The sequence below is a fragment of the Roseateles sp. FW301-B2 genome (genome assembly GCF_058788955.1).
Window position 1 is genome coordinate 1 of the sequence record NZ_JBYTBE010000037.1, and the last position, 50,011, is coordinate 50,011.

Annotated in this window: 45 protein-coding genes and 1 pseudogene; 22 read left to right on the top strand and 24 right to left on the bottom strand. The window is 68.6% G+C overall.

The features are described 5' to 3' along the window. The first annotated feature begins 258 nt into the window (after positions 1-258). The gene (locus tag AC3WQY_RS20395; RefSeq protein ID WP_285232590.1) at positions 259-2,160 is read left to right on the top strand and encodes a propionate--CoA ligase; all 1,902 of its coding nucleotides are present in this window, start codon (positions 259-261) and stop codon (positions 2,158-2,160) included. Here the strand turns inward: AC3WQY_RS20395 and AC3WQY_RS20400 are convergent. Beyond that, the gene (locus AC3WQY_RS20400; RefSeq protein WP_492710373.1) at positions 2,157-2,981 is read right to left on the bottom strand and encodes a DUF72 domain-containing protein; all 825 of its coding nucleotides are present in this window, start codon (positions 2,979-2,981) and stop codon (positions 2,157-2,159) included. The genes AC3WQY_RS20395 and AC3WQY_RS20400 overlap by 4 nt on opposite strands. 119 nt (positions 2,982-3,100) lie before the next feature. Between AC3WQY_RS20400 and AC3WQY_RS20405 the strand changes: the two genes are divergently transcribed. Together AC3WQY_RS20405 and mdtD are read left to right on the top strand one after the other, a co-directional pair. After that, positions 3,101-5,086, top strand: coding sequence for a M3 family metallopeptidase (locus AC3WQY_RS20405; protein ID WP_492710374.1), 1,986 nt, complete (start codon positions 3,101-3,103; stop codon positions 5,084-5,086). A 70-nt stretch (positions 5,087-5,156) separates the two neighbouring features. Further along, complete coding sequence (gene mdtD / locus AC3WQY_RS20410; RefSeq protein ID WP_492710376.1) at positions 5,157-6,590, top strand: multidrug transporter subunit MdtD; 1,434 nt, start codon at positions 5,157-5,159, stop codon at positions 6,588-6,590. 16 nt (positions 6,591-6,606) lie between these two features. Here mdtD and AC3WQY_RS20415 read toward each other — a convergent pair whose 3' ends face one another. The 4 genes from AC3WQY_RS20415 to AC3WQY_RS20430 all read right to left on the bottom strand — a co-directional run bounded on the left by AC3WQY_RS20415 (position 6,607) and on the right by AC3WQY_RS20430 (position 10,450). Next, positions 6,607-7,443, bottom strand: a complete 837-nt coding sequence (locus AC3WQY_RS20415; protein ID WP_492710377.1) for an HAD family hydrolase — start codon at positions 7,441-7,443, stop codon at positions 6,607-6,609. After that, positions 7,440-9,185: a PhoH family protein gene (locus AC3WQY_RS20420; RefSeq protein WP_492710378.1), complete on the bottom strand. Its 1,746-nt coding sequence runs from the start codon at positions 9,183-9,185 to the stop codon at positions 7,440-7,442. Before AC3WQY_RS20420 ends, AC3WQY_RS20415 begins: the two co-directional genes overlap by 4 nt. Before the next feature lie 291 nt (positions 9,186-9,476). Beyond that, the gene (locus AC3WQY_RS20425; protein ID WP_285232583.1) at positions 9,477-9,956 is read right to left on the bottom strand and encodes a peroxiredoxin; all 480 of its coding nucleotides are present in this window, start codon (positions 9,954-9,956) and stop codon (positions 9,477-9,479) included. A gap of 107 nt (positions 9,957-10,063) precedes the next feature. Beyond that, entirely contained in the window at positions 10,064-10,450 is a 387-nt protein-coding gene (locus AC3WQY_RS20430) for an Mth938-like domain-containing protein (RefSeq protein ID WP_492710379.1), read from the bottom strand. 142 nt (positions 10,451-10,592) lie between these two features. Between AC3WQY_RS20430 and AC3WQY_RS20435 the strand changes: the two genes are divergently transcribed. The 6 genes from AC3WQY_RS20435 to speD all read left to right on the top strand — a co-directional run bounded on the left by AC3WQY_RS20435 (position 10,593) and on the right by speD (position 16,562). After that, the gene (locus AC3WQY_RS20435) at positions 10,593-11,819 is read left to right on the top strand and encodes a pyridoxal phosphate-dependent aminotransferase (RefSeq protein ID WP_492710380.1); all 1,227 of its coding nucleotides are present in this window, start codon (positions 10,593-10,595) and stop codon (positions 11,817-11,819) included. Between the two features lie 22 nt (positions 11,820-11,841). Further along, positions 11,842-13,152 carry a homoserine dehydrogenase gene (locus AC3WQY_RS20440; protein ID WP_285232580.1) on the top strand — a complete coding sequence of 437 codons (1,311 nt, stop codon included), beginning with the start codon at positions 11,842-11,844 and terminating at the stop codon, positions 13,150-13,152. A 2-nt stretch (positions 13,153-13,154) separates the two neighbouring features. Beyond that, positions 13,155-14,546 (top strand): threonine synthase, encoded by a 1,392-nt coding sequence (thrC, locus tag AC3WQY_RS20445; RefSeq protein ID WP_492710382.1) that lies wholly within the window; start codon positions 13,155-13,157, stop codon positions 14,544-14,546. Beyond that, complete coding sequence (locus tag AC3WQY_RS20450) at positions 14,539-15,783, top strand: molybdopterin molybdotransferase MoeA (RefSeq protein ID WP_492710383.1); 1,245 nt, start codon at positions 14,539-14,541, stop codon at positions 15,781-15,783. The genes thrC and AC3WQY_RS20450 overlap by 8 nt, the downstream gene beginning before the upstream one ends. Further along, complete coding sequence (locus AC3WQY_RS20455) at positions 15,780-16,028, top strand: MoaD/ThiS family protein (protein ID WP_285232577.1); 249 nt, start codon at positions 15,780-15,782, stop codon at positions 16,026-16,028. Before AC3WQY_RS20450 ends, AC3WQY_RS20455 begins: the two co-directional genes overlap by 4 nt. 156 nt (positions 16,029-16,184) lie before the next feature. After that, entirely contained in the window at positions 16,185-16,562 is a 378-nt protein-coding gene (gene speD, locus AC3WQY_RS20460) for an adenosylmethionine decarboxylase (RefSeq protein ID WP_492710385.1), read from the top strand. 1 nt (position 16,563) lies between these two features. On the opposite strand, the gene AC3WQY_RS20465 is transcribed toward speD, so the two are convergent. Continuing rightward, positions 16,564-17,493, bottom strand: a complete 930-nt coding sequence (locus AC3WQY_RS20465; protein ID WP_492710386.1) for a LysR substrate-binding domain-containing protein — start codon at positions 17,491-17,493, stop codon at positions 16,564-16,566. 107 nt (positions 17,494-17,600) lie between these two features. On the opposite strand from AC3WQY_RS20465, the gene AC3WQY_RS20470 reads away from it, so the two are divergent. Further along, positions 17,601-18,800, top strand: coding sequence for an MFS transporter (locus AC3WQY_RS20470; RefSeq protein ID WP_492710387.1), 1,200 nt, complete (start codon positions 17,601-17,603; stop codon positions 18,798-18,800). Beyond that, positions 18,797-18,922 (top strand): hypothetical protein, encoded by a 126-nt coding sequence (locus tag AC3WQY_RS20475; RefSeq protein WP_492710388.1) that lies wholly within the window; start codon positions 18,797-18,799, stop codon positions 18,920-18,922. Before AC3WQY_RS20470 ends, AC3WQY_RS20475 begins: the two co-directional genes overlap by 4 nt. Positions 18,923-18,926: 4 nt before the next feature. On the opposite strand, the gene AC3WQY_RS20480 is transcribed toward AC3WQY_RS20475, so the two are convergent. The 8 genes from AC3WQY_RS20480 to AC3WQY_RS20515 form a co-directional block, all read right to left on the bottom strand. After that, entirely contained in the window at positions 18,927-20,492 is a 1,566-nt protein-coding gene (locus AC3WQY_RS20480) for a flavin monoamine oxidase family protein (RefSeq protein ID WP_492710389.1), read from the bottom strand. Next, complete coding sequence (locus AC3WQY_RS20485) at positions 20,474-22,051, bottom strand: polyamine aminopropyltransferase (RefSeq protein WP_492710390.1); 1,578 nt, start codon at positions 22,049-22,051, stop codon at positions 20,474-20,476. The genes AC3WQY_RS20480 and AC3WQY_RS20485 overlap by 19 nt, the downstream gene beginning before the upstream one ends. 37 nt (positions 22,052-22,088) lie before the next feature. Continuing rightward, positions 22,089-23,063, bottom strand: a complete 975-nt coding sequence (locus AC3WQY_RS20490; RefSeq protein ID WP_492710391.1) for a PA2778 family cysteine peptidase — start codon at positions 23,061-23,063, stop codon at positions 22,089-22,091. Beyond that, the gene (locus tag AC3WQY_RS20495) at positions 23,060-23,449 is read right to left on the bottom strand and encodes a PA2779 family protein (protein ID WP_492710392.1); all 390 of its coding nucleotides are present in this window, start codon (positions 23,447-23,449) and stop codon (positions 23,060-23,062) included. The genes AC3WQY_RS20490 and AC3WQY_RS20495 overlap by 4 nt, the downstream gene beginning before the upstream one ends. Before the next feature lie 93 nt (positions 23,450-23,542). Further along, positions 23,543-24,385: a TIGR02285 family protein gene (locus tag AC3WQY_RS20500; RefSeq protein WP_492710393.1), complete on the bottom strand. Its 843-nt coding sequence runs from the start codon at positions 24,383-24,385 to the stop codon at positions 23,543-23,545. 15 nt (positions 24,386-24,400) lie between these two features. Continuing rightward, positions 24,401-24,625 carry a DUF350 domain-containing protein gene (locus AC3WQY_RS20505; protein WP_285232567.1) on the bottom strand — a complete coding sequence of 75 codons (225 nt, stop codon included), beginning with the start codon at positions 24,623-24,625 and terminating at the stop codon, positions 24,401-24,403. 18 nt (positions 24,626-24,643) lie between these two features. Beyond that, a complete protein-coding gene (locus AC3WQY_RS20510; RefSeq protein WP_492710394.1) occupies positions 24,644-26,251 on the bottom strand; it encodes a DUF4178 domain-containing protein in 1,608 nt (535 codons plus the stop codon). A 3-nt stretch (positions 26,252-26,254) separates the two neighbouring features. Continuing rightward, entirely contained in the window at positions 26,255-27,319 is a 1,065-nt protein-coding gene (locus AC3WQY_RS20515; RefSeq protein ID WP_492710395.1) for an SPFH domain-containing protein, read from the bottom strand. 121 nt (positions 27,320-27,440) lie between these two features. On the opposite strand from AC3WQY_RS20515, the gene AC3WQY_RS20520 reads away from it, so the two are divergent. From AC3WQY_RS20520 to clpB, 3 genes are all read left to right on the top strand, one after another. Beyond that, positions 27,441-27,923, top strand: a complete 483-nt coding sequence (locus AC3WQY_RS20520; RefSeq protein WP_285232564.1) for a molybdenum cofactor biosynthesis protein MoaE — start codon at positions 27,441-27,443, stop codon at positions 27,921-27,923. Positions 27,924-27,931: 8 nt separating this feature from the next. Then, entirely contained in the window at positions 27,932-28,315 is a 384-nt protein-coding gene (crcB, locus tag AC3WQY_RS20525; protein WP_285232563.1) for a fluoride efflux transporter CrcB, read from the top strand. Between the two features lie 95 nt (positions 28,316-28,410). Then, entirely contained in the window at positions 28,411-31,014 is a 2,604-nt protein-coding gene (clpB, locus tag AC3WQY_RS20530; protein ID WP_492710396.1) for an ATP-dependent chaperone ClpB, read from the top strand. A gap of 10 nt (positions 31,015-31,024) precedes the next feature. Here the strand turns inward: clpB and AC3WQY_RS20535 are convergent, their stop codons facing one another. The 6 genes and pseudogenes from AC3WQY_RS20535 to AC3WQY_RS20560 form a co-directional block, all read right to left on the bottom strand. After that, a complete protein-coding gene (locus AC3WQY_RS20535) occupies positions 31,025-32,251 on the bottom strand; it encodes a M1 family metallopeptidase (protein WP_492710397.1) in 1,227 nt (408 codons plus the stop codon). A 5-nt stretch (positions 32,252-32,256) separates the two neighbouring features. Further along, positions 32,257-33,015: an MgtC/SapB family protein gene (locus AC3WQY_RS20540; RefSeq protein ID WP_492710399.1), complete on the bottom strand. Its 759-nt coding sequence runs from the start codon at positions 33,013-33,015 to the stop codon at positions 32,257-32,259. Between the two features lie 86 nt (positions 33,016-33,101). Continuing rightward, positions 33,102-33,449, bottom strand: a complete 348-nt coding sequence (locus tag AC3WQY_RS20545) for an FKBP-type peptidyl-prolyl cis-trans isomerase (protein WP_285235670.1) — start codon at positions 33,447-33,449, stop codon at positions 33,102-33,104. Positions 33,450-33,488: 39 nt separating this feature from the next. Next, positions 33,489-33,833, bottom strand: a pseudogene (locus tag AC3WQY_RS20550) (FKBP-type peptidyl-prolyl cis-trans isomerase); the annotation flags it as partial. A gap of 36 nt (positions 33,834-33,869) precedes the next feature. Next, a complete protein-coding gene (gene gluQRS / locus AC3WQY_RS20555; RefSeq protein WP_492710401.1) occupies positions 33,870-34,784 on the bottom strand; it encodes a tRNA glutamyl-Q(34) synthetase GluQRS in 915 nt (304 codons plus the stop codon). Continuing rightward, a complete protein-coding gene (locus AC3WQY_RS20560; RefSeq protein WP_492710403.1) occupies positions 34,781-35,758 on the bottom strand; it encodes a LysR family transcriptional regulator in 978 nt (325 codons plus the stop codon). Before AC3WQY_RS20560 ends, gluQRS begins: the two co-directional genes overlap by 4 nt. A gap of 93 nt (positions 35,759-35,851) precedes the next feature. On the opposite strand from AC3WQY_RS20560, the gene AC3WQY_RS20565 reads away from it, so the two are divergent. After that, the gene (locus AC3WQY_RS20565; RefSeq protein WP_492710404.1) at positions 35,852-36,586 is read left to right on the top strand and encodes a pirin family protein; all 735 of its coding nucleotides are present in this window, start codon (positions 35,852-35,854) and stop codon (positions 36,584-36,586) included. Between the two features lie 12 nt (positions 36,587-36,598). On the opposite strand, the gene AC3WQY_RS20570 is transcribed toward AC3WQY_RS20565, so the two are convergent. From AC3WQY_RS20570 to AC3WQY_RS20580, 3 genes are read right to left on the bottom strand one after another with little or no spacing between them, the layout of a single operon-like run. Continuing rightward, entirely contained in the window at positions 36,599-39,193 is a 2,595-nt protein-coding gene (locus AC3WQY_RS20570; RefSeq protein ID WP_492710406.1) for a [protein-PII] uridylyltransferase, read from the bottom strand. Positions 39,194-39,196: 3 nt separating this feature from the next. Beyond that, positions 39,197-40,000, bottom strand: a complete 804-nt coding sequence (gene map / locus AC3WQY_RS20575; RefSeq protein ID WP_285232555.1) for a type I methionyl aminopeptidase — start codon at positions 39,998-40,000, stop codon at positions 39,197-39,199. An 11-nt stretch (positions 40,001-40,011) separates the two neighbouring features. Continuing rightward, positions 40,012-40,836, bottom strand: a complete 825-nt coding sequence (locus AC3WQY_RS20580; RefSeq protein WP_492710408.1) for an undecaprenyl-diphosphate phosphatase — start codon at positions 40,834-40,836, stop codon at positions 40,012-40,014. A 120-nt stretch (positions 40,837-40,956) separates the two neighbouring features. Here AC3WQY_RS20580 and AC3WQY_RS20585 point away from each other — a divergent pair, with 120 nt between their 5' ends. The 6 genes from AC3WQY_RS20585 to AC3WQY_RS20610 are packed head-to-tail and all read left to right on the top strand — an operon-like array spanning position 40,957 to position 48,420. Further along, positions 40,957-41,598 carry a TetR/AcrR family transcriptional regulator gene (locus AC3WQY_RS20585; RefSeq protein ID WP_492710409.1) on the top strand — a complete coding sequence of 214 codons (642 nt, stop codon included), beginning with the start codon at positions 40,957-40,959 and terminating at the stop codon, positions 41,596-41,598. Positions 41,599-41,635: 37 nt separating this feature from the next. Next, positions 41,636-42,784 carry an efflux RND transporter periplasmic adaptor subunit gene (locus AC3WQY_RS20590; RefSeq protein ID WP_492710410.1) on the top strand — a complete coding sequence of 383 codons (1,149 nt, stop codon included), beginning with the start codon at positions 41,636-41,638 and terminating at the stop codon, positions 42,782-42,784. A 15-nt stretch (positions 42,785-42,799) separates the two neighbouring features. Beyond that, entirely contained in the window at positions 42,800-45,982 is a 3,183-nt protein-coding gene (locus AC3WQY_RS20595; protein WP_492710412.1) for an efflux RND transporter permease subunit, read from the top strand. Positions 45,983-46,015: 33 nt separating this feature from the next. Continuing rightward, positions 46,016-46,669 (top strand): protein-L-isoaspartate O-methyltransferase family protein, encoded by a 654-nt coding sequence (locus AC3WQY_RS20600; protein WP_285232550.1) that lies wholly within the window; start codon positions 46,016-46,018, stop codon positions 46,667-46,669. Between the two features lie 8 nt (positions 46,670-46,677). Further along, positions 46,678-47,007 (top strand): rhodanese-like domain-containing protein, encoded by a 330-nt coding sequence (locus AC3WQY_RS20605; protein ID WP_285232549.1) that lies wholly within the window; start codon positions 46,678-46,680, stop codon positions 47,005-47,007. Positions 47,008-47,055: 48 nt separating this feature from the next. Continuing rightward, positions 47,056-48,420 (top strand): TolC family outer membrane protein, encoded by a 1,365-nt coding sequence (locus tag AC3WQY_RS20610; protein ID WP_492710415.1) that lies wholly within the window; start codon positions 47,056-47,058, stop codon positions 48,418-48,420. Between the two features lie 17 nt (positions 48,421-48,437). On the opposite strand, the gene AC3WQY_RS20615 is transcribed toward AC3WQY_RS20610, so the two are convergent. Next, positions 48,438-48,950 carry an Lrp/AsnC family transcriptional regulator gene (locus AC3WQY_RS20615; RefSeq protein ID WP_492710417.1) on the bottom strand — a complete coding sequence of 171 codons (513 nt, stop codon included), beginning with the start codon at positions 48,948-48,950 and terminating at the stop codon, positions 48,438-48,440. Between the two features lie 108 nt (positions 48,951-49,058). Between AC3WQY_RS20615 and AC3WQY_RS20620 the strand changes: the two genes are divergently transcribed. Further along, positions 49,059-49,952, top strand: a complete 894-nt coding sequence (locus tag AC3WQY_RS20620) for an EamA family transporter (RefSeq protein WP_285232546.1) — start codon at positions 49,059-49,061, stop codon at positions 49,950-49,952. Positions 49,953-50,011: the final 59 nt, after the last annotated feature.

Below are 50,011 nucleotides of genomic sequence, written 5' to 3' on the forward strand. Positions count from 1 at the left end.
GCGCGCGACTGTCATGGTGTCCGGCGCGCAGCTTAAGGAGGGGCTGTCCGGGGTGTCAAGCAAGAGGATGTAAAACTCCGGGTAAGCCCGGGGCCGGTTTTGAAATTGCAAAATGCGGGAATACCCGCATTGGACCACAGGCTCATGGGGCCGGCGCCTTGCGCAAGCTCAAGTCGCGTGCAGCTTTGCACGCCGGGTCAGGCTGTCGTCAGTCCCTCTGCATGAAATGCGCGCCAAGCATTGTTTGGGAGTTCGCGCATGTCCACTTCGTCTTACGCCGAGTTCTACCGCCGCTCGATCGAGGATCGCGATGCCTTCTGGGCCGAGCAGGCCCGGGCGATCGAATGGCATCGCCCCTTCGAGCAGGTGTGCGACTACAGCCGGCCGCCGTTTGCTCGCTGGTTCGTCGGTGGCGAAACCAATCTCTGCCACAACGCGGTGGACCGCCATGCGCGCGACCGCGGCGAGCAGAACGCGCTGATCTGGGTCTCCACCGAGGTGGACCAGGAGCGCATCTACAGCTTCAGCGCGCTGCAGCGCGAGGTCGAGCGCATGGCGGCGATCCTGCTGGCCCAGGGCGTGAGCCAGGGCGACCGGGTGCTGATCTACATGCCCATGATTCCCGAGGCCGCGTTTGCGATGCTGGCCTGCGCGCGCATCGGCGCGATCCATTCGGTGGTGTTCGGCGGCTTCGCCAGCCACAGCCTGGCCAGCCGCATCGACGATGCCGAGCCGGCGCTGATCGTCAGCGCCGACGCCGGCAGCCGCTCGGGCAAGGTCGTGCCCTACAAGCATCTGCTGGACGAGGCCATCCAGCTGGCGCGCCACAAGCCGGGTGCGGTGCTGATGGTGGACCGCGGCCTCGCGCCCTTCGAGCGCGTGGCCGGCCGCGATCTCGACTACGCCGCGCTGCGCGAACAGCACCTCGACGCCCAGGTGCCCTGCACCTGGCTGGAGGCCAACGCGCCCAGCTACACGCTCTACACCAGCGGCACCACCGGCAAGCCCAAGGGCGTGCAGCGCGACACCGGCGGCTATGCGGTGGCGCTGGCCGCCAGCATGCAGCACATCTACTGCGGCCGGCCGGGCGAGACGTATTTCTCCACCAGCGACATCGGCTGGGTGGTGGGCCACAGCTACATCATCTACGGCCCGCTGCTGGCGGGCATGGCCACCATCATGTACGAGGGCCTGCCCACGCGGCCGGACGCCGGCGTCTGGTGGAGCCTGGTGGAGAAGTACCGGGTCACGGTGATGTTCAGCGCGCCCACCGCGGTGCGGGTGCTGAAGAAGCAGGATCCGGCCTACCTGAGCAAGTACGACCTGAGCTCGCTGCGCGCGCTCTTTCTGGCCGGCGAGCCGCTCGACGAACCTACCGCCAAGTGGATCGCCGAGGCGCTGGGCCGCCCCATCATCGACAACTACTGGCAGACCGAGACCGGCTGGCCCATCCTCTCGATCGCCAATGGCGTGGAGACCAAGGCCAGCAAGTTCGGCTCGCCCGGCGTGGCCATGTATGGCTTCAACGTCAAGCTGCTGGACGAGAACAGCGGCGCGGAGCTGACGGCGCCGAACCAGAAGGGCGTGGTGGCGATCGCCGGCCCCTTGCCGCCCGGCTGCCTGCAGACGGTGTGGCGCGACGATGCGCGCTTCGTCAACACCTACTGGTCCAGCATCCCGGGCCAGCAGCTGTATTCGACCTTCGACTGGGGCATCCGCGATGCCGACGGCTATTTCTACATCCTCGGCCGCACCGACGACGTGATCAACGTGGCCGGCCACCGCCTCGGCACGCGCGAGATCGAGGAGAGCATCTCCAGCCATCCCAATGTGGCCGAGGTGGCCGTGGTGGGCGTGGCCGACCAGCTCAAGGGTCAGGTGGCGATGGCCTTTGCGGTGCTCAAGGACGCCAGCCGCGCCGCCACGCCGCAGGCCGCGCTGGCCCAGGAGGGCGAGATCATGAAGCTGGTGGACGAGCAGCTGGGCGCGGTGGCGCGCCCGGCGCGCGTGCGCTTCGTCAATGTGCTGCCCAAGACGCGCTCGGGGAAGCTGCTGCGGCGCGCCATCCAGGCGGTCTGCGAGGGGCGCGATCCGGGCGATCTCAGCACCATGGACGACCCGGCGGCGCTGCGCCAGATCAGCGAGCTGCTTGGTGCCTAATCCGGCCTGAGCCGCTGCTCCAGGGCCATCGCGGCCGCGGGCGCGCGCTCCTTGGCGCCGCTGATGAAGAACATGAAGACATCGCGCGGCGCAGTTGTCAGCGCAGTTGCCGGCGCGGGCGCCTGCACGCGCGGCAGCGCGGCGGGCTCGTGGCCGGCATGCCAGGCCCGGGCACAGGCGGCGATCGCATCCAGGGCCTGCGGCGTGCAGCCCTCGGGCAGCTCGGCCTGGGTGCGCATCATGCGCGTGTAGACGAAGTCGCCGCTCAGGTCGGCAAAGCTGGGGTAGTCGTCCGAGTCGGTGAACACGCTGGCCACGCCATGGCGCCTGGCCAGGGCCAGGTACTCGGGGCAGAGAAAGCTGGCATGCCGCACATCCAGCGCGTGCCGCAGCGCAATGCCGTCCACCGCCGCGGGTAGCAGGGCCAGGAAGGCTGCGAAGTCTTCGGCATCGAAGCGCTTGCTGGGCGCGAACTGCCAGACGATGGGCCCCAGCTTGTCGCCCAGCTCGGCAATGCCGCTGTGCACGAAGCGCTGCACCGATTCGCCCGCCTCGGCCAGCACGCGCCGGTTGGTGGCAAAGCGCGAGGCCTTGAGCGAGAACATGAAGTAGTCGGGCGTCTGCGCGCGCCAGCGCGCGAAGCTGGCCGGGGATTGCGAGCTGTAGTAGGTGCTGTTGATCTCGATCGCGCTGAGCCGGCGGCTCGCGTACTCCAGCTCGCGTGCCTGCGGCCAGCCGGCCGGGTAGAAATTGTTGCGCCAGGGCTCGAAGTTCCAGCCGCCTATGCCCACGCGGATGCGGCTGGTCTGTGCTGCGGTCATGCGCTCCTCCTTGGGTTCCTACGCTGTGCCTTTTGGCCCGATTTTTGACCCGCGGGCACAATCCGTGCCCTTGCCGCCCGGATCCTAACGTTGGGGGCGGCCCCGCAACTGGAGTCCGCATGAATACCAAGCCTTTGCGCGCCGCCGCCTTCGCGGCCGGCGCCATCCTGCTCGGCGCCAACGCGCTGGCGCAAGCCAGCCTGCCCGGCCCGGCCTTTCCCCAGCTCAAGAGCGCCGCGCAGATCAAGTCCGCCTGCGATGCCGGCCTGGCCGCCGCCAAGAAGCGCGTGGCCCAGCTCGAGCGCCACAAGGTCGACGCCGGCTGGATTGCCGCTTATGACGACTATTACGCCTTTGTCGAGGACACGCTGAGCCCGATCGACTTCGTGCTGAACGTGCACCCGGATGCCGCCGGGCGCGACGCCGCCCAGGCCTGCTCGCTGCGCTGGTCGGATTTCAATTCCAGCTTCAACCAGAACGAGAAGATCTTCCGCGCGCTCAAGAGCGCCCCCACGCCCACGCCGATCGAACGCGAGCTGCAGCGCATTGCCCTGGGCGGCTTCGAGGACAGCGGCGTGAGCCTGACGGCGCCCAAGCGCCAGCGTGCCAAGCAGATCCTCGACAAGCTGACCGAGCTGGACCAGCAGTTCAACAAGAACATCCGCGACGCCAATGTGCAGGTGGCCTTCAGCGAGGACGAGCTCAAGGGCGTGCCCGAGGGCGTGTGGGCCAAGGCCAAGCGCGACGCCCAGGGCCGCGTGCTGCTGGGTGTGGACTACCCGACGCTGCGCCCGCTGCTGCAAAGCGGCGAGAACGCCGCCGCGCGCGAGCGCCTCTGGCGCGCCAAGGAGAACGAGGGCGGCGACGCCAATCTGGCCCTGCTGGGCGAGATCGCCAAGCTGCGCAATGAGTACGCGCAGCTGTTCGGCTTCAGCAACTTCGTCGACTTCAATCTGCGCCGCCGCATGGCCAAGGACGCCGCCACCGCCTGGAAGTTCCTCGACGAGGTGAAGGACACCGTCAACGCGCGCGAACGCAGCGATGTGGAGGAGCTGCGCGCCGCCAAGGCCAAGCACCTGGGCCAGCCGCTCGAAGCCACCAAGATCGAGCGCTGGGACAGCAGCTTCTACGCCGAGCGCCTGCGCAAGGAGCGCTTCAGCGTCGACCAGGAGGCCTTCCGCGAGTACTTCCCGGCCCAGGAGAGCCTGAAGTTCGCGATGCATGTGATCGAGAAGCTGATGGGCGTGCGCTACACCGAGGTGCCGGCCGAACTCTGGCACCCCGAGGCCAAGGCCTTTGCCGTCAGCGATGCGGCCAGCGGCAAGCCGATCGCCACCCTCTATGTGGACATGTACCCGCGCGAGGGCAAGTACAACCATGCGGCGGTGTGGCCGCTGCGCTCCAGCGCCTCGCGCATCGGTCGCACCTCCACCGCCGCCCTGGTGGTGAACTTCGACCGCAAGGGCCTCACCATCGACGAGATGGAAACCCTGCTGCATGAGCTGGGCCATGCGGTGCACAACAACCTCAGCAACACCCGCTATGCGCTGCAGGGCGGCACCAGTGTGATGCTGGACTTCGTCGAAGCCCCCTCGCAGATGCTGGAGGACTGGGTGGTGGACAAGAAGGTGCTGAAGCTGATGGCCGATGTGTGCCCGAGCTGCAAGCCCGTGCCCGACGAGCTGGTGGACCGCGCCAAGGCGGCCAAGGAATTCGGCAAGGGCTCGGCCTATGGCCGCCAGCACCTGTTCGCCAGCTATGACCTGGCCCTGCATGGCAAGGAGGTGCCCGATCCCCTGGCCCTGTGGGCCAAGATGCAGGGTGCCACGCCGCTGGGCTATGTGCCCGGCAGCAAGTTCCCGGCCGGCTTTGCCCATATCGCCGGCGGCTATGGCGCCGGCTACTACGGCTACCTCTGGAGCCTGGTGGTGGCGATGGACCTGCGCACCGCCTTCGCGGCCGACAAGCTGAGCCCCGAGGTGGGCCTGCGCTACCGCAACACCGTGCTGGGCCAGGGTGGCCAGAAGCCGGCGCAGGAGCTGGTGCACGACTTCCTCGGCCGCGATTCCAACTCCAAGGCCTTCTTCGACTATCTGCGCAAGTAAGTAGTCGCCGAGCGCACAGGCAAGCCCGCTGAGCCCCCGGCCAGCGGGCTTTTTCCATATGCTGCGGGCCATGCCTTCCGACCCCGCACGCCCCGCACTCGATGCGGCCACCCGCCGCTTCCTGCCCTGGGTGGTGGCGCTGGCGTTCTTCATGCAGACGCTGGACACCACCATCCTCAACACCGCGCTGCCTGGCATGGCGCTGGCGCTGGGCGAGCACCCGCTGCGCATGCAGTCGGCGGTGATCGCCTACATGCTCACCGTGGCGCTGCTGATCCCGGCCTCGGGCTGGCTGGCGGACCGCCTGGGCACGCGCACCCTGTTCCTGTGGGCGATCGCGCTGTTCAGCCTGGGCTCGCTGGCCTGCGCGCTGGCGGGCTCGCTGAACTGGCTGGTGGCGGCGCGCGTGCTGCAGGGCGTGGGCGGGGCGCTGCTGGTGCCGGTGGGGCGGCTGGTGGTGCTGCGCGCCTTTCCCAAGGAGCAGTTCCTGCCGGTGATGAGCTTCATCGCCATCCCGGGCCTGATCGGGCCGCTGATCGGCCCGGCGCTGGGCGGTGTGCTAGTGCAGTTCGCCAGCTGGCACTGGATCTTTCTCATCAACCTGCCGGTGGGCGTGGCCGGCGTGCTGGCAGCGCTGCGCTACATGCCGCAGCTGAAGGCGCAGGCGCTGAAGGCCTTCGACTGGCCCGGCTTCGTGCTCTTCAGCCTGGGGCTGATGCTGCTCTCGGTGGGGCTGCAGGGTTTTGGCGAGCGCATGGTGTCCACCGCGCTGAGCCTGGTGCTGCTGGTGGCCGGCCTGGCCAGCATGGCGGCCTACTGGCTGCATGCGGCGCGCGCCGAGGCGCCGCTGTTCCAGATGGGGCTGTTCGCCATCCCGACCTACCGCATCGGCATCATCGGCAATGTGTTCGCGCGCCTGGGCAGCGGCGCCACGCCCTTCCTGACCCCCATGTACCTGCAGCTGGGCCTGGGCTACAGCCCCTCGGAGGCGGGCCTGTCCATGGTGCCCACGGTGCTGGGCGCGATGCTCACCAAGACGCTGGCGACCCGGCTGATCCAGCGCCAGGGCTACCGCCGCGTGCTGGTGGCCAACACCCTGCTGCTGGGCGCGCTGATCGCCAGCTTCGCGCTGCTGGACCGCCAGACCAGCCATCTCTGGCTGGCCATCCACCTGGCCATCTTCGGCATGGTGAATTCGCTGCAGTTCAGCGCCATGAACACGCTCACCCTGGGCGATCTGGACGCGCAGACCGCCAGCAGCGGCAACAGCCTGCTGGCGGTGGTGATGCAGTTGTCGATGAGCCTGGGGGTGGCGACCTCCAGCGCCTTCCTGCTGCTGTTCTCGGGCGCCAGCGAGCTGCCGCGGGGTCAGGACTTGCTGCCCGCCTTCCATGCCACCTATCTGTCCATCGGTGCCATGGCGGCGCTGGCGGCCTTCATCTTCTACCAGCTGCGCCAGCACGAAGGCGCCGCCGATGCCGGCGACACCATGGGGCAGGAGTAGGCACCCCGGGCTGGCGTCAGCGCCGCCAGTCGGCCTCGATGAAGCGCAGCACGCTGTCCTCGTGGTGCGGGCCGATCACGGTGTGCGCGGCCTGCTTCACCGCCTCGATGGCGTTGGCCACGGCGATGCCGCGGTGCGCGGCGCGCAGCATCTTGACGTCGTTGACATGGTCGCCAAACACCACGATCTCGCGCTCGGCCAGGCCGTAGCGCTCGGCCAGGGTCTTGATGGCCTGGTCCTTGGTGGCGCGGCGGTCGTGCACGGTGAGCCAGGGCCACCCGGGCTTGTAGAGATCCTCGGCCAGATGGGTCTCGACGGCATCGCCGCAGAGCGCGTCGATCTCGGCCTGCAGGGCTTGCAGCGGCGCCTCACGCTCCACCACCACGAACACCACGGCCGGGTCGCGCAGCGCGTCCTGCAGGCGCGGCGCGTGGCGCAGCCGCGGGTCGGCCTTCTCGATGCGCTCATCCACAAAGGCCTGCTGCGCCTCGTTGTGCACCGACTGGTAGAACAGCTGGTCGCCCCTAGGGCCATGGGTGGAGATGAAGGGCATCAGCCCATGCCGGCGTATCAGCGCAAAGATCGCCTCGCCCAGTGCCGGCGCAATGGTGTTGACCAGCTCATGCCGGCAGCTCGCCATCTCGCTGATATAGGCGCCGTTGGACGAGATCACCGGCAGGCGCAGCGGCAGATCGCCCAGGATCTGCCGGATCGATGACACATGCCGGGCGCTCGCGACGGTGAAGGTCAGGCCCTCGTCGAGCAAGCGCGTCAGGCCGGCCCGCGTGGAATCCGCGAGCCGGCCTTGCGGGTCGAGCAGGGTGCCGTCTAGGTCGCTGACATAGAGCGTCACAACACTTCCGACGCAAAGTCCGCCAGACGCGAACGCTCGCCGCGCGCCAGCGTGACATGGCCGCTGTGGGCCCAGCCCTTGAAGCGGTCCACCGCATAGGTCAGGCCCGAGCTGCCCTCGGTGAGGTAGGGCGTGTCGATCTGCGCCAGATTGCCCAGGCAGACGATCTTGGTGCCGGGGCCGGCACGCGTGATCAGGGTCTTCATCTGCTTGGGGGTCAGGTTTTGCGCCTCGTCGATGATGACGTACTTGTTCAGGAAGGTGCGCCCGCGCATGAAGTTCAGGCTCTTGATCTTGATCTTGCTGCGCACCAGGTCGTTGGTGGCGGCGCGGCCCCATTCGCCGGCCGAGCTGTCGCCGCGCGCCAGCACCTCGAGGTTGTCGTCCAGCGCACCCATCCAGGGGCCCATCTTTTCTTCCTCGGTGCCGGGCAGGAAGCCGATGTCCTCGCCCACCGGCACGGTCACGCGGGTGACGATGATCTCGCTGTAGCGGCGCTCATCCAGCACCTGGGAGAGGCCGGCGGCCAGGGTCATCAGGGTCTTGCCGGTGCCGGCCGTGCCGGTGAGGGTGACGAAGTCGCACTCCGGATCCATCAGCAGGTTGAGGGCGAAGTTCTGCTCGCGGTTGCGCGCGGTCACGCCCCAGACGGAGTTCTTCTGGTGGCCGTAGTCCTTCAGCGTGCGCAGCACCGCGGTCTTGCCGGTGATCTCGGTGACCTTGGCATAGAGCGGCGCGGCGCCGGGTGCCTCCAGGTAGATCAGCTCGTTGACCAGCAACGAGGGCACCAGCGGGCCGCTGATGCGGTAGAAGGTGATGCCACCCTGCTGCCAGCTCTCCATGGTCTTGCCATGGCGCTCCCAGAAATCGGCCGGCAGGGCCTGCACGCCGGTGTAGAGCAGGTCGGAGTCTTCCAGCGTCTTGTCATTGCGGTAGTCCTCGGCCGGCAGGCCCAGGGCACGCGCCTTGATACGCATATTGATGTCCTTGGACACCAGCACCACCTCGCGTTGCGGCTGCTGGACCTTCAGCGCCTGCACCACGCCGAGGATCTGGTTGTCGGCCTTGCCCTGGGGCAGGCCCTGCGGCAGCGGGGTGTCGATCAGCTGGGTCTGGAAGAACAGCTTGCCGCCGGCCTCGCGGTGACCAGTGCTGTCCAGCGGCAGGCCCTTGGCCATTTCCTCCAGCGTGCTGCTCTTCAGGCTGGCAGCCAGCGTGTCGAGGTCGCGGCTGACCTGGCGCACGTTGCGCGCCACCTCGGTCATGCCCTTCTTGTGCCCGTCCAGCTCTTCCAACGTGATCATGGGCAGGTAGATGTCGTGCTCCTCGAAGCGGAACAGCGACATCGGGTCGTGCATCAGCACATTGGTGTCGAGCACGAAGAGCTTGGGCGCCTCGTTGCTCTTGGGCTTGGCGGCCTTGGGCCTGGGGGGCGCCACCGGGCGCAGCGGCGCCGCGCTGGTGGCCGGCGCCACCAGGGCCAGGTTGGCGGGGGCGCGCATCTCGGGCGCGGCCGGTACGGCGCTGGCGCTTCTGCGGCGATTGCCGTTGGGCATGGCTCGCGTCACGGCCGGGGCGGCCTGGGCAGCCTGAGCGGCGTGGCCGAGCGGAGGGGCAGTTGTTTTCTCTGGGGCATGGGCAGCCACCGGTACTGCCTGGTTCTTGCTGACCGCCAGACTGGCGGCATATGCGGTGGGCTCTAGGCGACTGGCGCGCTTGGTCGGAGGCTTGGGCAGTGGCATGAGTGCAGCTTGCCAGAGAGCAAGCTTGGGTTGGAAAGCAAAAGATAGAGGTCCGGGCCGAAAAAGCAAAAAGCCGCACGGCGAGCGATGCGGCTTTGGCTTGGAATACGGATCGGGGAACTCAGGGGCATGAGTCCATTATGCACAAAGCGCCGTGACCGCCAGCCCAGGGCAGGCGGCGCGGCGCGCATGCAACGCGGGATGCCAGTAAACGCAAAAAGCCGGCTCAGGAGCCGGCTTCGCTTGGATACTGCAATGCTGCCGGGTGGCAGCCAAGGCTCGCGCCGAGGATCAGGCGGCTTCCTTCTTCAGGGCCTTGACGGCCTTCAGCACCTCGTCCACATGGCCGGCCACCTTGATGCCGCGCCATTCCTCGCGCAGCACGCCGGTCGCGTCGATCAGGAAGGTGGAGCGCTCGATGCCCTTGACCTTCTTGCCGTACATGATCTTGTTCTTCACCACGCCGAACATGTGGCAGAGCTTCTCTTCGGTGTCGGCGATCAGCTCGAAGGGCAGTTCCAGGTTCTGCTTGAACTTGTCATGCGACACCATGTTGTCGCGCGAAACACCCAGCACAACTGCGCCAGCCTTCACGAAATCCTTGTGGCGATCGCGGAACTGCATGGCCTCGGTGGTACAACCGGGGGTGTTGTCCTTCGGGTAGAAGTACAGCACCACCACTTGACCTTTGAAGGCCTGGGGTGTGAACTTCACGCCTCCGGTAGCAAGAGCTTCAATTTCCGGAAGGGGTTTGTTGAGCGCTGGCGTCATGTGGGCGTTCTTTAGAGAGGTGTGCCCGGGTGGGCATAGCCGCGAATTATACGTCGAACCGCAAGTCTCCCCGTCGCCACTTCGGGGGATTGCCGGCTTGTGCCCGCTCAGGTCGACGTTGCGCCCTCGATCAGCAAGGCCGCCAGCACGGCGCGCCCCTCGCTGGCCAGCACGTTGTAGGTGCGGCAGGCCGCCGCCAGGTCCATGGTCTCCACGCCGATACGCGCCTCGATCAGGCCGCGGTAGAGCCTGGGATGGGGAAAGCGCAGCCTGGCGCCGCTGCCGAAGATCACCAGCTCGGGCTTCAGGGCCAGTATCTGCTCGAAATGCGCCTCGCTGAGGGCATCGAAGCTGGGCAGGGCCCAGGCCTGCACCTCGCCGCGCCAGGGCACCAGCAGGCTCTGCTGGTGGCGCTGGCCATTCACCCAGACCTGGCTGCCGTCGTGGCGCGAGATGCTGTTGCCGCCCTGCTGTTCATCGAGTTGGAATTTCATGAGTGCCGTTGTCTGCGCGAAGCCTGCTTGCGTGGTTTGCGAACCCAGTGTCGCCGGGTCTGGGGGAATGCCCTGATCCCTGTGTTTAAATTCCACGCCTGCAGTGCAGCATTTTTGCACCAGTCAACCACCGGAGCCCCTCTTGAAGCCGATTTCCAAGTCCGCCAAGCTCGCCAATGTCTGTTACGACATCCGTGGTCCCGTGCTGGACAAGGCGCGAGCGATGGAGGAGGAGGGGCAGAAGATCATCAAGCTGAACATCGGCAATATCGCCGCCTTCGGCATCGAGCCGCCCGACGAGATCGTGCAGGACATGATCCGCAACCTGCCCGCGGCGGCCGGCTACACCGACTCCAAGGGCCTGTTCGCGCCGCGCAAGGCGGTGGTGCATTACTGCCAGGAGAAGAACATCCGCGGCGTCGGCATCGACGATGTCTATCTGGGCAATGGCGCCTCCGAGCTGATCGTGATGGCGCTGAACGCGCTGCTGGATACCGGCGATGAGGTGCTGCTGCCGGCGCCCGACTATCCGCTCTACACCGCCGCAGTGGCGCTCTCGGGCGGCACGCCGGTGCACTACATCTGCGACGAGAGCAGCGACTGGTATCCCGACATCGCCGATATCCGTCGCAAGATCACGCCCAATACCAGGGCCATCGTCGTCATCAACCCCAACAACCCTACCGGCGCGCTCTACCCCGAGAGCCTGCTGCTGGAGATCATCGAACTGGCCCGTCAGCACCAGCTGATCATCATGGCCGACGAGATCTACGACAAGACGCTGTACGACGGCAACGTGCACACCAGCATCGCCTCGCTGGCCGACGACGTGCTGTGCCTGACCTTCAACGGCCTGTCCAAGAACTACCGCTCCTGCGGCTACCGCGCCGGCTGGATGGTGGTGTCGGGCGAGAAGCGCCATGCCAAGGACTACATCACCGGCCTGAACATGCTGGCCTCGATGCGCTTGTGCGCCAACACGCCGGGCCAGCTCGCCATCCAGACCGCCCTGGGCGGTTACCAAAGCATCAAGGACCTGGTGGCCCCCACGGGCCGCCTGTGCCGCCAGCGCGACCTGGCCTACGAGCTGCTGACCCAGATCCCGGGTGTCAGCGTCGTCAAGCCTAAGGCCGCGCTCTATATGTTCCCCCGCCTGGACCCCAAGATCTACCCGATCGAGGACGACCAGCAGTTCGCCTACGAGCTGCTGGCCGAGGAAAAGGTGCTGATCGTGCAAGGGACGGGCTTCAACTGGATTGCCCCCGATCACTTCCGCCTCGTGTTCCTGCCCAACTCCGACGACCTGAAGGAGGCGGTGGGCCGCATCGAGCGTTTCCTGACGCATTACCGCAAGCGTCACGGCACCTGACAACTGACAGCAAAGAGACACCATGAAAGCGATCAAAGTCGGCCTCCTGGGCATTGGCACCGTGGGCAGTGGCACCTTCAACGTGCTGCGCCGCAATCAGGCAGAGATTCGTGGCCGTGCCGGCCGCGGCATCGAGATTGCGATGGTGGCCGACCTCAATACTGAGCGCGCCCGTGAAATCGTCGGCGACGCCGCGGTGGTGGTGAGCGACGCCCGCGCGGTGATCGCCAACCCCGAGATCGACATCGTCGTCGAGCTGATCGGCGGCTACGGCATCGCCAAGACCCTGGTGATGGAGGCGATCGCCGCCGGCAAGCATGTGGTCACCGCCAACAAGGCGCTGCTGGCCGTGCATGGCACCGAGATCTTTGCCGCCGCCAGCGCCAAGGGCGTGATCGTGGCCTTCGAGGCGGCCGTGGCCGGTGGCATCCCCATCATCAAGGCGCTGCGCGAGGGTCTCACCGCCAACCGCATCGAATGGATCGCCGGCATCATCAACGGCACCACCAACTTCATCCTTTCGGAGATGCGCTCCAAGGGCCTGGACTTCGGCGTGGTGCTGAAGGAGGCCCAGCGCCTGGGCTATGCCGAGGCCGATCCCACCTTCGACATCGAGGGCGTGGATGCTGCGCACAAGGCCACCATCATGTCGGCCATCGCCTTCGGCATCCCGGTGCAGTTCGACAAGGCCCATGTGGAGGGCATCACCCAGCTGCAGGCGGCCGACATCAAGTACGCCGAGCAGCTGGGCTACCGCATCAAGCTCTTGGGCCTGACGCGCCGCCGTGAGAATGGCATCGAGCTGCGCGTGCACCCGACCCTGGTGCCGGCAAATCGCCTGATCGCCAATGTGGAGGGCGCGATGAATGCGGTGGTGGTGCAGGGCGATGCCGTCGGCACCACGCTCTACTACGGCAAGGGCGCGGGCTCCGAGCCCACCGCCTCGGCGGTGATCGCCGACCTGGTGGATATCACCCGCCTGCACACCGCCGACCCGGACCATCGCGTGCCGCACCTGGCCTTCCAGCCCGATGCGATGAACGACACCCCCATCCTGCCGATGGAACAGGTGCTCACCAGCTTCTACCTGCGCCTGATCGTGGCCGACGAGGCCGGCGTGCTGTCGCGCATCACCACCATCCTGGCCGAGCATGACATCTCGATCGACGCGGTGCTGCAGCGCGAATCGGCTGAGGGCGAGAAGCAGACCGACCTCATCATCCTCACCCACGAAACCGTGGAAGGCCGCATGAACAAGGCCCTGGCACAGATGCAGGCCCTGCCCACCGTGCTGGCGCCCATCGTGCGGCTGCGCAAGGAAGAGTTGGCCTGACGATGAAGTACATCAGCACCCGAGGCGATCATACCGAGCGCTCCTTCTGCGAGATCCTGCTGGAAGGCCTGGCGCCCGATGGCGGCCTCTACCTGCCGGTGGCCTATCCGCAGGTGGACGATGCCACGCTCACGAAGTGGCGCGGCCTCGCCTACGCCGATCTGGCCTTCGAGATCCTCTCGCTCTATATCGACGACATCCCGGCCGATGATCTGCTGGCCATCACGCGCCGCACCTACACGGCCGAGGTCTTCGGTACGCCCGAGATCACGCCGCTGAAGGTGCTGGAGCCGGGTCTGGCGCTGCAGGCGCTGTCCAATGGCCCGACCCTGGCCTTCAAGGACATGGCCATGCAGCTGCTGGGCCAGCTGTTCGAGTACGAACTCAAGCGCCGCGGCGAGACCCTCAACATCCTGGGCGCCACCTCGGGCGATACCGGCAGTGCGGCCGAGTATGCGATGCGCGGCAAGGCCGGCGTGAACGTCTTCATGCTCAGCCCGCACGGCCGCATGAGCCCCTTCCAGCAGGCGCAGATGTTCAGCCTGCAGGACGCCAACATCCACAACCTCGCGGTGGAAGGCGTGTTCGACGACTGCCAGGACATCGTCAAGGCGGTTTCCAACGACCTCGACTTCAAGCGCCAGTACAAGATCGGCACGGTCAACTCGATCAACTGGGCGCGCCTCTTGGCCCAGGTGGTGTACTACTTCGCCGGCTACTTCCAGGCCACCAAGAGCAACACCGAGAAGGTCAGCTTCACCGTGCCCTCGGGCAATTTCGGCAATGTCTGCGCCGGCCATGTGGCGCGCATGATGGGCCTGCCGGTTGCCAAGCTGGTGGTGGCCACCAACGAGAACGATGTGCTGGACGAGTTCTTCCGCACCGGCGTCTACCGCGTGCGCGGCAGCGCCGAAACGCACGAAACCTCCAGCCCCTCGATGGACATCTCCAAGGCCAGCAATTTCGAGCGCTTCGTGTTCGACCTGCTGGGCCGCGATGGCGCGCGCGTCAAGGCCCTGTTCGGCGCCGGCGGTTTCGCGCTGACGGCCGACGAGCACGCGCGCATCGCCCGCTACGGCTTCGTCTCCGGGCGCAGCACCCACGCGGACCGCATCGCCACCATACGCGCCACCCACAAGCAGTACGGCCAGATCATCGACACCCACACCGCCGATGGTCTCAAGGTGGCGCTGGAGCAGCGCAGCGCCGGCACCCCCATGCTGGTGCTGGAAACCGCCTTGCCGGCCAAGTTCGCCGCCACCATCAAGGAGGCGCTGTGGATCGATCCGCCGCGCCCGGCCGGCCTGGAGCACATCGAGGACCTGCCCAAGCGCGTCACCGTGCTGCCGGTGGATGTGCAGGCGGTGAAGGACTTCATCCGCAACCATGTCTGATCCGCAAGCCCCGCGCGCGCCGCTGCAGAGCCTGGACGAGGCGCTCGCGCGCCTGCTGGGCCGCGTCGCCCCGCTGGCCGTCACCGAGACCCTGCCCACCGCCGCCGCGCTGGGGCGCGTGCTGGCGCTGCCGGTGGTGTCGCAGCTGGATGTGCCGCCGGCCGACAACAGCGCCATGGACGGCTATGCGCTGCGCGCCGCCGATCTGTTGGCAAGACCTGGCACCGCGCTGCCGGTTTCGCAGCGCGTGCCGGCCGGCGTGGTCGGGGCGGTGCTGGAGCCCGGCACGGCGGCGCGCATCTTCACCGGCGCGCAGATTCCGCTGGGCGCCGATGCCGTGGTGATGCAGGAGCAATGCGAGGCCGTGGCCGCTGCCGCGGGCTTGGGGCAGGTGCGCATCCAAGCCGAAGTCCGGCCCGGCCAGTGGATACGCCGCCGCGGCGAGGACGTGCAGGCCGGCGCGGTGGTGCTGCCCGCCGGGGCGCGGCTGAACGCCGCCTCGCTGGGCCTGGCGGCTTCGGTGGGGGCGGCCACGCTGACCCTGGCCAGGCGGCCGCGCGTGGCGCTGTTCTCCACCGGCGACGAGTTGCAGATGCCCGGTGAGCCGCTCAAGCCCGGCGCCATCTACAACTCGAACCGTTTCACGCTCACGGCCCTGCTGCAGGGCCTGGGTTGCGAGGTCGTGGATCTGGGCATCGTGCCGGATCGGCTGGACGCCACGCGTGCCGCCTTGCGCGAGGCTGCGGCGCAATCCGATCTGATCATCACCTCCGGTGGTGTCTCGGTGGGCGAGGAAGACCATCTGAAGCCGGCCGTGCAGGCCGAGGGCGAGCTGGACCTCTGGCAGATCGCCATCAAGCCCGGCAAGCCGCTGGCTTTCGGCAAGGTGCAAGATGCCTGGTTCATCGGCCTGCCCGGCAACCCGGTCTCCAGCTTCGTGACCTTCTTGCTGCTGGTGCGTCCGGTGATCCTGCGCCTGCAGGGTGCCAGCGAGCTCACGCCCAGGCGCTATCCGCTGCGCGCCGACTTCGCCTGGCCCCGGCCCGACAAGCGCCGCGAGTTCTTGCGTGCGCGCATCAACGAGCAGGGCGGGCTGGCGCTGTTCCCCAACCAGAGCTCGGGCGTGCTGACCTCGGCCGTGTGGGGCGAGGGGCTGGTCGACAACCCGGCCGGCGCGGCCATCGCCGACGGCGCTACAGTGCAGTTCATTCCCTTCTCCGAACTCCTGCATCCATGATCACGATCCGCTATTTCGCTTCCCTGCGCGAGGCGCTGGGAAGCAGCGAAACGCAGGACTGGCAGGCCGGCCTGAGTCTGGGCGCCCTGCGCGATCAACTGCTGGCGCGCGGCGAGCCCCATGCCAGCGTGCTGGCGCGCACGCGTGCGGTGCGCTGCGCGCTGAACCAGCAGCTCAGCAAGGAAGACGCCCTGATCCCCGATGGTGCCGAGGTGGCGTTCTTTCCTCCCGTCACGGGCGGCTGAACCGTGAGCCCCCACGCTCACTTCGTTTCGCTGCCAAGCGGCTTGCAGGCCGCTCGGCCTTCGCCAGCCGCGAGCAAGCGCATAGGCGCTTGCTCGGTGCGGGCTCAGCCCCCCGCGGGGGCTTCAGCCGCCTTGAGGCGGCTCGGCGGCGGCTGAGTGGAAGGCCTGCACCTCGTGGCCGACCTGCGCGGCTGCGATCCCGCCCAGGCGCTGATGCTGCGGCCCGAGACCCTGCGTGCCCTGTGCGTGCAGGCGGTTGCCGAGGCCGGCCTGGGTGCCGTGGCCGAGCTCTTTCACCGCTTCACGCCCGCGCCTGGGAGCGAGCAATCGGGCATCACCGGCGTGGTGCTGCTGGCCGAGTCGCATCTGGCCGTGCACACCTGGCCCGAGCTGGGCGCGGTGACGCTGGACGTCTATGTCTGCAATCTGGGGCAGGACAACAGCAGCAAGGCACAGGCCCTGATGGACAGGCTGGTGGCCGCGTTCGCGCCCGCCAGCGCGGCGCGCCAGGCCTTGCGACGCGGCCTGGCCTGACTCAGCGCGCGCCGGCGTCGGCCGGTGTGAGGGCGGCCTCGTCCAGCAGCCAGTCGACCACCGCCTGCACCGCGGGCGTGCTGCTGCCAGGGCGCCGCAGCAGCCAGTAGGCGTGCTCGCAGGGCTGGGCCACGGCCTGGGCATCGATGGCGCGCAGCCGGCCATCGGCCAGCATGGGCGCCACCAGCGCAACCCGCCCCAGCGCCAGACCCTGGCCGGCCAGGCAGGCCTGGATCACCTGGTCATACTGGTTGAAGCGCAGCATCGCGCGCGGCTGCCGCGCGCTGAGGCCGCGCGCAGCCAGGGTGTCGGCCCATTGCAGCCAGGGGCGGCGGGCGTCGTCGAATTCCAGCAGCACCTGCTGCGGCAACAGCTCGGCCAGATCCTGCCCCTGGGCCAGCAGGGCGGGGTGGGCCACCGGCAGCACCGCCTCGCCGAACAGACGCGCGCTGCCGGCGGGCGGCTGGCTCATTGCGCAATAGCGCAGCGCCAGGTCGATGCCGTCGGCGCGCAGGTCCATCACGCGGTCGCTGGCGGCCACGCGCAGATCGATGTCCGGATGCCGCTGCTGCAGGCCGCGCAGGCGCGGCAGCAGCCACAGCGAGGCCACGCCGATGCTGGCGGTCAGCGTGACGCTGCCACGACGCTGGGCGGGCGCCAGCAGCTCGGCGAGCCCGTCCTGCAGCTGCTGGAAGGCCGGATCGACGCGGCGGAACAGGCGTTCGCCCTCGGGGCTGAGCTTGATGCTGCGGTAGCCGCGCAGGAACAGCGCGCAGCCCAGGTTGGCTTCCAGCGCCGCGATCTGCCGGCTCACCGCGGACTGCGTCAGGCACAGGTCCTGTGCCGCCAGCGTGATGCTCATGCGCCGGGCCACCGCGACAAAGCCGCGCAGCAGGTCCAGCTGGGTCAGTCGGGTGAGGGGGAGTGACATTCCAGATGCGAATGTGAAGATGTCGCAGAGATTGCTTGATGAGGGCCCTGCCGTCAAGACAGACTGGGTGCCAGTTCGAATCTTCGCATTCGCATCGGGAAACTCATATGAAGCCTTTGAGACGCTGGGCCCTGCCGATTCTGTGCGGCGGCCTGATGATGGGCCTGGCGCTGGGCGTGCGCCATGTGCAGGGCTTGTTCCTGCTGCCCATCGGCCTGGAGCGCGGCTGGGGCCGCGAGAGCGTGGCCCTGGCGCTGGCGCTGCAGAACCTGGTCTGGGGCCTGGCCCAGCCCTTTACCGGCATGCTGGCGGACCGCTTCGGCTCGCGCCGGGTGGTGATGGCCGGCTGCCTGCTCTATGGCCTGGGGCTGTGGGCCATGGCCACGGCGCAGAGCCTGTGGCTGCTCTACCTGGGCTCCGGCCTGCTGGTGGGCCTGGGCCTGGCCTGCACCGCGTTCGGCGTGGTCTATGGGGCCCTGAGCCGCATCGTCGCGCCGACGCAGCGTGCGGCGGTGCTGGGGCTGACCGGCGCCGTCGGCGGGCTGGGCCAGTTCCTCGCCGTGCCGCTGACCCAGGGCTTGATGCAGGGGCTGGGCTGGTCGGCCACCCTGCTGTGCCTGGCCGTGCTGATCGCGCTGGCCCTGCCGCTGGGCTGGCCGCTGGACGACCGCCAGCCGCGGGGTGCTGGCGTGGGCGATGGCGGGCTGGGCCGGGCCCTGCGCGACGCCTTTGCCCAGCCGGGCTTCTGGCTGCTCAATCTGGGCTTTCTGGCCTGCGGCTTCCAGCTTGCCTTCATCGCCACCCACCTGCCGGCCTATCTCCTGGAGCGCGGCCTGCCGGCCGGCCAGGCGGCCAGTGGCCTGGCCCTGATCGCGCTGAGCAATATCGGCGGCACCTATCTGTGCGGTTGGCTGGGCGGGCGCTGGCGCAAGAAACAGCTGCTGACCCTGCTCTACCTGCTGCGCACCGCGGTGATCGCGCTGTTCCTGCTGCTGCCGCTCAGCAACTGGAGCGTGCAGCTGTTCTGCATCGCGATGGGCCTGCTGTGGCTGGGCACGCTGCCGCTCACCAACGGCCTGGTGGCCCAGGTGTTCGGCCTGCGCTATCTCTCCACCCTGTTCGGCTTCACCTTTGTGGGCCATCAGCTGGGCTCCTTCCTGGGCGTCTGGCTGGGCGGGCGGGTGTTCGACGCCACCCACAGCTATGCGCCGATGTGGTGGATCGCGATGGCCCTGGGCCTGCTGGCGGCGCTGCTGCACTGGCCCATCGACGATAGGCCGCGGCCGGCGCTGGCCGTGGCGTCGTGAAGCGCTGGCGGCATCTGGCGCTGCTGCTCATGCTGATGGCGCTGGCCCTGCTGGCGTTGCCGGCCTATCTGGAGCGCGCCGAGCTGCAGCTGTGGCTGCTGGGCCCGGCCTGGTGTGGCTAGCTAGCTAGCGCTTCAGCTGCGCGGCCGCCTGGCAGCCGGCGGTGTAGGCCTCCTCGAACACCGAATAGCCGGCCAGGTCGCTGTGCGCGAAGTGCAGCCGGCCCTGCGGTTTTCGCAGCGCCGCCAGCGCCGCCGAGCCGCGCAGGCCGGGCACGGGAATGCTCATCGCATGGCCCCAGCGCATCAGGTCCACGCGCAGCAGCTGGCGGTCCAGCTCGGGGTGCAGGGGGCGCAGCTCGGCCAGCACGCGCTCGGTCCATTCGGCCCAATCGCCCTGCAGCAGGCTCGCACGCTGCTGGCCGGGCAGGGCCCAGTAGGCGCTCAGCACCGTCGGCCCCGGGTAGGGGCGCAGGCTCTGGTGCATCGCATCCACATAGCCCAGCGCGGCGCTGCCGTAGCGCACATTGTCCCAGGCGGGTGCGGCGCCCAGGCGCTGCAGCGGCGCCTCGGCCAGCTGCAGATTGGCCACCAGCCAGGGCGCGTAGCGCAGCTGCTGGCCAAGCTCGCGCAGCGCCGCCGGCGGGTGCTCGATCAGGCGGCCGGCGATCAGCAGCGGCGTGGCCAGCACCGCCCGCGGGGCCAGCCAGCGCTCCAGCGTCTGCGTCGCTTCGTCGAATGCCAGCACCTCGACCTCGTGGCGCCCCTCGCGCAGCCGCAGCACCGTGCGGCCCGTCTGCAGTGCATCGCCCAGGGGTTCGGCCAGGCGCCGGGCGAGCCAGGCATTGCCCTCGGGCCAGGTCAGCACGGCCTCGCGCTCGGCGCTCTCGTCCTCGGGGGGATGGAAGCCATGCCGGCTGGCGAAATAGTGTAGGCCGGCCCAGGCCGAGACTTGGGCCGCGTCGGCGCCGAAGTCGTCGCGGCAGCAATAGTCCAGATACCAGCGCAGCTGCGCGTCATCCAGGCCCTGGGCCTGCAGCCAGGCGGCAAAGCTCTGGGCATCGAGGGCGGCGTGCGCGGGCGTCCAGGGTGCGCGCTGCGTCGGCATGGCAAAGCCCAGCCGCATGGCCTGCTGCACGGCGGCAGCGAACTGGCGGTACTGGCGGCGCGTGGCCTCGGTCTGCGCGGGGGGCAGCAGGCCCTCATGCCATTGGCCCTCGAAGAACAGGCGCTCCTGCGGGCTGTGGCACAGCATGCGTTCGTCGTAGACGGTGCGGCCCAGGGCCTGCCGCGCCAGGCCCAGCGCGTGCAGCAGCTCGCTCACCTCATGCGCATGCGGCCCTGGCAGCGGCAGGTAATGCGCGCCGAGCGGGCAGGCCATGCCGCCCATGCGATGGCCGCGGCTGTTGCCGCCGACCTCGTCGTCCAGCTCCAGCAGCGCGAAGTCGATGCCGGCCGCGGCCAGGCCGCGCGCGCAGGCAAGACCTGACACCCCGCCGCCGACGATCAGCACCTGGCTGCGGCGCGTGACGGCGGGCGCCGCGCTCGGCAGCGGCGTGCGCAGGCGGTGGCCGCGCGCCGCGCTGGCGCCGACCCAGCCGCCTTGGAGGGGCGGCTGCCCGGCCCGGCAGCCGGCGAGCAGGGCCGAGCTCGCGGCCAGCAGCTCGCGCCGTCTCAATGGACCTTGCCCCACTCGGCTTCGAACTCGTGCACCAGCACCTGGTTCGAGAGCCGATTGACCTCGGTCGGCACACGCGCCATGTCCGGCGGGAAGTCGCGCAGCGCCGCCATGCCCTCGGGCGTGAGGAAGCGCAGGCCGGCCGGCAGTGCGGTCGGGGCACGCCAGGGCCGCCGGCTGGCGATCACGAAGCCCCATTCGCCGAAGCTGGGCACATGGGCGTGGTAGGGCGTGGTGGCGAGGCCCACCGCCTCCAGCGTCGTCACCACGGTCCAGAAGCTGCGCCGCGCCAGCAGCGGCGAGGTGGTCTGCACCACCGCGAAGCCGCCGGCGGCCAGGCGCTGGTCCAGCAGCTGGTAGAAGCTGGTGGTGTAGAGCTTGCCGAGCGCGAAATTGCTGGGGTCGGGGAAGTCCACCACGATCACGTCGAACTGCGCGTCGGGGTGCTGCTCCAGCCAGCCAAAGGCGTCGGCATTGACGATGCGGAGCTTGGGGCTGAGCAGGGCGTCCTGGTTCAGCTGGCGCAACAGCGGCAGGCTCGAGAACAGCCGCGTCATGTGCGGGTCCAGCTCCACCAGGGTGACCTGCTCGACGCTGGCCCAGCGCAGGATCTCGCGCACCGCCATGCCGTCGCCACCGCCCAGCACCAGCACGTGCTTGGGCGCGCCCTGGGCCGCCATCGCCGGGTGCACCAGGGCCTCGTGGTAGCGGTACTCGTCGCGCGAATGGAATTGCAGATTGCCGTTCAGGAACAGGCGCACGCCCGCGCCGCCCTGGGTCAGCACCACGCGCTGGTAGTCGCTGGTCTCGCGCAGGATGATGTGCTCGCCGTAGAAGCGGTCCTCGGCCCAGGTGGTGAGCTGGTCGGCGCCCAGCATGGCGGCCAGCAGGGCGGCGACGGTGAGGCCGCAGGCCCAGGCATGGCGCGACCAGGCGCGCAGCTCGGCGCGGAACAGCCACAGCGCCCACACCGCGACGAAGGCGTTCAGGAGGCCGAAGAAGATGCCGGTGCGCACCAGGCCCAGCTGCGGCACCAGCAGCAGCGGGAAGGCCAGCGCCACCACGAGGGCGCCGAGGTAGTCGAAGGTCAGCACCTGCGAGACCAGCTCGCGCAAGGCATAGCGCTGGCTGAAATGCTTCTTGAGGATGCGCATCACCAGTGGGATCTCCAGCCCCACCAGCGCGCCCACCAGCAGCACCAGCCCATACAGCAGCACGCGGAAGGCGCCCAGCTGGGTGGGCGGCAGCAGGCTGTGGGCGGTGAACAGCGCGGCCGGCATGAGCCCGCCGATCAGGCCCACCAGCAGCTCGATCTTGAGGAACTGCGCCACCAGCTGGCGCTCCAGGTAGCGCGACAGCCAGGAGCCCAGGCCCATCGCGAACAGATAGGTGCCGATGATGGTGGAGAACTGCAGCACCGAGTCGCCCAGCAGATAGCTGGCAAGCGCGCCTGCGGCCAGCTCGTAGACCAGGCCGCAGGCCGCCACCACGAACACGCTGGCGAGCAGCAGCAACTCGTGCAGCGAGATGCGGGCGACAGGAGGGGAGGAAGAGGCGGCGGGCGCGTCGGACATGGGGCGAGAGGCTATCACGCGCCCACCCTCCGGCGGCTCAAGGTTGGCGCAGTTTCAGTGCCAGTTCCTGGTAGCTGGCCAGGCGCGGGCCACCCAGCGCAATCGCCCGTTCGATCGCCTCGCGCGCCGCCTCGCGCTGGCCCCGCTCCATCAGCACCTGGGCCAGGTTGTTCCAGGCATCGGCGGCGGCCGGCAGGCGCTGCACCGCGCGCCGGTAGGCGGCCTCGGCGCCGGCCAGATCACCCTGCGCATAGGCGGCGTTGCCGGCGCCCAGCAGCAGAGCCGGCTGTTCCGGCCAGCGCATCAGCGCCTGCTCGTAGGCCTGGCGTGCCGGCGCTGGCTGCACGCGTTCCAGCGCCGCGATCGCGGCCGCCAGCGGCGCGGCCTGGGCCGTCGCCGGCAGCCGATCCGGCGGCAGGGCCACCATCGCCCAGTAGCCGCCGCGCTCCCAGGTGCGCTCGAAGGTGGACAGCGACATCTCGAGCTCCGGCGTGTGGCCGGAATGCAGGTAGAGACGGTCGCGCTCGCGGTCGAAACCGAGCACCACGGCGTAATGCCAGACCGGGTAGACCGGCAGGGCCAGGTTCTGGAACACCAGCACCGGATGGCCGGCGGCCAGCTCCTGCAGCAGGGCCGGTAGCCTGGGCTCCAGGCGGTAGGCCGGCAGGCCCTGGCGGCGCGCCGCCACCAGCAGCTCGGTCTGCAGCGAGCCGCGGCGCCCGGGCAGGAAGACCTGGGGTCGCAGCTGCGCCGGCGTGGTGGCGAGGCCGGCCGATTGCAGCAGCATCGCCAGCGCCGCCGGGCCGCACTCGAACTCGTCCTGGTCGATGAAGGGCACGGTGCCGACCTGGGCCCGCGCCGGCAGGCCGGCCGGCCAGTCGGCCCGCAGCGCCTGCACTTGCGGCGTGCCGGCGCAGCCGCTCAGCAGCCCGGCCAGGCAAAGGACGAAAACGAAAAACCCCGCCGCGGCGGGGTGTTGCTGGCGCGGGCGGCCGGCGCCAGCCATGCTCATCGAATCGAGCGGGTGAAGGGGAAGACCTTGGTGAAGCCCAGGATGTCGGTCACCAGCAGCACGATGAAGAGGGTGAAGAGAATGCCCAGCACCTCGCCGCCGGCAGGCGCCTGCTCGATGCGGCCGGCCAGCTGCGCGGCCTCGGCATCGCTCATCGCCGCCACGCGTGCCAGCGCCGCCTGCGGGTCCACGCCCTGCTGCACCAGGGCCAGGCGCACGTCCTCGCGCGCGAAGAAGGCGTCGATGCGGGCGCGCTGCCCGCTCGTGTCGCCGGCCTCGGTCTCGACAAGGGCCTCGGTCGGCACGATGAGGGCATGGACGGGCATGCTCATCAGCGTGCAGGACAGCACCAGGGTGGAGGCAATCAGGCGTTTGGCGATCGTCATGGTTGTTTTCCCAACATCAAAGCGCGCCGAGTCTAGGCCGCCCGTGGCGCGCAGCCAAACACATTTACATCCGGCGACAGCTGGGCACGCCCGCTAGCGGCCGTTCAGGAAGGTCGTGTCGTAGAGCTGGCGGATGCGCTGCACGCCCTCGTCGTCATGCCAGCTCTCCAGCATGCGGCGGTAGGCGGGCGTGGGGCGCTCCGCCAGCAGCACCGCATCGACGGCCGCGATCACCTGGCGCCCCCATTCGGTCTTGGGGCACATCACCCGGTCCAGGCTGTGGCTGGACATTTCCTTGAAGGGCAGGGCCATCAGCGCGCCCTCATGGCCGGAACGCTTGGCCAGGTAGAAGGCCATCGCCGGGTATTCGAGCAGGTAGTCGATGCGCTCGGCCAGGATCAGTTGGACCGCCACATGGCGCGTCGAATGCAGATGGCCAGGCGGGTTCTGCAGCAGCAGCGCGTCGACCTCGGGGCTGTAGGAGCGTTCGCGCATGAAGCTGGCGCGTTCCGGATGCTGTTCCAGCAAGGTCTTCAGCGACAGCTCGCCCATGCCCTCGTAGGCCTTGCGATGGTCCTTGCGGATGATGATGCGGGGCGGCATCACCAGCGCGGCGGGCAAGGAGAAATAGGCAAATGCCTCGCGCTCCGGCGTCTTCCTGGCCGCCAGCCAGCACCAGTGGCTCTCGGCCTTGATCTCCTTGAGGATGCGCGGGATCGGCGCCGCCACCTCCTCGTGCTCGTACTGCGGCAGGCGCTTCTTCAGCAGGGCACGGATCTGGTCGTAAATGCCCTGGTCGCGGTCCGGCCCCTCGGGAATCATGAAGGGGGCCGAATCGGCCCAGCCCCAGCTGATCTTGTCGCCGGCCCAGGCCGGCGCGGCCGACAGGGCCAGCAGCAGGGCCGCGCACAGCAGGCGGGTCGGCAGGCCAGCCATGGCGTGGCGCCGCGCTCAGCCGTGGATGGCCGCCGAGACGATCATGCCGATCGAGATGCACATCGCCGCCACCACGATGGCCAGCGCCAGGTTCTTCTCCTCGACGATCTGCTCCCACAGCTTGTAGGGCGTGAGCTTGTCGATGATGACGAAGCTGATCCAGAACACCAGCACGCCCACCACCGCGTAGAGGATGGAACCCAGCACGATGCCGGGCTTGAGCCATTCGAGTCCGTCCATAGTCTTCTCCTTGTTCGCCTACTTGTGTCCACCGCCGCCGCTGCTGAAGCCGCCGAAGGAGCCGCCACCCGAGTTGATGCGCACACCGCTGCCGTTGCTGCGCTGCCGGCATTGCTGGTATTCGCTGCTGGCTTCGCCGTAGGCGTCCTTGTAGCTCTGGCAATCGTCGCTGCTGCAGGCGCGCACCAGCATGAACAGCGCCATGATGACAAACACCGCCACCACCAGCTTGAAGCCCAGGCTGTGCTCGCTGGCCGGGCCGGCGTCGCGCGCCAGCGTGGCCTGCGCCTCCGGCGCGAGCTTGGGAAAGGCGCGCGCCACCTCGGCGGCGTCGAGCTTGCGGCCATGGCTCCAGCTGATTTCCTGGCCCGCCTGCTCCTCGCGCGACAGCAGCTCGGTGCGGGCACCGCTCTTGTATTCGTAGTCGCTGACCTGGATGCGCTCCTCGCGCCGCAGCCGCCAGTAGAACTCGCCCAGCACATAGGTGCTCTTGGCCATATAGCTGTAGCGCAGCTTGAAGGGCTTGCCCTGCCATTCGACGCTGGCGCCGGCGCCCTTGGGCACGCCGGTGAGCGGCCGCACGATGGACCAGCCTTCCTCGGTGTCGACCAGGAAGACAAAGCCCTCGTTGCGGTTGTAGAGCAGGTATTCGCGCCAGAAGGTCTGTTCTTCGTCGTCGTCGCCCGGAGAACCCTGACTTCCGGGCAGATCGCAGCGCTCCTGGTAGCCCACCACCTGCCAGGGCAGGGGCGCGCCGCCCGCGACGGCCAGGCTGCCGATGCTGCCCAGCGGGATCTGCGGCGCCATGCCGTTCTGCTGCGCATAGTGGGCCAGGTCGGCACCCAGGCCCTGCGAGATGTCCACCACCGCATGGCACTGGCCGCAGACGATGCTCTTGCTGTCCTGCAGCCTGGGTGCCAGGGCGGCGCCGCAGCTGGGGCAGGCATAGGTCCTGGAGGCCATCGCCTTGGCGCCGGCCTCGGCCTCGCGCAGGCCGCTCATGGCCAGCTCGGCAATGCGCACCGGCCGCCCCACCGACCACAGCGGCGCCTCGGCCTGGCTGTATTCCAGCGTGCCCACCTCGTTCTGCGGATTGCGCAGATCGGCCACCAGGAACTGCCGGCCCAGCGCCGGCGGGTGGGGCAGCTCGCCCTGGGCGGCCGCCAGCGTCACCTGGGTCAGCGAGGCGACGCGCCAGGCCTGGCCGGCCAGCGGCAGCTGCGCGCCCAGGATCAGCTCATGGGCCTGCGGTGCGCGCTCGGCCAGCGGCGCCTCGAAGCCCAGCACGAAGCTGCCGTTGTCCTCGGCCAGCCAGGCGCTGCGGCCCGAGTCGAAGAGGGCGTGCCACTCGTTCCAGCTGCCGCCCTCGTAGGCCAGCTGCAGCCGGCCCACCAGGCGAAAGGCTGCGCCGGCAAAGCGGCCGGCGGCACCCAGCTGCAGCGGCGAATAGTCGTCGAACAGCTCGGCGCTCTCGCCGATCTTGCGCAGCGCCTCGCCCTCGCGCAGCAGGCTGCTGCGGCAGAAGCTGCAGACGGCGCTGGCCGAGGCCGCCGAGGCGAACTCGACCGGCGCGCCGCAGTTGGGGCAGTTGGCGCGCCAGCGGCGCTGGGTCTCCTCGCCGGCCAAGATTTACGCCAGCTTCTTCAGCAGCTCGGCCTTCTTGGCGGCGAATTCCTCGTCGGTCAGGATGCCCTTGGCCTTCAGGTCGCCCAGCTTCTCGATCAGGGCGATGATGCTTTCGGAAGTGGGCGTGGGTTCGCCGGTGACCGCGGCTTGCGCGGCTTTCGGGGCCTGCGCTGCCGCCAGGCCCTGGGCCAGCTGGCTCGCCATGGTCTGGCCCAGGGCAAGACCTGCCCCCAGGCCCATGGCGTCGCCGGCAATGCTGCCACCCCCGCCTCCGCCACCACCCGCGACGCCTTCGGCGAGCTTGGGAATGGCCTGTGCGGTCTGGTACTGCATGAACTGGCCCATGTTCTGGCCGCCGATCATGCCCATGCCGATCTTCTGGTCCAGGATCTTCTGCAGCTCGTCGGGCAGGGAGACGCTTTGCAGCGTCACCAGCTCCAGCTTCAGGCCCAGCTTCTCGAATTCGGGCGCCGTGGCCGTCTGCAGCTGCTTGGCGAATTCGATCTGGTTGGCCGCCAGATCCAGGAAGGGGATGCCGCTTTGCGCCACCGCATCGCTGATGTGCTGCAGCATCAGGCCGCGCAACTGGCCGTCCAGATCCTGCACCGTGTAGCGCTCGCGCGTGCCGGAGATCTCGGTGTGGAACAGCTTGGGGTCGGCCACGCGGTAGGCGAAGTTGCCGAAGGCGCGCAGGCGCACCGCACCGAAGTCCTTGTCGCGGATGGTGACCGGCTGGCTCGTGCCCCAGCGCTGGTCCACCTGCTGGCGCGTGCTGAAGAAGTAGACATCGCTCTTGAAGGGCGACTCGAAGAGCTTGTCCCAATTCTTCAGATAGGTCAGCACCGGCAGGGTCTGGGTGGTCAGCTTGTAGGTGCCGGGGCCGAACACATCGGCCACCTTGCCCTCGTTGACGAACACCGCCATCTGCGACTCGCGTACCGTCAGCGAGCCGCCATACTGGATCTCGAAATCCTGCATCGGGAAGCGCCAGGCCAGCGTGCCATCGCTGTCCTCGGTCCATTGCAGGATGTCTATGAACTGTTTCTTGATGAAGTCCATCAAACCCATGGTCGCGCTCCCGATATTGCAGTGAGTTCGCGGCGCTTGCCGCCGCGAGCGAAGTATCCACCAGCGCAGGGCCCATGTCCTTCCTCACGAAGGGTGGGTACTCAATGCCACAATTCGTGTCATGAACGACAGCCGCGTCAGCATCCAGACCCAAGACTTCGACCTCGGCGCCGAGACGCTGGCATTGCGCCAGCAGGACGGCGGCGTGGGCGCGGTGGTGAGCTTTGTGGGCACCGTGCGCGAGGCCAGCGATGGCGAGCAGGTCAGCCTGATGGAGCTGGAGCATTACCCGGGCATGACCGAGGCGGCCATTGAGGCCATGATCGATCAGGCCTTGCAGCGCTTCGACATCCGCGGCGCACGCGTGATCCACCGTGTCGGGCCCCTGGCGGCGCGTGAGCAGATCGTGCTGGTGCTGGTGAGCTCGGCGCACCGCGGCGAGGCCTTCCAGGCTTGCGAGTTCCTGATGGACTATCTGAAGACGCAGGCGCCGTTCTGGAAGAAGGAACACACCCCCGCCGGTGCCCATTGGGTCGATGCGCGCGTGGCCGACGATGCCGCGCTGGCGCGCTGGGGCATAGACGCGGGGAATGCCGGCGCATGAGCTTGAGCATGCTGAACCAGATCGCGGCGGTATCGGTCGGCGCCAGCCTGGGGGCGCTGGCGCGCTGGCGCGCCGGCATCCTGTTCAACCAGGTCTGGGCCGGCTTCCCGCTCGGCACCCTGCTGGTGAATGTGCTGGGCGGGCTGATGATAGGCATGGCGCTGGAATGGCTGGCGCGCTTCCCCGACGAGGGGCTGCGCCTGCTGCTGGTGACGGGCTTTCTGGGCGGGCTGACCACCTTCTCGACCTTTTCCGGTGAATCGCTGGCGCTGCTGCAGCGCGGCCTCTATGGCCTGGCGCTGGCGCACACCGCCGCCCATGTGCTGGGCGGGCTGGGCGGCGCGGTGCTGGGCCTGAAACTGATGCGCGACTTGATCTTGCTCAGGGTCTGAGCGTCTGGGGCCTTGCCGAGCGGCCCCAGTCTTGAAATCCTCGGGCTGGGTCCCACTTGCGTCCCAAGCGAGCACCCCCCCGGAGGATTTCAACCATGCGTGTCGACAAGTTCACCACCCTGTTCCAGGAAGCCCTGGCCGAGGCCCAGAGCCTGGCCGTCACCAAGGACAACCCCTATATCGAGCCGGCCCATGTGCTGGCCGCGATGCTGGCCCAGGCCGAGGGGCCGCGCGCGCTGCTGGAGCGTGCCGGCGTCAAGCTGGCGGCGCTGAAGACCTCGGTGGACGCGATCCTGGCCGGCCTGCCCCAGGTGCAGGGCGAGGGCCAGCAGGTGCAGCCCAGCCGCGATCTGGTGAGCCTGATGCAGAACGCCGAGAAGGAAGCGGCCAAGCGCGGCGACCATTTCATTGCCAGCGAAATGTTCCTGCTCGCCCTGGCCGATGCCAAGAGCGATCTGGCCGGCATTGCGCGCGGCCATGGCCTGACCCGCAAGGCGCTGGAGGCCGCGGTGGAAGCGGTGCGCGGCGGCCAGAAGGTCGATAGCCAGGAGGCCGAGGGCCAGCGCGAGGCGCTCAAGAAATACACGCTCGACCTCACCGAGCGCGCCCGCCAGGGCAAGCTGGACCCGGTGATCGGCCGCGACGACGAGATCCGCCGCGCCATCCAGGTGCTGCAGCGTCGCAGCAAGAACAACCCGGTGCTGATCGGCGAGCCCGGTGTGGGCAAGACCGCCATTGTCGAGGGCCTGGCGCAGCGCATCGTCAATGGCGAGGTGCCCGAGACCCTGAAGGGCAAGCGCGTGCTGGTGCTGGACATGGCGGGCCTCTTGGCCGGCGCCAAGTTCCGCGGCGAATTCGAGGAACGCCTGAAGTCGGTGCTGAAGGAAGTGGCGCTGGACGAGGGCCGCATCATCCTCTTCATCGACGAGCTGCACACCATGGTGGGCGCCGGCAAGGCCGAGGGCGCCATCGATGCCGGCAATATGCTCAAGCCCGCGCTGGCGCGTGGCGAGCTGCACTGCATCGGCGCCACCACCCTGGACGAATACCGCAAGTACGTGGAGAAGGACGCCGCGCTGGAGCGCCGCTTCCAGAAGGTGCTGGTGGATGAGCCCAGCGTGGAGGCCACCATCGCCATCCTGCGCGGCCTGCAGGAGAAGTACGAGGTGCACCATGGCGTGCAGATCACCGACCCGGCCATCGTGGCCGCGGCCGAGCTGAGCCACCGCTACATCACCGACCGCTTTCTGCCCGACAAGGCCATCGACCTGATCGACGAGGCCGCGGCCAAGATCAAGATCGAGCTGGACTCCAAGCCCGAGGTGATGGACAAGCTGGATCGCCGCATGATCCAGCTGAAGATCGAGGCCGAGGCGGTCAAGCGCGAGAAGGACGAGGCCTCCAAGAAGCGCCTGGCCCTGATCGAGGAAGAGCTGCTCAAGCTGCAGCGCGAGGCGAATGACCTGGAAGAGATCTGGAAGTCCGAGAAGGCCCAGGCCCAGGGCAGCGCGCATGTGAAGGAAGAGATCGACCGCATCAAGCAGCAGATCGAGGAACTCAAGCGCAAGGGCGATTTCAACAAGGTGGCCGAGCTGCAGTACGGCAAGCTGCCGGAGTTGGAGAAGCGCCTGAGCGACGCCCAGGCCAAGGAGGCCGGCAAGTCCGGCACGGGCGCCGGCGGCACGCCCAACAAGCTGCTGCGCACCCTGGTGGGGGCCGAGGAGATCGCCGAGGTGGTGGCGCGTGCCACCGGCATCCCGGTCTCCAAGCTGCTGCAGGGCGAGCGCGACAAGCTGCTGCAGATGGAAGCCAAGCTGCACCAGCGCGTGGTGGGCCAGGACGAGGCCATCACCGCGGTGGCGGACGCGATCCGGCGCTCGCGCGCCGGCCTCTCGGACCCGAACCGCCCGCTCGGCAGCTTCCTGTTCCTGGGCCCCACCGGCGTGGGCAAGACCGAGCTGTGCAAGGCGCTGGCGGGCTTTCTGTTCGACAGCGAGGATCACATGATCCGCATGGACATGAGCGAGTTCATGGAAAAGCATTCGGTGAGCCGCCTGATCGGCGCGCCGCCCGGCTATGTGGGCTACGACGAAGGCGGCTACCTGACCGAGGCGGTGCGCCGCAAGCCCTACAGCGTGCTGCTGCTGGACGAGGTGGAGAAGGCCCACCCGGACGTTTTCAATGTGCTGCTGCAGGTGCTGGACGATGGCCGCCTGACCGATGGCCAGGGCCGCACAGTCGACTTCAAGAACTGCGTCATCGTGATGACCAGCAACCTGGGTTCACAGCACATCATGGCGCTGGCGGGTGAATCGAGCGAGGTGATACGCGACGCCGTGTGGGGCGAGGTGAAGGCGCATTTCCGCCCCGAATTCCTCAACCGCATCGACGAGACCGTGGTGTTCCATGCGCTCGACAACAGGCACATCGCTTCCATCGCCAAGATCCAGCTGCAGGCGCTGGAGGCGCGGCTGGAGAAGCTGGAGATGAAGCTGGATGTGAGCGACGAGGCCCTGGCCGAACTTGCCAAGGTCGGCTTCGACCCCGCCTTCGGCGCCCGGCCGCTCAAGCGCGCGATCCAGCAGCGCATCGAGAACCCGCTCTCCAAGCTCATCCTGCAGGGCCGCTTCGGGCCCAAGGATGTGATCCCGGTGCGGGTGGAGGGGGGCGAGTTCGCGTTCGAGAGGGTGGTGCACTGAGCGCCAGGGCTCAGTACACCCAGCGCTCGAACAGGCGCTGCAGGCTCACGCCTGCGGCGCCTTCCATCGCCTGTTGCAGATCCGCGGCCCGCACGCTGCGTCCCGCGTTTGCCTGGGTATAGCGCTGCAAGCCCCGCCAGAACGCCGCCTCGCCCAGTTCCTGGCGCAGCGCATGCATGAAGAGCATGCCCTTGCTGTAGTGGATGGCGCGCTTCAGCCCGAGGCTGGGGTAGTCGCCCGGCCAGCTCAGCGGCTTGTCGAAGCCCGCCGCCTTGGCGCGCTCCCAGCGCCTGGCGGCCAGTTCCAGCTCGCGCTGGTAGGCGGCCTCGCCCCAGCGCTGCTGCTTCCAGGCCGCGGTCATGAAGCTGGTGATGCCCTCGTTGAGCCAGAACTCGTTCCAGTCGGCGCAGGTGATCAGATTGCCCCACCACTGGTGCGCCAGTTCGTGCGCGATCACCCAGTCCTCCTCGGGCGTCTCCAGGATGGGGTCCAGCATGGCCTTGCCGATCACGGCATGCCGGCTCACTTCCTGCGCCACGCCGCCCGGCACGAGCAGCTGGGTGTACTCGGCGTGCGGCAGGGGCAGGCCGGCCTTGGCCTCGAAGAAGGCCAGCATCGCCGGTGTGCTGGCAAAGCGCGCGCGCAGGCCGGCCTCGTCGTCCACGGCGCCCAGATAGCGCAGGGTCCTGCCGCTGGCGGTCTCGCTGGCCTCCTTGAATCGCCCGGCGGCAAAACCCAGCACATAGAGCGGGTAGGGGCGCTCGGCATCGCTGGCCACACTGAGCCAGCCGGGTGGCAGCGCGAACTGGACGTGCAGCGTCGCGCGCTCCAGCAGCCGGCCCACGCAGGGCAGCCAGTTGCAGCTCTGGTAGGCGGTGTAGACATAGTTCGGCCCGAACACCAGCCCCTCGGCCGCCGGCGCCTGGTAGCGCAGCGCCAGCGTCAGCCCCGGACCGACGCCGGCGGGCAACTGCACGTGCCAGCCCGCCTCGCTGTGGCGCAGGGGCAGGTCTTGCCCGTCCAGCTCGGCATGGCTGAGCTGCAGTCCCGGCGCGGCCACCAGCAGTTCGCGGCTGCCGGGCGGCACGCCGCTGATCTGCAGCCGGGCCTGGACCTGCAGGCGCTGCGCCTCGATGTCGGGTCGCACATGCAGGGCGTAATGCTCGGCCCGCTGTGCCAGCGCCGGGCCGGCCAGCGCCAGCAGCGCCAGCAGGCGCCAGACGGATGTCGGGGCCATGGGGGTCAGTTGCGCGCGTGCGTGACGCGGTATTCGGCCACGCCCTCAAGCTCGTGCAGACGGCTGGAGAAACGCGTCAGCGTGGTGCTCTTGTAGTTGCGCTTGGCGGTGCAGACGAAGCGCCATTCCTCGCGCTCGCCATTGCGTTCGATGCTCAGCGAGCCGGGGGCGAAGCGAAAGCCCAGGCGCTCGGAGAAATCGGCCAGCTCGTCCTGCTGGAAATGCCGGCCGGGCTTGCCACGTATCAGCACCGAGATGGCGGGGTGCGAGGGCAGCTTGGCCTCCAGCTTGGCGCCCCACATCATCAGGCCGGCGCACAGCAGGGTCAGCATGATGGCGGCGAAATAAAAGCCCATGCCCAGCAGGATGCCGATCGCCGAGGCCGCCCATAGCGAGGCCGCCGTGGTGAGGCCGCTGATGTTCATGCCCTCGCGCATGATGACGCCGGCGCACAGGAAACCGATGCCGGTGACCACGCCCTGGATGACACGGGTCGGGTCGGTGAACTGCGGCGTGCTGCCGCCGGCCACATGACCGCCGAACCATTGGTCCGGATAGCCCACCAGAATCGTCACCGCGCAGGCCGCCATGCAGACCAGGGCATAGGTGCGCATGCCGGCGGCGCGGCCGTGGAAGGCACGTTCGTAGCCGAGTACCAGCCCCAGCAGCATGGCGCCCATCAGGTGCAGCAGCATCAGCACATTGGCCTGCCACTGCGCGGCGGTCCAGTAGCGCAGCAGGTGGTCGAAATCGAGCAGGTTCATGGGCCCATGCTAAACCCGCGCCCGCGCCTGGCGAGGGCAAGAAAAAGGGGCCTTGCGGCCCCCGTCTCGATTCTGCAACGTCGGCCTCAGACGGCCAGCAGCTCCACTTCGAACAGCAGCGTGGCATTGGGCGGGATCACGCCGCCGGCGCCGCGTGCGCCATAGCCCAGCTCGGCCGGGATCACCAGCATGCGCGTGCCGCCCACCTTCATGCCTTGCACGCCCTCGTCCCAGCCACGGATCACCTGGCCCTGGTCCAGATGGAAGCGGAAGGGGTCGCCGCGGTCCTTGCTGGAGTCGAACTTCTTGCCGCGCAGGCCGTTCTTGTAGAGCCAGCCGGTGTAGTGCACGGTGACGCGCTGGCCAGACTTGGCCTCGGCGCCTTCACCCAGGGTGACGTCCTGGAACTGCAGGCCGGAGGCGGTGCTCTGCAGCTGGAGGCTGATCTCGCCACCTCCGTCTTGGCCGCCGCTGACCGCCAGCAGCTCCACCTCGAACATCAGCGTGGCATTGGGCGGGATCACGCCGCCGGCGCCGCGCGCGCCATAGCCCAGCTCGGGCGGGATCACCAGCACGCGCGTGCCGCCGATCTTCATGCCCTGCACGCCCTCGTCCCAGCCGCGGATCACCATGCCGCCGTCCAGCTCGAACTGGAAGGGGTCCTTGCGGTCCTTGCTGGAGTCGAACTTGGCGCCCTTGACGCCATCTTTGTAGAGCCAGCCGGTGTAGTGCACGGTGACGTCCTGGCCGGACTTGGCTTCGGCGCCGGTGCCGGTCACGGTGTCGTCGTATTGCAGGCCGCTGGGGGTGGTGTTCATGTCATTTCCTTTTCTGCGGAGGCCGGCATCATGCCATCAAACCGGGTCCGGCAGCCGGTAGGGCCAGGCGGCCACGGCCTCGGCCAGGGCTTCGGGCAGGCTGCTGGCCTGCAGCGCCAGCCCCAGCGGCAGCGCCGCCTGCTTGAGCGCGGCCAGCGGGTCGCCCAGCTCCACCGGCAGCGCGCCGTTCTGCTTGGAGAGCTTCTCGCCATTGGCACCCAGCACCAGGGGCGTGTGCAGATAGGCGGGCCGCGCGTAGCCCAGCAGCTGCTGCAGGCGGATCTGGCGCGGCGTGTTGTCGGCCAGGTCTTCGCCGCGCACCACATGGCTGATGCCCTGCTCGCCGTCATCCACCACCACCGCCAGCTGGTAGGCCCACAGGCCATCGGCGCGCTTGAGCACGAAGTCGCCCACCGCATGGGTCAGGTCTTGCGCTTGCGCGCCCAGGCGGCGGTCGTGCCAGGCTATCAGCAGCGGCCGCTCGTCGGCCCGGCCCGCTGTGCTGCGCAGCCGCCAGGCCCGTAGCGGGCGGCCCTGCGTGCCGGCGCGGCAGGTACCGGGGTAGACCAGCTCGCCATGGCGCTGCAGCGCCCCGCCGGCGGCGGCGATGGCGGCGGCGATGTCCTTGCGCGAGCAGGCGCAGCCATAGACCCAGCCCTCGGCCTCCAGCCGCGCGAGGGCCTGCGCATAGTGCGCGCCGCGCTGCGATTGCCACAGCGGGGCCGCGTCGGGCAGCAGGCCCAGGGCGGCCAGCTGGCCCAGGATCAGGCGGTCGGCGCCGGGCACGCAGCGCGGCAGGTCCACATCCTCGATGCGCACCAGCCAGCGGCCGCCATGGGCGCGCGCGTCCAGCCAGCTGGCCAGCGCCGCCACCAGGGAACCTGCGTGCAGCAAACCGGTCGGGGAGGGCGCAAATCGACCAACATAGCGCCCGACATAGCCCAGGCTCACAAGAGCAGCCCCTCATGCTGCTCCACCAAGGCCTTGCGTGTGGTGGTGCTCTGCAGCTGCTGCAGCCACCAGGCCAGCGCCTTGGCCGGCGGGTGGCCTGTGCTGCGCCATGCGTAGTGCAGCGGGATCAGGCGGCGCTTCTGGTAGGTGCTCTTGTGCACCAGCCGGCCGGCCTCGATATGGCGCCGCACCATCGGCGCGGGCAGGGCGCCGCAGCCCAGGCCGCGCAGCATGGCCTCCAGCTTGGCGGCCATCGAGGGCATGGTCAGCACCTCCTGGCCGGGCATCACGCCCACCGTCATCGGCTCCATATGGCGGGCCGTGTCGGCCACGGTGACGATGCGATGCTCGGCCATGGTGGCGGCCGAGAGCGGCTCGGGCCGCTCGGCCAGCGGGTGGTGCGGCGCCACGCAGAACATCATTTCCATCTCGGCCAGCGGCTCGCACACCACCGCCGTGCCGGGCGGTTGCGCCGAGGTGCCGATGGCCAGATCCGCCTGGCCCGACATCAGCGCCTCCCAGGTGCCCGACAACACCTCCACGCGCAGCTTCAGCCGCGTGGGCGGGGCGCCGCCCTCGGGCAGGCGCTGGCTGTAGAAGGCCTCCATCAGGTCGAACACGGCGCGGCGCGCGATCGCATCGTCGATGGCGATGGTGAGCTGGCTCTCCCAGCCGGTGGCCACGCGCCGCACGCGATTTGCCACCGCGTCCATTTCCTGCAGCAGGCGACGGCCCTCGTTGAGCAGCTCCTGGCCGGCGGCGGTGAGCACGGCCTGGCGCGAGCTGCGGTCGAACAGCAGCACGTCCAGCGCCTCCTCGAGCTGGCGCACGCTGTAGGTGAGGGCCGAGGGCACCTTGCCGATCTCGCGCGCGGCGGCGGCAAAGCTGCCGGTGCGGGCGATGCTGTCCATCATGGACAGGGCTTCGGGGGTGAGGACGCGGCGCTTGTCCGTGCTTTTGCTCTGGGTCGACATGGTTTCATCTTATTTGAACGCTGGCTTCAAGGCGTTCCAGCCACGCCGCCGGGGTGCGCTCCTACATTGGATGCCAACAAGGAGCGACGCACCATGCTTGAACTGATCCGATCCTGCGACCGTGGCTATGCCGACCATGGCTGGCTGAAGAGCTATCACAGCTTCTCGTTTGCCGACTACTACGACGCCCGCCGCATGGGCTTCGGCGCGCTGCGCGTCATCAACGAGGACCGCATCGCCCCCGGCACCGGCTTCGGCACCCACGGCCACCGCGACATGGAGATCATCAGCTATGTGCTGGAGGGCGAACTGGCGCACAAGGACAGCATGGGCAATGGCCAGGCCGGCGCCGCTGAATCGGGCAAACAAGCCGGCGTGATACGCCCGGGCGACGTGCAGCGCATGAGCGCCGGCACCGGCGTGATGCACAGCGAGTTCAACCACGCCAAGGACCGCAGTACGCATTTCCTGCAAATCTGGATCCAGCCGGACGTGCGCGGCGTGGCACCCGACTACGAGCAGATCCATGTGCCGGCCGAGCAAAAGCGCGGCCGCCTGCGGCTGCTGGCCTCGCCCGATGGCGCGGAGGGCTCGGTGCGCATCCATGCCGATGCGCGCCTGTATGCCGGCCTGTTCGATGGCACCGAGGCCGCGCAGCTGAACCTGAGCGCCGCGCGCCTGGCCTATGTGCACCTGGTGCGCGGCGAGCTGACGGTGAACGGCAAGGCCCTGAAGGCGGGCGACGCGCTGCAGATCAGCGAGGAGACGCGGCTGAGCCTGGGCCAGGGCCGCGACGCCGAGGTGCTGGTGTTCGACCTCCAGCCCTGAGGACGGCCCTGATCAGCTCGGCAGCGAGACCGCGTCCAGCAGCTCGCTCTCGATCTGCAGCTGCAGCTTGTTCTGCTGCAAGGCGGCGCCGTCCACCAGAAAGGTGTCCTCGACGCGCTCGCCCAGGGTGGAGATCTTGGCCAGCTGCAGATTGATGTGGTGGCGCGCCAGCACGCGCGCGATCGCGTAGAGCAGGCCGGCGCGGTCGCTGCTGCTGATCGAGAGCAGCCAATGCTGGGCGCGCTCGTCGGGCCGCAGCGTGACGCGCGGGGTGAAGGGGAAGGACTTGACCCGGCGCGACAGGCGCCCGCGGCGCGGCTCGGGCAGCGGGCCGGTGGCCGCCAGCGCCTGCGCCAGCTTGGACTCCACCAGCGAGACCAGGTCGCGGTGATGCAGCTCCTGGTCGGGCGAGATGATCTGGAAGGTGTCGAGCGCAAAGCCCTGGCGCGTGGTGTGCACCTTGGCGTCCAGGATGTTGAAGCCGGCGCTGTCGAAATAGCCGCAGATGCGCGCGAACAGGTCCTGCTGGTCGGGCGCATAGACCAGCACCTGCAGGCCTTCGCCCACCGGCGAGGGGCGCGCGCGCACCACCGGCACGGTGCTTTGCACATGGCGCCACAGCGAGCGCGCATGCCAGGCCAGGTCGCTGGCATCGTGGCGGGCGAAATAGCTGACGGTGAGCGTTTCCCACAGGGGGCCCTCGGTGCCCGGCAGCATCGAGCGCAGGGCCAGATCTTGCCTGGCCTCCTGCTTGCGGGCCTCGATCTCGACGTCCATGCTCACCCGGGCGCCGCCCAGGGCACGCAGGGTCAGGCGGTAGAGGTCTTCCAGCAGCTTGCCCTTCCAGGCATTCCAGACCTTGGGGCTGGTGCCGCGGATGTCGGCCACGGTGAGCAGATAGAGGGCGGTGAGGTGGCGCGCATCGCCCATCTTCTTGGCGAAGGTCTCGATCACCTCGGGGTCGGAGAGATCCTCCTTCTGCGCCACGCGCGACAGCGTCAGGTGGTGCTGCACCAGGAACTGCACCAGCTCGGCATCCGCCTTGGCCAGGCCATGCTCGCGGCAGAAGCGCCGCACCTCGCGCGCGCCCAGGTCGGAGTGGTCGCCGCCGCGGCCCTTGGCAACGTCGTGGAAGATCGCGGCGATGTAGAGCAGCCAGGGCTTCTCGAACTGCGCCGCCAGCTGCGAGCAGAAGGCGTACTCGTGCGCATGCTCGGGGATGAAGAAGCGCCGCACATTGCGCAGCACCATCAGGATGTGCTGGTCCACCGTGTAGACGTGGAACAGGTCGTGCTGCATCTGCCCGACGATGCGGCGGAACACCCACAGATAGCGCCCCAGCACCGAGGTCTGGTTCATGAGCCGGAAGGCATGGGTCTGGCCCTCGGGCTGCTGCAGGATGCGCACAAAGGTGGCGCGGTTCACCGGGTCGCGCCGGAAGGCGCTGTTCATCAGCTCGCGCGCGTTGTAGAGCGCGCGCAGGGTGCGCGCCGAGAGGCCGTTGATGCCGGGCGTGCGCTGGTAGACCACGAAGGTCTCGAGGATGGCATGCGGGTCGCGCTCGTAGAGATCGTCGCTCGCCACCTCCAGCATGCCGGCGCGGTCCAGAAAGCGCTCGTCGATGCGGCGCATCGGCGCGTTCTGCGAGCCGTTGATCTGCTCTTCCAGGTTCAGCAAGAGGATCTGGTTGAGCTGGCTCACCGCCTTGGCGGCCCAGTAGTAGCGCCGCATCAGCACCTCGGAGGCGCGCTGGGCCTTGCTGGCCAGGTAGCCGAAGCTCTCAGCCACGGCGTTCTGCAGGTCGAACACCAGGCGATCCTCGCGCCGGCCCGCCACCACATGCAGGCGCGCGCGTATCAGCTTCAGCACACCCTCGTTGCGCTGCAGCTGGCGGCTCTCGAAGGGCGTGATCAGGCCCTTGGCGGCCAGCTGGGTCCAGGTCTTGCCCAGGCCGGCGGCGCGCGCGATCCAGATCAGCAACTGCAGGTCGCGCAGCCCGCCCGGGCTTTCCTTGCAGTTGGGCTCCAGCGCGTAGGGGGTCTCGTCGTACTTGGTATGGCGCTGGCGCATCTCCAGCACCTTGGCGCGCAGAAAGGCCTTGGCGTCCATGGCCGCGGCGATGCGCTGCTCGAAGCGCTTGAAGAGCGGCTTGGCGCCGGCCAGCAGGCGCGCCTCCAGCAGCGCGGTCTGCACCGTCACGTCGCCGGCGGCCTCGCTGACGCATTCGTCCACCGTGCGTACCGAGGAGCCGATCTCCAGGCCGATGTCCCAGCAGGCGGTGATGAAGGCCTCGATGCTGGCCTTCAGCGGCCCGGGCTGGTAGGGCTCCAGCCCGTCGGGCAGCAGCAGCAGCACGTCCACATCGGAGTAGGGGAACAGCTCGCCGCGGCCATAGCCGCCCACCGCGGCCAGCGCCGCGCCCTCGGGCAGGCCGGCCTGGCGCCACAGGGTCTGCAGGGTGGCGTCGACATGGCGCGCCAGCTTGCGCATCAGGCCGGTGGCGGCCCCCACGGTGGGTTCGGCGTCGCGGAAGGCCTGCAGCAGGCCGGTCTTGCCGGTCTTGAAGTGCTGTTTCAGTTCGGCAATGCCGATGACCGGAACGGTCATGGATCAGCCGGTGATGAAGGCCGGCGGCGGCGGGCTGCCGGCCGAGAGCGTCATCACCTCGTAGCCGGTCTCGGTCACCACCAGGGTGTGCTCCCATTGCGCGGACAGCGAGCGGTCCTTGGTGACGATGGTCCAGCCATCGCCCATCTCGCGGATCTCGCGGCGGCCGGCGTTGATCATCGGCTCGATGGTGAACACCATGCCGGGCACCAGCTCTTCCAGCGTGCCGGGGCGGCCGTAGTGCAGCACCTGCGGCTCTTCATGGAACTTTTGGCCGATGCCATGGCCGCAGAACTCGCGCACGATGGCGAAGCCGGCGTTCTCGGCAAAGGTCTGGATGGCATGGCCGATGTCACCCAGGCGCGCGCCCGGCTTGACCTTGGCAATGCCCTTCCACATCGCTTCGTAGGTGAAGGCGCACAGGCGCTTGGCCGCGATCGAGCCCTCGCCGACGATGAACATGCGGCTGGTATCGCCATGCCAGCCGTCCTTGATGACGGTGACGTCGATGTTGACGATGTCGCCGTTCTTCAGCGGCCGGTCGTTCGGGATGCCATGGCAGACCTGATGGTTGATCGAGGTGCAGATGGACTTGGGGTAGGGCGTGTAGCCCGGCGGGCAGTAGTTCAGCGGCGCGGGGATGCCCTGCTGGACGTTCACGATGTGATCGTAGGCGAGCTTGTCGAGTTGGTCCGTCGTGATGCCGGGCTTCACATGGGGGGTGAGCATGTCCAGCACTTCGGAGGCCAGGCGGCCCGCCACGCGCATCGCGGCGATATCGGCCGCGGACTTGATGGTGATCGTCATAGGGCGCTATTTTAGTCAGCCCACACGACCAGCCCGCTCCAGGCCGTGGCCAAGACCACGATGCCAAAGGCGATGCGGTACCAGGCAAAGGGCACGAAGGTATGGCTGGAGATGTAGCGCAGCAGCCAGCGCACGCAGATCCAGGCGCTCGCAAAGGAGAACAGCAGGCCCACGCCGAACAGCGGCAGGTCGGCCATGCTCAGCAGGGCGCGCTCTTTATAGAGGCTGTAGAGGCCGGCGCCGATCAGGGTGGGGATGGCGAGGAAGAAGGAATAGTCGGTGGCGGCCTTGCGCGACAGGCCCAGCAGCATGCCGCCGATGATGGTGGCGCCCGAGCGGCTGGTGCCGGGGATCATGGCCAGGCATTGCACCAGACCCACCTTGAGCGCATCCAGCGGGCCCATGCCGTCCACGTCCTGGATCTTTACCGTACTTTGCGGGCGCTTCTCGGCCCACAGGATCACGAAGCCGCCCAGGATGAAGGTGCTGGCCACCACCGTGGGCGTGAACAGATGGGCCTTGATGGCCTTGCCGAACAAGAGGCCCAGCACCACGGCCGGCAGGAAGCCGATCGCCACGTTCAGCACGAAGCGGCGCGCACGCGCATCGCTGCCCAGGCCGGCGGCGGTCTCGGCCAGGCGCTGCCAGTAGACCAGGATGACGGCGAAGATCGCGCCGGTCTGGATCGCGATGTCGAAGACCTTGCTCTTGTCGTCGCTGAAGCCCAGGAGCGAGCCGGTGAGGATCAGGTGTCCGGTGGACGAGATCGGCAGGAATTCGGTCAGGCCCTCGACGATCCCCATGATCGCGGCCTTGATCAACAGCATGGCGTCCACGTGCACTCCAGATGAAAGCAGGGGCGGGATGATAGCCGGCGCGGCGAAGGCGGCCGCCTGCCGTCTTGACCCGCTGGAACGAGCCGCCTACATTACTGACCGGTCAGTCAGTATGAGCCCATGGCCAGTTCCACCCCCTCGCCCCGTCAACGCCGCAAGGAAGCCCGCCCGCAGGAGCTGCTGGACGCGGCGCTGAGCCTGTTCGTCGAGAAGGGCTACGCGGCCACGCGTTCGGAGGAAGTGGCGGCGCGTGCCGGCGTGTCCAAGGGCACGCTCTATCTCTACTACCCGTCCAAGGAAGAGCTCTTCAAGGCGATGGTGCGCGCCAGCCTGGTCTCGCCGATCACCGAGAGCGTGGCCCTGGCGGCTCAGCATCGCGGCAGCATGGCCAGCCTGTTGCGCACCCTGATGGCGGACTGGTGGGCGCGCATGGGCATGAGCCCGGCCGGCGGCATCACCAAGATCATGATGGCCGAGGCGCGTAACTTTCCCGAGCTGGCGCAGTTCTATGTGGACGAGGTGATCCGGCCCACCCAGGAACTGCTGGCCGGCCTGCTGGCCAAGGGCGTGGCCAGCGGCGAATTCCGCCCGGTGCCGGTGGAGCATGCGGTGCATGTGCTGATCGCGCCGATGCTGCATCTCGTGTTACACAAGCACTCCTTTGGCGCCTGTGCCCTGCATGGCCCGCCCCTGGATGCCAAGGCGGTGCTGGACGTGCAGCTGGATCTGATGCTGCGCGGCCTGCTGGCGTCGCCGCCCTGATGCCAACGAACCAATACATTCCCGCGGAGACGAACGCATGAAAGCTGGGTGGAAGATTGCTGTGCCGGTGCTGGCCCTGCTCATCGTGGGCGGCCTGGGCGCCAGCTATCTCAAGGGCAAGAAGGCCAGGGAGGCCGAGGCCGCCGCGCCCAAGCCCGCCACGGTGCTGGAGCTGGGGGCGCTGGACCTCGTCACCCTGAAGCCGCAGCGCTTCGCGCGCAGCCTGGACATCTCGGGCAGCTTGCGCGCGGTGGACATGGCGCTGCTGAAGGCCAAGGTGGCCGCCGAGCTGAAGAGCCTGGCGGTGCGCGAGGGCGACACGGTGCACGCCGGCCAGTTGCTCGGTCAGCTCGACGCCACCGAATTCGATTGGCGCCTGCGCCAGGCCGAGCAGACCGCGCTGGCCGCCAAGGCCCAGCTGGACATCGCCAGCCGCAGTGCCTCAAACAACCGCGCCCTGGTGGCGCAGGGCTTCATCTCCTCGACGGCGCTGGAGGCCGCGCAATCCAGCGAGGCCAATGCCAAGGCCAATCTGCTGGCGGCCGAGGCGGCCGTGGAGCTGGCGCGCAAGTCGCTGGCGGATACGCGGCTGCTGGCGCCGATTGCCGGCCAGGTCTCGCAGCGCCTGGCCCAGCCGGGCGAGCGCGTGGCGGTGGACGGCCGCATCCTCGAGATCGTCGATCTTTCGCGGCTGGAACTCGAGGCCGCGGTGCCGGCCGAGCAGGCCGCCGGCCTCAAGATCGGTGCGCCGGCCCTACTGCAGGTGGAGGGCCTGGCCGCGCCGGTGCAGGCCCAGGTGGCGCGCATCAGCCCGAGCGCCCAGGCGGGCTCGCGCGCGGTGCTGGCCTATCTGCGGGTGGCCGGTCAGGCGGGCCTGCGCCACGGCATGTTCGCGCGTGGCCGCCTGGTGCTGGAGGAGCGCGAGGCCCTGGCCCTGCCGACGGGTGCGGTGCGGGTGGACCGCGCCCAACCCTATGTGCTGCTGGCCGACGCCGGCAAGGTGCGCGCGCAGGTGGTGCAGCTGGGTGCCGCCGGCGAGCAGGGCGGTGTGCCCGCGCTGGAGCTGCGCGGCGGCCTGGCGGCCGGCGCCCATGTGCTGACGGCCGCGGCGGGCGCGGTTGCGGAGGGCAGCCTGGTGCGCGTGGCGCCCACGGCCACCTCTGCCGCCAGCGGCGCGGCGCGCTGAGCGCGGGACCCGACCATGTGGTTCACCCGACTCTCCATCCAGAACCCGGTGATGGCCGTGATGGTCATGCTCGCCTTCGTGGTGCTGGGCCTGTTCAGCTACCAGCGTCTGGCGGTCGACCAGTTCCCGAATATCGACCTGCCCACCGTGGTGGTGGCAATGGACTATCCGGGCGCCTCGCCCGAGATCGTCGAGGCCGAGGTCACCAAGAAGATCGAGGAGGCCGTCAACACGGTGGCCGGCATCAGCTCGCTGTACTCGCGCTCCTACGAGGGCACGGCGGTGGTGATCATCGAGTTCAACCTCGACATCGACGGCCGCAAGGCCGCCGAGGACGTGCGCGAGAAGGTGGCGCTGATACGCCCGCTGTTGCGCGACGAGGTCAAGGAGCCGCGCATCTCGCGCTTCGATCCGCAGAGCGCACCGGTCTTCAACGTGGCCCTGCTGTCCGAGGACGGCAAGACCAGCACCCAGGACCTCACCACCTGGGCCACCCAGGTGCTGCAAAAGCGCCTGGAGAACGTGCGCGGCGTTGGCTCGGTGCAGGTGGTGGGCGGTCTGCAGCGCCAGATCCAGCTCTTCCTCAAGCCGCAGGCCATGGAGGCCCTGGGCGTGGGCGTGGACCAGGTGCTGGCCGCGGTGAAGAGCGAGAACCAGGAACTGCCGATGGGCAATCTGCGCTCGCGCGAGCAGGAGCGCGTGGTGCAGATCAATGCGCGGCTGAAGCGCCCCGAGGATTTCCGCGACATCGTGGTGGCGCGCCGTGCCGGCACCCCCATCAAGCTCTGGCAGGTGGCCGAGGTGGTGGACGGGCCGCAGGAGGTCGAGAGCCTGGCGCTCTACAACGGCCAGCGCACCGTGCTGCTGTCGGTGCAGAAGAGCCAGGGCGAGAACACCATCGCGGTGGTCGACGGGCTGATGGCGGCGCTCAAGGACGCGCAAGGCCTGACCCCCAAGGGCGTGAAGCTGGAGGTGAACCGCGACAACTCGCGCGCGGTGCGCATCTCGGTGGCCAACGTCAAGCGCACCCTGTTCGAGGGCGCGGCGCTGACGGTGCTGATCGTGTTCCTGTTCCTGAACAGCTGGCGCTCCACCGTCATCACCGGCCTGACGCTGCCGATCGCGCTGATCGGCACCTTTCTGTTCATGTACCTGTTCGGCTTCACCATCAACAACATCACCATGATGGCGCTGTCGCTGTGCGTGGGCCTGTTGATCGACGATGCCATCGTGGTGCGCGAGAACATCGTGCGCCATGTGGCGATGGGGGTGAGCCCGCGCCAGGCGGCGCTGGACGGCACCGAGGAGATCGGCCTGGCGGTGCTGGCCACCACGCTGTCCATCGTGGCGGTGTTCCTGCCCATCGGTTTCATGGGCGGCATCGTCGGCAAGTTCTTCCACGAGTTCGGCATCACCATCGTCGCCGCGGTGCTGATCTCGATGTTCGTGAGCTTCACGCTGGACCCGATGCTGTCCAGCGTCTGGCACGACCCGCATGCCGGCCATGGCGCGCCCAAGGAGGGGCCGCTGAGCCTGTACGACCGCACGGTGGGCCGCGTCACCGGCCAGTTCGACCGCTTCACCAACTGGCTGTCCGACGTCTACCAGCTGATCCTGGCCTGGTCGCTCCGGCACAAGGGCAAGACCCTGCTGATCGCGCTGTCTACCCTGGTGCTGAGCTTCGTGCTGCTGGGCGGGGTGGGCAAGGAGTTCGTGCCCAAGGCCGACCTCTCCGAGACCCAGGTGAACTTCTACACCCCGGTGGGCTCCTCGCTGGAGGTGACCGAGGCGCGCGCCCGACAGATCGATGCGGTGCTGCGCGCCATGCCCGAGGTGCGCTATACCGTCACCACCATCAACAGCGGCTTTGCCGCCGGCAAGATCTATGGCGCCATCTATGTGCGCCTGGTGGACCGCAAGGACCGCCAGCGCAGCGTGGCCGATCTCGCCACGCCGCTGCGCGAGAAGCTCGCTACCATCCCGGGCATCACCGTCACCAATATCGGCCAGACCGATCTGGGCGGCGGCAAGAGCCTGCAGTTCTCCATCCAGGGCTCGGACCTGAAGGAGCTGGAGCGCATCGCCAACCGCGTCACCGAGAAGCTGCGCCGGGTGCCCGGTCTGGTGGACCTGGACAGCACGCTCAAGCCCAACAAGCCCACCGTCTCGGTGGAGGTGAAGCGCGATGCCGCGGCCGACGTGGGCCTGAACGTGAACGCCCTGGCGAGCTCGCTGCGCACCCTGGTGGCCGGCACCACGGTGGGCAACTGGCGCGCCCCGGACGGCGAGAACTACGACGTCATCGTGCGCCTGCCGCCCGGCCAGCGCGACAGCCTGGCCGATCTGCAAGACCTGCCCCTCAATGTGGCGGCCGCCAGCGATGGCTCGGCGCGCGTGGTGAGGCTGGCACAGGTGGCCGAGATCCTGCCCTCCACCGGCCCCAACCAGATCAACCGGCGCGACATGAACCGCGAGATCACCATCGACGGCAACGCCCTGGGGCGCAGCTCGGGCGAGGTCTCGGCCGACATCCAGAAGATCCTGCAGGAAAGCGAGTTCCCGCCCGGCTACCGCTATTCCTTTGGCGGCTCGACCAAGAACATGAACGAGAGCTTCCAGTACGCGGTGGGCGCGCTGGGGCTGGCCATCGTCTTCATCTACATGATTCTGGCCAGCCAGTTCAAGAGCTTCCTGCAGCCGCTGGCGCTGATGAGTTCGCTGCCGCTGACGCTGATCGGCGTGATCCTGGCGCTGCTGCTGTTCCGCTCCACGCTGAACATGTTCAGCATCATCGGCATCGTCATGCTGATGGGCTTGGTGACCAAGAACGCCATCCTGCTGATCGACTTCGCGATCCGCTCGCGCGAGGGCGAGCATGGCCATGGCGTGGATGCCGAGCCGATGAGCCGCGATGCCGCGCTGCTGCACGCCGCGCGGGTGCGGCTGCGCCCCATCCTGATGACGACGCTGGCGATGGTGTTCGGCATGGTGCCGCTGGCCTTTGCGCTCTCCGAGGGCTCGGAGCAGCGCGCGCCGATGGGCCAGGCGGTGATCGGCGGTGTCATCACCTCCTCGCTGCTGACCCTGGTGGTGGTGCCGGTGATCTACTGCTACCTGGACGATCTGTCGCAATGGGCCAGGCGCAAATGGTCGCGCGGCATGACGGATGGCAATGGCGCAGCGCGCGCCGGGAAATAGAATCGCGCCGGAAGATTTGAGCCAAGGATGAGCATGAACTACGAACAAGCCCGCTTCAACATGATCGAACAGCAGATCCGGCCCTGGAATGTGCTGGACCAGGATGTGCTGGGATTGCTGGCCGCGGTGAAGCGCGAGGACTTCGTGCCTGCCGCCTACCGCGCCATGGCCTTCTCCGACACCGAGCTGCCGCTGGGCGAGGGGCGCAGCACGCTGGCCCCGCGCGTGGAAGCGCGCCTGCTGCAGGAGCTGAAGGTGGCGCGGCATGAGAAGGTGCTGGAGATCGGTACCGGCAGCGGCTTTCTTGCCGCCATGCTGGGGCACCGTGCGCAGCGCGTCGTGACGCTGGAGTCCAGCCCCGAGCTGGCGCGGCAGGCGGCCGAGAACCTGCGCCGCGCCGGCCTCAGCAATGTCACGGTGCGCGAAGCGGCCGGCGCCCAGGGCCTGGCCGGCGAGGCGCCGTTCGACGCCATCCTGCTGTCGGGTTCGGTGGCCGAGGTGCCCGCGGCCCTGCTGGCGCAGCTGAAGGTGGGCGGGCGCCTGCTGGCCATCGTGGGCGAGGAGCCGGTGATGCGCGCCACCCTCACCACCCGGGTGGGTGAGAAGGAATACAAGAGCGTCGAGCTGTTCGACACCGCGGCGCCGCGCCTGCCGGGCTTCGAAGCCGCCTCCGGCTTCGTGTTTTGAGCCCTCGCATGCAGCAGATCTCGGTGACGGAACTGCGCGCCATGCTGGACGCGCCGACGCCACCCCTGCTGCTGGATGTGCGCGAGCCCTGGGAGGTGGCGCTGGCCAGCATCAGCCCGCCCGGCGTCGACACCCTGGCCGTGCCGATGGGGCAGATTCCGGCGGCGCTGGCGCGGCTGGAGCCGGCGCGGCCCGTCGTCTGTTATTGCCATCATGGGATGCGAAGTCTGCAAGTCGTCGCATTTCTTGAGCGCCAAGGCTTTGAAACCGTCTATAACCTCGCCGGCGGCATCGAGGCCTGGTCTTGCGAGCAAGACCCCATGGTGCCCAGATATTGATCCGAACCCTCCCTTATGTGGGACCTAACTATGCTGCAAGGAAGCGTCATGCCTGCTGTCCGTGAGAACAAGTCGAACAAAGCGCGCACCGCATTGCGCCTGAGCACCCTCGCCATCGCGCTCGGCCTCTTCGGTGCGGGCGCGCAGGCACAGAGCCTGAACGAGCTCTATGACGCGGCGCGGGCCTATGACGCCACCTACCTGGCCGCGCGTGCCCAGGCCGATTCGGCGCAGTACAAGGCGGCGCAGGCCGACGCGCTGGCGCGGCCCACCCTGGGCCTGGGCGCTTCCGCCACGCACCAGCGTGTCGACCCGCCGAGCGGCGGCAACCTCAATTCCGACACCTTGCAGGCCGGGCTGAAGGGCAGTTATGCGCTCTACAACCGCGGCAATGCGCTCACCATCGACCAGGCCCAGCGCGCCCTGGGCGTGGCGCAGGCGGATCTGGAATCCGCCGAGCAGGACCTGATCTTCCGCGTGGCCCAGGCCTACTTCGACGTGCTGGCGGCCGGCGACACGCTCGCCACCACGCGCGCCAACAAGACGGCCATCAGCGAGCAGCTGGCCTCGGCCAAGCGCAATTTCGAGGTCGGCACGGCCACCATCACCGACACGCGCGAGGCGCAGGCCAAGTACGACCTGGCGACGGCGCAGGAACTGGCGGCCGACAACGATCTGCGCGTCAAGCGCGTGACGCTGGACCAGATCGTCGGCCGCGTGGGCGTGGAACCCAAGCCCCTGGCGGTGCCGGTGGCCCTGCCGGCGCTGCCGTCCACCAATGTGGACACCTGGGTGGCGCAGGCCGACGAGCAGCACCCCGGCGTGCGCAAGGCGCGCCTGGGGCTGGAGGTGGCACAGCTGGAGACGCAGAAGGCCAAGGCCGCCGAGGGCGTGACGGTGGACCTGAACGGCAGCCTGGGTGCGCAGAACCTGCACAACAACCTGAGCGGCCTGGCCGCCGCCCAGTCGGGCGTGGGCACCACCAAGAACGCCTCGCTGGGCGTCACCGTGAGCTTCCCGCTCTATACCGGCGGCGCAACGCAGAACCGCATCAAGGAGACCCTCAAGCTGGAGGAGAAGTCGCGCAACGATCTGGACTATGCGCGGCGCTTTGTCTCCGAGAAGACCAAGAGCACCTTCTTCCGCTGGCAGTCCAGCATGGCCCAGGTGAAGGCCTATGAGGCGGCCGAGTCGTCCAGCAAGCTGGCGCTGGAAGCGACCCAGCTGGGCTACAAGGTCGGCGTGCGGGTCAACCTGGACGTGCTGAATGCCCAGACCCAGCTCTACAGCACCCAGCAGAACCTGGCCAAGGCGCGCTACGACACCGTGCTGCTGAGCCTGGCACTGCGCCAGGCCGCCGGCCAGCTGCGCCCCGATGACGTGGCCGCGGTGAACCAGCTGCTCGCCAAGTAAGCCGGGCCCCGCATCGGTCAACCGCCACGGCCGCCGGCCCTGGCGGTTTTTTCATGCTTGGGCGCGGGTTCCGTCGGGGTCAGGTCTTGCATGGCCGGCCGCAGCGGCGCGTGCTCGCGCAGGCTGCGCAGGATGATGGCGGTGGAGGTCTCGGAGAGCGCGCAATAGCGCTGCAGCACCTGCTCCAGATGCGCCACGTCGCGCACCGCGATCTCCAGGATCCAGCTGTCCTCGCCGGTGACGTTATAGGCGGTCAGCACCTCGGGGCTGGCCTCGATGGCGCGGCGCATGCGCGGCTCGTCGCAGCGGCCCACGCGTATCACGCCGCGGATCGCATAACCCAGCTTGGCGCTGTCCACCACCGCGCGGTAGCCGGTGATGACGCCCAGCGCCTCCAGCTTGCGCACCCGCTCGGTGACGGCCGGCTGCGAGAGAAATACGCGCCGGCCCAGCTCGGCCATGCTCAGGCGGGCGTCCGCCTGGAGCTCGGCAAGAATGCGGCTGTCATGGTGGTCCAGGTCATCGATCATGATTTCAAAGGCTGCATGGCGGAATTTCCATGAAGTTTAAGGAAATACCGCGGGCAAGTCTTGAAGATTGCATTCAAGGGCGCGGCCTATTTGCTTAGCATTTGGGCCATGAATCAAACCGCAAGCCTGCCCGCCGGCACCGGCCTCAGCCCCCGCATCCTGGCCTGCCTGGCCGCCACCTGGCTGGTCTGGGGCTCGACCTATCTGGCCATCAAGTACGCCTTGCTGAGCTTCCCGCCCTTCTTTCAGATGGGCTCGCGCTTTCTGGTGGCGGGCGTGGTGCTGGCGCTCTGGATGCGCGGCCGCGGCGCACCCTGGCCGAACCGGCGCCAGTGGCTCAATGCCCTGGTGGTGGGCGGGCTGATGCTGGGCGGTGGCATGGGCGGCACGGCCACCGCGGAGCAAAGCGTCGGCTCGGGCCTGGTGGTGGCCTTCATCGCGGTGATGCCGTTGATGATCGCGGCGCTGAACCTGTTGTGGCGCGTGATCCCCTCGCGCCTGGAGTTGGCCGGCATCGCGGTGGGGCTGGTGGGCGTGCTGATGCTGACGCTGGGGCAGGGCTTCGGCGCCTCGCCGGCGGGCCTGGTGGCGATCACGACTGCCTGCGCCTGCTGGGCGGTCGGCAGCGTGCTGTCACAGCGTGCGCTGCCGCTGGCGCCGGGTGCGATGGGCTTTGCCAGCGAGATGCTGGCGGGCGGCCTGGTGCTGATGTTGCTGAGCCTGGGCAGTGGCGAGACCCTGAGCCAGCCGCTGCGTGCCGAGGCGGTGCTGGCCTGGAGCTATCTGGTGGTGTTCGGCTCGCTGATCGCCTTCAACGCCTACATGCTCTTGCTGGCCGAGGCCTCGGCCTCGCTGGCGTCCAGCTACTCCTTTGTCAACCCGGTGATCGCGATGCTGCTGGGGGTGGCGGTGGCGGGCGAGGTGATCAGCGCTTTTGAATGGCTGGCGGCCCTGGTGGTGCTGGTGGGGGTGGTGCTGCTGATGCTGGGGCGGCGGCGCTGAGCAAGGCTGTTCATCCAGGCTGCCGCGCTTGGGTGAGAATGCCGGGCGCTTTCCCATCC

Excerpts from the sequence above, each read along its gene's own strand:
- AC3WQY_RS20535 (WP_492710397.1), bottom strand. The coding sequence starts at position 32,251 with ATGGCCCCGACATCCGTCTGGCGCCTGCTGGCGCTGCTGGCGCTGGCC.
- AC3WQY_RS20420 (WP_492710378.1), bottom strand. The coding sequence starts at position 9,185 with ATGCCACTGCCCAAGCCTCCGACCAAGCGCGCCAGTCGCCTAGAGCCC.
- AC3WQY_RS20490 (WP_492710391.1), bottom strand. The coding sequence starts at position 23,063 with ATGAGCATGGCTGGCGCCGGCCGCCCGCGCCAGCAACACCCCGCCGCG.
- AC3WQY_RS20430 (WP_492710379.1), bottom strand. The coding sequence starts at position 10,450 with ATGAAATTCCAACTCGATGAACAGCAGGGCGGCAACAGCATCTCGCGC.
- AC3WQY_RS20400 (WP_492710373.1), bottom strand. The coding sequence starts at position 2,981 with ATGACCGCAGCACAGACCAGCCGCATCCGCGTGGGCATAGGCGGCTGG.
- AC3WQY_RS20600 (WP_285232550.1), top strand. The coding sequence starts at position 46,016 with ATGAACTACGAACAAGCCCGCTTCAACATGATCGAACAGCAGATCCGG.
- AC3WQY_RS20395 (WP_285232590.1), top strand. The coding sequence starts at position 259 with ATGTCCACTTCGTCTTACGCCGAGTTCTACCGCCGCTCGATCGAGGAT.
- AC3WQY_RS20520 (WP_285232564.1), top strand. The coding sequence starts at position 27,441 with ATGAACGACAGCCGCGTCAGCATCCAGACCCAAGACTTCGACCTCGGC.
- AC3WQY_RS20615 (WP_492710417.1), bottom strand. The coding sequence starts at position 48,950 with ATGATCGATGACCTGGACCACCATGACAGCCGCATTCTTGCCGAGCTC.
- AC3WQY_RS20540 (WP_492710399.1), bottom strand. The coding sequence starts at position 33,015 with ATGAACCTGCTCGATTTCGACCACCTGCTGCGCTACTGGACCGCCGCG.
- thrC (WP_492710382.1), top strand. The coding sequence starts at position 13,155 with ATGAAGTACATCAGCACCCGAGGCGATCATACCGAGCGCTCCTTCTGC.
- AC3WQY_RS20620 (WP_285232546.1), top strand. The coding sequence starts at position 49,059 with ATGAATCAAACCGCAAGCCTGCCCGCCGGCACCGGCCTCAGCCCCCGC.
- AC3WQY_RS20505 (WP_285232567.1), bottom strand. The coding sequence starts at position 24,625 with ATGGACGGACTCGAATGGCTCAAGCCCGGCATCGTGCTGGGTTCCATC.
- AC3WQY_RS20610 (WP_492710415.1), top strand. The coding sequence starts at position 47,056 with ATGCCTGCTGTCCGTGAGAACAAGTCGAACAAAGCGCGCACCGCATTG.
- AC3WQY_RS20450 (WP_492710383.1), top strand. The coding sequence starts at position 14,539 with ATGTCTGATCCGCAAGCCCCGCGCGCGCCGCTGCAGAGCCTGGACGAG.
- crcB (WP_285232563.1), top strand. The coding sequence starts at position 27,932 with ATGCTGAACCAGATCGCGGCGGTATCGGTCGGCGCCAGCCTGGGGGCG.
- AC3WQY_RS20585 (WP_492710409.1), top strand. The coding sequence starts at position 40,957 with ATGGCCAGTTCCACCCCCTCGCCCCGTCAACGCCGCAAGGAAGCCCGC.
- AC3WQY_RS20470 (WP_492710387.1), top strand. The coding sequence starts at position 17,601 with ATGAAGCCTTTGAGACGCTGGGCCCTGCCGATTCTGTGCGGCGGCCTG.
- AC3WQY_RS20605 (WP_285232549.1), top strand. The coding sequence starts at position 46,678 with ATGCAGCAGATCTCGGTGACGGAACTGCGCGCCATGCTGGACGCGCCG.
- AC3WQY_RS20485 (WP_492710390.1), bottom strand. The coding sequence starts at position 22,051 with ATGTCCGACGCGCCCGCCGCCTCTTCCTCCCCTCCTGTCGCCCGCATC.
- AC3WQY_RS20465 (WP_492710386.1), bottom strand. The coding sequence starts at position 17,493 with ATGTCACTCCCCCTCACCCGACTGACCCAGCTGGACCTGCTGCGCGGC.
- AC3WQY_RS20565 (WP_492710404.1), top strand. The coding sequence starts at position 35,852 with ATGCTTGAACTGATCCGATCCTGCGACCGTGGCTATGCCGACCATGGC.
- AC3WQY_RS20595 (WP_492710412.1), top strand. The coding sequence starts at position 42,800 with ATGTGGTTCACCCGACTCTCCATCCAGAACCCGGTGATGGCCGTGATG.
- AC3WQY_RS20405 (WP_492710374.1), top strand. The coding sequence starts at position 3,101 with ATGAATACCAAGCCTTTGCGCGCCGCCGCCTTCGCGGCCGGCGCCATC.
- AC3WQY_RS20440 (WP_285232580.1), top strand. The coding sequence starts at position 11,842 with ATGAAAGCGATCAAAGTCGGCCTCCTGGGCATTGGCACCGTGGGCAGT.
- AC3WQY_RS20455 (WP_285232577.1), top strand. The coding sequence starts at position 15,780 with ATGATCACGATCCGCTATTTCGCTTCCCTGCGCGAGGCGCTGGGAAGC.
- AC3WQY_RS20500 (WP_492710393.1), bottom strand. The coding sequence starts at position 24,385 with ATGGCTGGCCTGCCGACCCGCCTGCTGTGCGCGGCCCTGCTGCTGGCC.
- AC3WQY_RS20590 (WP_492710410.1), top strand. The coding sequence starts at position 41,636 with ATGAAAGCTGGGTGGAAGATTGCTGTGCCGGTGCTGGCCCTGCTCATC.
- AC3WQY_RS20515 (WP_492710395.1), bottom strand. The coding sequence starts at position 27,319 with ATGGGTTTGATGGACTTCATCAAGAAACAGTTCATAGACATCCTGCAA.
- AC3WQY_RS20560 (WP_492710403.1), bottom strand. The coding sequence starts at position 35,758 with ATGTCGACCCAGAGCAAAAGCACGGACAAGCGCCGCGTCCTCACCCCC.
- mdtD (WP_492710376.1), top strand. The coding sequence starts at position 5,157 with ATGCCTTCCGACCCCGCACGCCCCGCACTCGATGCGGCCACCCGCCGC.
- AC3WQY_RS20425 (WP_285232583.1), bottom strand. The coding sequence starts at position 9,956 with ATGACGCCAGCGCTCAACAAACCCCTTCCGGAAATTGAAGCTCTTGCT.
- clpB (WP_492710396.1), top strand. The coding sequence starts at position 28,411 with ATGCGTGTCGACAAGTTCACCACCCTGTTCCAGGAAGCCCTGGCCGAG.
- AC3WQY_RS20495 (WP_492710392.1), bottom strand. The coding sequence starts at position 23,449 with ATGACGATCGCCAAACGCCTGATTGCCTCCACCCTGGTGCTGTCCTGC.
- AC3WQY_RS20570 (WP_492710406.1), bottom strand. The coding sequence starts at position 39,193 with ATGACCGTTCCGGTCATCGGCATTGCCGAACTGAAACAGCACTTCAAG.
- map (WP_285232555.1), bottom strand. The coding sequence starts at position 40,000 with ATGACGATCACCATCAAGTCCGCGGCCGATATCGCCGCGATGCGCGTG.